Here is a 54775-nt window from a genome sequence, read left to right on the forward strand (position 1 = left end):
CGACCATCGCGGTGGTGGTCGGCGCGATGATGCTGTCGAGCAGGGGATCGTTGGCGCGCTGTTCCGGATCGTTCGGGAACGGATCAAACGCCGTCACGTTCGAGTCGTAGCGGCTGCCCAGCGTGCCCTTGTCGCGGAACACTTCGCGCAGATAGGCCTGGATTTCCAGGCGGCCGCCGGCACGACGCACGAACTGCGGGTCCAGCCCGGTCAGCTCGGTGACCCGGCGCAGCATCGCTTCGGTGGCCTGCGGATCGCTGCGGCCCTTCATCAGGGCGGTGGCGTAATCGCCGCGGGTGTACTCGATCACCTCACGCATCGCCGCGTCGGTCAGGCGGCCCTGGCGCTCCAGGTGCGCCGCTGCGATCGACGGCAGCGTCTGCATCCACGCCATCGGCGAGACGTCGGCGTTGTCTTCCAGGGTCGGGCTCAGGTACGGCGAGACCAGCACCAGGCCGTTCATCGCAACGCCCAGCCGCGTCTGCAGATAGTGGGTGATGCGTGGGCCGCGGTAGCCACCGTAGCTCTCACCGGTGAGATACTTGCGCGACGCCATGCGCTGGTTGCGCAGCAACCAGTCGTAGATCGATCGCGACAGGTACTCGATGTCGGCACTGGGGTTGTACAGTGCCTTCTTGGCTTCGTCATCGCCGATGCGGGCACGGCTGAAGCCGGTGCCGACCGGGTCGATGAAGACCAGGTCGGTGAAGTCCAGCCACGTTCCCGGATTGTCGTGCAGCGTGGCCGGCGCCGACGCGCTGTCGCCCTCCGAGCCGAAGGTCACGACCTTCGGGCCGATGGCGCCCAGATTGAGATACACCGAGGACGCGCCGGGCCCGCCGTTGAGCGCGAAGGTCACCGGCCGGTCCTTGCCGGGCATCGTGTAGGCGGTGAACACTACATCGGCGATCACCTTGCCCTTCTCGTCACGTACCGGCAGGGTCCCTACGGTGGCGGTGTAGTCGAGCGTGCGGCCTGCCAGGCGGATGCTCTGGCGGGCGGAGGCGTCGGCCGGCAGCGCAGGTGCTTCGGTCCTGTCGTCCCTGGCATCGGGCTTGGACTCGGCGGCGGGCGCGGCCAGCACGCTGGCAGGAGCAATGAGCAGGCCGACGCAGAGCGCGGCAGTGTGCAGCAGGAACTTCATGGCACCGGATCGGCAGCGGAAGGGGGTTTCGATGCTAGGCCTCCAGGGTGCCGCGCCGTATGTGTCCAAAGCCATGGCCGGGCGTTGTCGTCGGTTGCGGCCAGATTGGGTCAAGTGGGCAGGGCGCTCGCGGCTTCGTCATCGGCCAGCAGCCCGTACACAGCCGAGTCGGCCAACTCGCCCTGGATGCGCCAGCGTTGGCGCAGGAGGCCCTCACGATGGAAGCCGAGGCGTTCAAGCACGTGCGCGGAGGCCGCATTGTGCGGATCGATCTCGGCTTCGACGCGATGCAGGCGCAGCGTCCGGAACAGGTAGGCCAGCACCTGCTGCAACGCCTCATGCATGTAGCCCCGGCCCTGGACCTCAGGTGCCAGCAGATAGCCGATCTCGGCACGCGCAGCATCGCGATCGACGGCAAACACCACGCAGATGCCCAGCAACGGCCCTTCCAGCGATTCGCGCACGGCCAGCTTGAGCTGGGTGCCGATGGCGTGTGCGGCGAGGTCGTCGTCGATCTGTTCGCGGGCTTCGCCCGGCCGTGTCCAGGCAGGATGGTTCCACCAGCGCATGACCGTCGGGTTGGATTGCAGCGTGAACAACGCAGCAGCGTCATCACGACGGATCGGGCTCAGCACCAGCCGCGCGCTGTGCAGCGGCAGGCCGGGGAACAGCAGCGAGTGGCTGGGCAATGCGGTGGTCCACGCGGATGAGCGCGCATTATGGACCCGCAGGGTTTGCCGATGGGGGTGTAATGCCCCGGAGGGCGGCCTGGACCGGCACTGCCAGGCCATGCAGCCAGAGCCGTTTCCCGACAGGAAACGGCCCCGGCCCGCGCTGGAATCAGACTTCCAGCGACGCCAGATCGCCCTTGGTCTCCAGCCAGCCCTTGCGGTCAGACGCCCGCTTCTTGGCCAGCAGCATGTCCATCAGCGAACGGGTCTGCTCGCGATCGTCCACGGTCAGCTGCACCAGGCGACGGGTGTCCGGGTGGATGGTGGACTCACGCAGCTGCGACGGGTTCATTTCGCCCAGGCCCTTGAACCGGGTCACGTTGACCGCGCCCTTGATTTTCTCGCGCTCGATCTTGTCCAGCATGGAGCGCTTTTCTTCCTCGTCCAGTGCGTAGAAGACCTGCTTGCCCACGTCGATGCGGAACAGCGGTGGCATTGCCACGAACACGTGGCCAGCGTCGACCAGCGCCGGGAAGTGCTTCAGGAACAGCGCCGTCAACAGGGTGGCGATGTGCAGGCCGTCCGAGTCGGCGTCGGCCAGGATCACCACCTTGCCGTAGCGCAGGCCGCTGATGTCATCCTTGCCCGGATCGCAGCCGATGGCGATGGCCAAGTTGTGCACTTCTTCCGAGGCCAGCACGCTGTTGGAGGAGACTTCCCAGGTGTTCAGGATCTTGCCGCGCAGCGGCATGATCGCCTGGAAATCCTTGTCGCGTGCCTGCTTGGCGCTGCCGCCTGCCGAATCACCTTCCACCAGGAACAGTTCGGTACGCGACAGGTCCTGGCTGATGCAGTCGGCCAGCTTGCCCGGCAGGGCAGGGCCCTGGGTGACCTTCTTGCGGACCACCAGCTTTTCGGTCTTCAGGCGTGCGCTGGCGCGCTCAATGGCGATCTGCGCGATCTTCTCGCCCAGTTCCACGTTCTGGTTCAGCAGCAGGCTGAATGCATCGTGCGCGGCACCTTCCACGAAACCGGCGGCCTGCCGCGAGGACAGGCGTTCCTTGGTCTGCCCGCTGAACTGCGGATCGGTCATTTTCAGCGACAGCACGAACGACACGCGGTCCCACACGTCTTCCGGCGCCAGCTTCACGCCACGCGGCAGCAGGTTGCGGAAGTCGCAGAACTCGCGGAGCGCCTCGGTCAGGCCGGTGCGCAGGCCGTTGACGTGGGTACCGTGCTGGGCAGTCGGGATCAGGTTGACGTAGCTTTCCTGGACCAGCTCTCCTTCCGGCAGCCAGGCCACGGCCCAGTCCACCACTTCGGTGTCCTTCTTCAGGTTGCCGACGAACAGGTCGGCCGGCAGCATTTCGCGCTCGCCCAGCTCCAGCTTCAGGTAGTCGCGCAGGCCGTCCTCGTAGTACCAGGTGTCGACTTCGCCGGTGGCTTCGTCGGTCAGCTTCACGGTCAGGCCCGGGCACAACACCGCTTTGGCGCGCAGCAGATGCTTGAGCGCGCGCACCGCGAACTTCGGTGTATCGAAGTACTTCGGGTCCGGCCAGAAGCGCACGCGGGTGCCCGTGTTCTTCTTGCCGACCGTGCCCACCACTTCCAGCGGCGTGGCGCGGTCACCGTTACGGAAGGTGATGCGGTGTTCGGCACCTTCGCGCTTGATGTGCACCTCCACCAGGGTCGACAGCGCGTTGACCACGCTGACGCCGACGCCGTGCAGGCCGCCGGAGAAGGTGTAGTTGTTGTTGCTGAACTTGCCGCCCGCGTGCAGGCGGGTCAGGATCAGCTCGACACCCGGGATCTTCTCTTCCGGATGGATGTCCACCGGCATGCCACGGCCGTCATCGCTGACCTCCACGCTGCCGTCCTTGTACAGGGTGATCTCGATCGAGCGGGCGTGGCCGGCGAGGGCCTCGTCCACCGAGTTGTCGATCACTTCCTGCGCCAGGTGGTTGGGGCGCGCGGTGTCGGTATACATGCCGGGACGGCGCTTGACCGGGTCAAGGCCGGACAGGACTTCAATATCGGCGGCGTTATAGCGGGCGTTCATCTATGTTCTAAAGCGCGGAGCGACGCGCAAGTGTGCGGTCTGGGCGGCGAATTTGCACGCCTGCGGTTCAGCCTCGCCACCGGGGAGGGGGTAAAATGGCAGCCGCTGGAATCCGGACGCCAGCGTCCCCATGTCCCAGCCATACCGCGAGGAGGACTCCATGAAGAAGTTGCTGACCATTGCGTTCCTGGCCGCTGCCGCCGTTGCGGTGCCGCTGGTGATGGCGCAGAACGCCGGCCAGCCGGCCCCGCAGCAGGGTGACCAGGCCGACAAGGCACAGGCCGAAGCCGACGCCAAGGCCAAGCGCCGCGCGCAGGCCAATGCGGAGCTGAAGGCCAAGGGCCAGCCGGTTCCGCAGCAGGAAGAAGAGGAAGAGGCGCGCAAGAAGCGCTGAGCGCACGCGCACCCTCCCTTTCCCACGGAAGCCCTGTAGAAGCGGGCTTCTGGCGACGCCACGCCCCCGCAAGGGGGCGTTTTTCGTTCGGTCGGCCTGCACAAGCCTCTTGGGTTGGCGGCCATCTATCTGTAAACTATGGCTTTCCGGGAGTAGTGCGTGTCCACCATTTGCGAATGGGCTGGCACGGCCATGCGTGGCCTCCAGCAATGCGGGTCGCAGGTGACGGTCGATGTGACCGGCGCGGTTGCCCCGACCTCGCGCGATGGTTACCGTCTGGCGCCAGCCGCCGCACGGATCGGCACCTCCCTCGCTGCCCCAGCGAACCGGAAAACCCCCTTCAAGCGCCATGTCCGCCCCCAGGGCGTGCGTGGCGCTGTCGTTTTCCATTTCCAGACAGGATGCTTGCAGCCATGACTCCCTTGATTTTCGTAACCGGCGGCGTGGTGTCCTCGCTCGGCAAAGGCATTGCCGCTGCGTCGCTGGCCGCCATTCTCGAAGCCCGTGGCCTGAAGGTCACGATGATGAAGCTCGACCCCTACATCAACGTTGATCCGGGCACCATGAGCCCGTTCCAGCACGGCGAGGTCTATGTCACCGACGACGGTGCCGAGACCGATCTCGATCTGGGCCACTACGAGCGGTTCGTGCGGACGCGCCTGAGCCGCAAGAATTCGGTCACCACCGGTCGCATCTACGAGAACGTGATCCGCAAGGAGCGTCGCGGCGATTACCTCGGCGCGACCGTGCAGGTCATTCCGCACATTACCGACGAGATCCGTCGTTGCATCGACGAAGCCACCGAAGGCTATGACGTCGCCCTGGTCGAGATCGGCGGCACCGTCGGCGACATCGAATCGCTGCCGTTCCTGGAGGCGATCCGCCAGGTGCGTACCGAGCGTGGTCCGGAGAAAGCGCTGTTCATGCACCTCACCCTGGTGCCGTACATCGGCGCGGCCGGCGAACTGAAGACCAAGCCGACCCAGCACTCGGTGAAGGAGCTGCGTTCGATCGGCATCCAGCCGGATGTGCTGTTGTGCCGTTCGGAGCAGGCCGTGCCCGATTCGGAGCGTCGCAAGATCGCCCAGTTCACCAACGTTTCCGAACGCGCCGTGATCAGCGTGCCGGACGTGGATGTGCTGTATCGCATCCCTTCGGGACTGCATGCGCAGGGCCTGGATGAGATTGTCGTCAACCAGCTGAAGCTGGCCGACAAGGCCGGTCCTGTCGATCTGTCGGTGTGGGAGGACGCGGTCGACGCCACGCTGCATCCGCTCGACGAGGTGACCATCGCCGTGGTCGGCAAGTACGTCGACCACCAGGATGCGTACAAGTCGGTCGGCGAAGCACTCAAGCATGGTGGCCTGCGCCAGCGCACCCGGGTCAATCTGAAGTGGCTGGAAGCGCAGGACCTGGAAGGCACGGACATGGCCGCGCTGGCCGATGTTGATGGCATCCTGGTGCCGGGCGGATTCGGCGACCGTGGTTTCGAAGGCAAGGTGCTGACCTCGAAGTTCGCCCGCGAGAACCAGGTGCCGTACTTCGGCATCTGCTACGGCATGCAGGCGGCCGTGGTCGATTACGCGCGCAACGTGGTCGGCCTCGAAGGTGCCAACAGCACCGAGAATGATCGCCAGTCGCCAAATCCGGTGATCGGCCTGATCACCGAGTGGCGCACCGCTGCCGGTGACGTCGAGAAGCGCGACGACAAGAGCGACCTGGGCGGCACCATGCGTCTGGGCCTGCAGGAGCAGCGCCTGAAGCCGGGCACGCTGGCGCGTGAGCTGTACGGCAAGGACGTGGTGGCCGAGCGCCACCGCCACCGGTATGAGTTCAACAACCGTTACCGCACCCAGCTGGAAGACGCCGGCCTGGTGATCGCCGGCAAGTCGATGGACGACACCCTGGTGGAAGTGGTCGAGCTGCCGCGCGATGCGCATCCCTGGTTCCTGGCCTGCCAGGCGCATCCGGAGTTCCTGTCCACGCCGCGTGACGGCCACCCGCTGTTCATCGGCTTCATCCGCGCCGCACGCGAGCGCAAGGCCGGTGGCCAGTTGTTGCAGGAAGCGCGCGCCTGACTTGCGATGGGGCCCGCCAGGCCCCATCTTGCTCGCTTGAACCAAGTGCATCGGCCCGTTCGATGTAGCGGACAACTCTAAGGAAACGCCATGAAACTGTGTGGATTCGAGGTGGGGCTGGACCAGCCCCTGTTCCTGATCGCCGGACCCTGCGTGATCGAGTCGATGCAGTTGCAGCTCGATACCGCTGGCAAGCTGAAGGAGATCACCGGCAAGCTCGGTGTGAACTTCATCTTCAAGTCCAGCTTCGACAAGGCCAACCGCACGTCTGGTACCGCTTTCCGCGGCCCGGGCATGGAGGAGGGGCTGAAAGTCCTGGCCGAGGTCAAGAAGCAGATCGGCGTGCCGGTGCTGACCGACGTCCATGAGTACACCCCGATGGACGAAGTGGCTTCGGTCGTGGATGTGCTGCAGACCCCGGCATTCCTTGTTCGCCAGACCGACTTCATCCGCAAGGTGTGCTCGGCCGGGAAGCCGGTCAACATCAAGAAGGGCCAGTTCCTGGCGCCCTGGGACATGAAGCCGGTCGTGGAGAAGGCCAAGGCGACCGGTAACGATCAGATCATGGTCTGCGAACGCGGTGCCAGCTTCGGCTACAACAATCTGGTGAGCGACATGCGTTCGCTGGCGGTGATGCGCGAGACCGGGTGCCCGGTGGTGTTCGACGCCACCCATTCGGTGCAGCTGCCGGGTGGGCAGGGCACCAGCTCCGGCGGCCAGCGCGAACATGTGCCGGTGTTGGCCCGGGCCGCGGTGGCGGTGGGTATCTCCGGTCTGTTCGCCGAGACCCATCCTGACCCGTCCAAGGCCCTCTCCGACGGTCCCAACGCATGGCCGCTGGACCAGATGGAAGCACTGCTCGAAACGCTGATGGAGCTCGATGCGGTGACCAAGAAGCACGGTTTCTCACGCTTCGCGTGAAGTCTGACCCATGGACGGCGCTGGAAACCCAGCGTCGCCGCCGGCACTGGAAACAGTGGCCGTGGGGCCTGATCGCACTGGGCCTGGCGGGGTTGTTCACGGCGGGCGTGTTCGGTCTGGTGCTGATCGGCGCAGCGTCCGTGCGGTCCCCGGGTGATGGCAGCAGCGTGCTCAATCTGCGGGCGTACTTCATGGCGCTGCTGGCTGGCGAACTGTTGACTGCCGGCGGCTGCATCGCTGCCGCCGTGCTGGCTTGGCGCCTGAATCGCGGCAAGGTGGCCGCCGGGCTGGCGGTTGTCCTGCTTTCGCTGTGGCTCGGTGCGCTGTCCTACGGGATGCTGTGATGAATACGAGCACGTCTGCACGCGATTGGCCCAAGGGCCTGATCGCGCTCAGGCTGGCGGCGCAGGCATGGCACCGTCTGTCCGGCCATGGCCGCTGCTTTGCGGGTGCTCCTGGTATCGCTGCTGCTGCCGGGGCGGGGGCCAGCCGGGGCTGACGCCGTTCGCGCCATTTGGCAACGGGCGGGCAGCCGGGGATAATCACGCGGCATTCGTTTTGTCGCCCCCTCTCCATACAGGTAACCGGCCCGACCATGAGTACGATCCGCAGCATCCACGCCCGTGAAATCCTCGACAGCCGTGGCAACCCCACGCTGGAAGCCGAAGTCACCCTGGAGGACGGTTCGTTCGGTCGTGCCGCGGTTCCCTCCGGCGCCTCGACCGGCACCAAGGAAGCGGTCGAGCTGCGTGACGGCGACAAGACCCGCTACCTGGGCAAGGGCGTGCGCAAGGCCGTCGACAACGTCAACACGACCATCGCTGCCGCGCTGAAGGGCTTCGAGGCCACCGACCAGTCCGGCCTGGACCGCCGCCTGATCGACCTTGATGGCACCGAGAACAAGGGCCGTCTGGGCGCCAACGCGCTGCTCGGTGTCTCGATGGCGGCCGCGCACGCCGCCGCAGCATCCAGCAAGCAGGCGTTGTGGCAGTACCTGGCCGGCAGGACCGGCGTGACCCCGTCGCTGCCGGTGCCGATGATGAACATCATCAACGGCGGCGCGCATGCCGACAACAACGTCGATTTCCAGGAGTTCATGGTGCTGCCGGTCGGCTTCACCTCGTTCTCCGAAGCGCTGCGCGCCGGCACCGAGATCTTCCACTCGCTGAAGTCGGTGCTGAAGGGGCATGGCCTGAGCACCGCGGTCGGTGACGAAGGCGGCTTCGCACCGGACTTCCGCAGCAACGTCGAGGCGCTGGACACCATTCTCGAAGCGATCGGCAAGGCCGGCTACACCGCGGGCGAGGACGTGCTGCTGGGTCTGGACGTGGCCTCCAGCGAGTTCTTCGAGAACGGCAAGTACAACCTGGTCGGCGAGAACAAGCGCCTGACCTCCGAGCAGTTCGTCGACTTCCTTGCCGACTGGGCCGCGCAGTACCCGATCATCACCATCGAGGACGGCTTGGCCGAGAACGACTGGGCGGGTTGGAAGCTGCTGACCGATCGCATCGGCAAGAAGGTGCAGCTGGTGGGCGATGACCTGTTCGTGACCAATCCGAAGATCTTCCAGGAGGGCATCGACTCCGGTACTGCCAATGCCATCCTGATCAAGGTCAACCAGATCGGCACCCTGAGTGAAACCCTGGAAGCGATTGCCATGGCTGACCGTGCCGGTTATGCCGCTGTCGTCTCGCACCGTTCGGGTGAAACCGAAGACACCACCATCGCCGACATCGCCGTGGCGACCACTGCCACCCAGATCAAGACCGGCTCGCTGTGCCGCAGCGATCGCGTGGCCAAGTACAACCAGCTGCTGCGCATCGAGGAAGCCCTCGGTGCCGGCGCGCGTTACGCCGGTCGTGACGCGTTCGTTTCGCTGAAGCGCTGAGGCCATGCGCGATTGGCGCTGGCTGCTGCTGGTGCTGGCCCTGCTGCTGGCATGGCTGCAGTACCGTTTCTGGTTCGGCCCGGGCAATTCGGGGGAAGTGATGATGCTCGAAGCCCAGGTTGCCGGCCAGGAACGGGACAACGAAGGTCTGCAGCAGCGCAATGATGCGCTGGCTGCCGAAGTGAAGGACCTCAAGGAAGGCCAGTCCGCCATCGAAGAGCGCGCACGCAGTGAGCTGGGCATGATCAAGCCCGGCGAGAAGTTCTACCGGGTGGTCGACGACGCGCCGGTTCGTCCGGCGCAGCCGCCGGTGCCGATGCCCGAACAGGCGGGCGACCACCCGGCGGACGTGCCATGAGCGCGGCGATCTGGGTGGTCGTTCCCGCTGCCGGTCGTGGCGCCCGCTTCGGTGCGCCACTGCCCAAGCAGTATCTGCAGGCGGGCGGGCAGATGCTGCTGGCCCACACCCTGCAGGCACTGCTGGCCCACCCGGCGGTTGCCGGCGCGATGGTGGTGATCGGCGAGAACGACGCCGATTGGCCGGGCTGGAGCGAATGGGCCGGCAAGCCGGTGCTGACCTGCACGGGCGGGGCGACCCGCGCCGCCTCCGTGCTGGCCGGCCTGCTTGCGCTGCCGGAGAGCGTCCGCGCCGATGAGTTCGTGCTGGTGCACGATGCCGCGCGGCCCAATCTGTCGCTGGCCGACCTGGGCCGCCTGCTGGAGGTTGGCCGTACCGATCCGGTCGGGGCCATTCTTGCCGCGCCGGTACGCGACACCCTGAAGCGGGCCGGTGACGATGGTGGCATCGACGGCACCGAGCCACGCGAGCGCCTGTGGCGCGCGCTGACCCCGCAGCTGTTCCGCCGCCATCAGTTGATCCGCGCGCTGACCGACGCCGCTGCGTCCGGCGTGGACGTCACCGACGAAGCCATGGCCATGGAACGCCAGGGCCAGCGCCCGCTGCTGGTTGAAGGCAGCGAGGACAACTTCAAGGTCACCACGCCCGCCGACCTGGACCGCTTCGAATTCGTACTTTCCCGCCGCGCCGGCTGAACGCCCGCGCGGCCCTGCTGCAAGGGTTGCATCCATGAGCACTGCTCCGTTCCCGCCCGTCCGCATCGGCCAGGGCTACGACGTCCACGCCTTTGGTGAGGGTGACCACATCATGCTGGGAGGCGTGCGCGTGCCGCACAGCCACGGTGTGCTCGCGCACAGCGATGGCGACGTGATCCTGCACGCGCTGTGTGACGCCATGCTCGGCGCGCTGGCGCTGGGCGACATCGGCCAGCACTTTCCGCCCAGCGATGATCGCTGGAAGGGGGCCGACAGCAGCGACTTCGTCCGCCACTGCGACGCTCTCCTGCGTGAGCGTGGCTGGTGCGTCGGCAACACCGATGTCACCGTGATCTGTGAACGACCGAAGGTCGGGCCGCATGCGCTGGCAATGCGTGAATGCATCGCGGCACTGTTGCAGCTGCCACTGGATGCGGTCAGCGTAAAGGCCACCACGTCGGAGAAGCTTGGCTTCACCGGTCGCGGTGAAGGCATCGCGGCACAGGCTGTGGTCCTGCTGGTGGCGGCATGATTCCGCTGCCGCTCGCGTTCGGTGCGCCGCTGCTGCAGGCGCGCATCCGCACCACCCCGGAGGATTTCCAGGTCGACGAGCTGCCGGCCTTTGAGGCCACGGGCGAGGGCGAGCATCTGCTGCTGCATGTCCGCAAGCGCGGTGCCAACACCGTGCATGTGGCCAAGGTGCTGGCCAAGTGGGCTGGCTTGCCGGAGATGGCGGTCAGCTATGCCGGGATGAAGGATCGCCACGCGGTCACCACCCAGCGCTTCAGTGTGCATCTGCCCAAGCGCGTCGCGCCGGATCTGGCGCTGCTGGCCAGCGATGATATCGAAGTGCTCGATGCAACCTGGCACAACCGCAAGCTGCAGCGTGGCGCGCTGGCCGGCAATCGTTTCAGGCTGGTGCTGCGCCAGGTACGCGGCGATGCGGTCGCAATCAGCGAACGCCTGCAGCAGATTGCCGATCGTGGTTTGCCGAACTGGTTCGGCGAGCAGCGTTTCGGCCGCGATGGCGGCAACGTTCCGGCAGCGCTGGCGATGTTCGGTGGCCGCCGCATGCGCAAGGACCAGCGCTCGCTGCTGCTGTCGGCTGCGCGTTCAGCACTGTTCAATCGCGTGCTTGCCGCACGCGTGGAGCAGGGTGTCTGGGACCAGCCGCTGGACGGTGAGGTGTGGATGCTGGATGGCAGCCGCAGCGTGTTTGGTCCGGAGCCTTACACCGATGCACTGGCAGCGCGGCTGGCCGGGTTCGATATCCATCCCAGCGCGCCGTTGTGGGGAGAGGGCGAGCTGCGCAGTACCGGCGCAGCCCGCGAGCTCGAACTGCGCGCGCTCGACGACGAGGAATCGAAGGCGCTGCGTGCCGGACTGGAAGAGGCACGGCTGAAGCAGGAGCGCCGCGCGTTGCGCCTGCGTCCTGCGCTGCTGCAGCACCAGTGGCTGGCGGAAGATGTGCTTGAGCTGTCGTTCGCGCTGCCGCCGGGCTGCTACGCCACCGCGGTCCTGCACGAGCTCGGACCGGTCGAGGACGCCGCGCAGTCCTGAGCGGATTGCATCAGCGCCGGGACAGCAGCACCAGTACGGCACCGGTTCCGCCCTGGCTGGTCGGCGCCGAATGGAAGGCAAGCACATCGTTGCGCAGGCGCAGCAGCCGGTCGACCAGATTCTTCAGGACCGGCGCACCACCGTCGGACTGCAGTCCCTTGCCGTGGATGATGCGCACGCAGCCATACTCATGTGCGTGCGCCTCCAGCAGGAACTGACGCAGCATGGCCTCGGCCTGCGCTGCGGTCGCGCCATGCAGATCCAGCTCGTCCTGCACCGAGTACTGGCCGCGCTTGAGACGCTGGAACAGCCGCGGCGGAAGGGCGTCGCGCCGGTAGCTGGCCACATCCCCGGCTTCCAGCGGTGCGCTGTCGCGCAACAGCCGGGCGAACTCGCCGGCGGCCTCGGCCTCGTCGCGTTCGGCCATGCGCGCGCGCGGCTTCGGCCGGGCAGCGGCCGGCGCGGGTTCGGCCTCTTTGCGCAGCGGCGTCACTTCGCCGATGGCCGCGCGGAAGAGCGCGGCAGGGTCTTCGTCTTCTGGATGCGACATGCGCACAGGGTAAACCGGTGAGGCGGGCCTGCCTATCGCAATGCGAGGCCAGTCGTGACCGCCGGCAGGGTAGGACCTGCGGCTCGCATGCGGCACAATAGACGATGCCCCTGCAGGGTCGTCGGCTTCCGCAGGGAAGCACGACGGTCCCGCCAACACCGCACGGTGACGGAATCGAATTCTTGGAAAATCAAGCGGTTAAATCGAAGATGCGAATTCTGGTCAGTAACGACGATGGCGTCGACGCCGCAGGTATCCGGATGCTTGCCTCGGTACTGCGTGACGCCGGCCACGAAGTGACGGTGGTCGCACCCGACCGCGATCGCTCAGGCGCCAGCAATTCACTGACCCTGGACCTGCCCATCCGGCTCAAGCGCATCGATCACTACACCGTGTCGGTGGCCGGCACGCCCACCGACTGCGTGCATCTGGCGCTGACCGGCCTGCTGGAGTTCGAACCCGACATTGTCGTGTCGGGCATCAACAACGCCGCCAACCTGGGTGACGACGTGATCTATTCCGGAACCGTCTCGGCGGCGATGGAGGGGCGCTTCCTCGGCCTGCCCGCGGTGGCGGTGTCCCTGGTGACCCGCAATCACGATCCCCGTCACTTCGAGACCGCGGCGCGTGCCGCCGTGGAAATCGTCGCCCGCCTCAAGGCCGACCCGCTGCCGGCGGACACCATCCTCAACGTCAACGTGCCCGACCTGCCGTGGACCGAGGTCAAGGGTTTCGAAGTCACCCGGCTGGGCAACCGCCATCGCGCCGAAGGCTGCATCCCGCAGAAGGATCCGCGCGGCAACGAGGTGTACTGGATCGGTCCGGCGGGCCGCGAGCAGGACTCCGGCCCCGGCACCGACTTCCACGCGGTGCGTACCGGGCATATCTCGATCACCCCGATCCAGGTGGATCTGACCCGCTATCAGGCGCTTGAGAAAGTGGCCAGCTGGGTCGGCGGTCTCAGCGCCGCGCTGGACCAGCCGGCATGAGCCCACGCCTGCGCCTGCAACCGGAAGCCGTCGGCATCGGCATGACGTCACAGCGCGTCCGCGATCGTCTGGTCGATCGGCTGCGCGAAGCCGGCATCGTCGACGAGTCCACGCTGAACGCGATCCGGGTGGTGCCCCGCCATCTGTTCATCGACGAGGCCCTGGCCTCGCGGGCCTATGAAGACACCGCGCTGCCGATCGGCCACGGCCAGACCATCTCGCAACCCTGGGTGGTGGCGCGGATGACCGAAGCGGTCGTGCAGGTGGCGCCCAAGCGGGTGCTGGAGGTGGGGACGGGCTCCGGCTACCAGGCCGCCGTGCTAGGTGCACTGGGTCTGGAGGTCTACACCGTGGAGCGCATCGGCGACCTGCTGCGGCAGGCCCGCAAGCGGTTCCGCGCACTCGGCATGAACATCCGCACCAAGCACGATGACGGCCGTGTCGGCTGGGCCGAGCACGGCCCGTTTGATGCCATCGTCGTCACAGCTGCGGCCCCGGCGCTAGTCGACGCACTGATCGAGCAGCTGGCCGAAGGTGGCCGGCTGGTGGCGCCGGTCGGCGGTGCCAGTGCACAGTCGCTGGTGCAGCTGGACCGCAGGGCCGACGGCAGCGTCGAACAGCGCGTGCTGGCACCGGTCACCTTCGTGCCGCTGCTGTCTGGCATGCTGGACTGAATCCACGGAGCAGGGTTGCATGAAGATTTTCGGACCGCTGTACGAGCGGGCGATGAAGTGGGCGGCGCACGAACGCGCGCCGACCTACCTGACGGTGCTGAGTTTTTTCGAGGCGATCATCTTTCCGGTGATGCCGGAAGTGATGCTGGCGCCGATGTGCGTGGCTCAACCCCGGCGCGGCTGGTGGTTCGCGACCCTCAGCCTGGCCGGTTCGATGGTCGGTGCCGTGGTCGGCTATGCGCTGGGTCACTTCGCATTCGAGGCGATCAAGCCGTTGTTCGAAGTGCTGGGCATGTTGCCGGCAATCGAACAGGGCATCACCACCGTGCAGGAGAAGATGGCCGAATCGCCGTGGGCGGTGTTCACGTTCCTGGTCCTGGGCGGCTTCATGCCGATCCCGATGAAGGTCTTCACGTGGGCATCGGGTATCGTCGGCGTACCGATGCCGCAGTACCTGCTGAGCATGCTGATCGGACGCGGCAAGCGCGTATATGTGCTCGCTGCCGTGATCCGCATCGGTGGAGCGCGCGCCGAAGCGGCGCTGCGTCGCTGGATTGAACCGCTGGGCTGGATCGCCACCGCGTTGGTGGTGGTGCTGATCGCCTGGCTTGTATGGAGGTCGAAGTTCGCATGAGTGCTGATCGTCTGAGCAAGGGAGTGCGCGTCGGCGCGCTGGTGCTGCTGGTTTCCGGCCTGGCTGCCTGTGGCACTGCCACGGTGGTGCGGCCCAATGGCAGTGGTGGCGGGGCGGCGGTCACTACGCCCAAGACTTCGGTGGCCAAGCCGGGGCAGACCGTGGTCGTGCGCAAGGGCGACACGATCTACGCGCTGGCCCGCATCCACGACATCACCCCGGCCGATCTGATCGCGTGGAACAGCCTGGACAACCCGTCGACGATCTATCCGGGTCAGGTCATCCGTCTTTATCCGCCGGGGGCCAGCAGCGGCCGCGCACCGACCACCGTGGTCACCGCGCCGCGCAGCGGCGGCAGCACGGCACCGGCCACTGCACCGGCCGGTCCGGTGAAGAGCAACATCGCCTGGCGCTGGCCAGCCGATGGCGCGATCGTGGGCCGCTACGTGGCAGGCGACGCAACCAAGCAGGGCGTCGACATCGCCGGCACCAGCGGGCAGGCCGTCAAGGCCACCGCCAACGGTGTGGTGGTGTACTCGGGCGCCGGACTGGTCGGCTATGGCGAGCTGATCATCATCAAGCACAGCGACCAGTGGCTGTCGGCCTACGGCCACAACCGCAAGCGCCTGGTCAACGAGGGACAGAGCGTGAAGGCGGGTGAGCAGATTGCCGAGATGGGGCGCACCGGCGCGAATCGCGACATGCTGCACTTTGAAATCCGCTACAACGGCAAGCCGGTCGATCCGCAGCAGTACCTGCCAGCGCGCTAGCGCAGGCAGGTACGGTAGCGCCGGGCCATGCCCGGCGTACGTGCACCAAGGTAGCGCCGGGCCATGCCCGGCGGTGGTCCTCAACCTTCCAGGATGAACGCGGCCGCCACCTTGCGGCCTTCGCCGGCAAGGATGTTGAAGGTGCGCGCCGCGGCAGGGTTGTTCATCACTTCCAGGCCGATCCCGCGCGACAGGCAGGCGGCCATGACCGCAGCCGACGGAAACACCTGCCGCTCGCCGGTTCCCAGCACGATCAATGCAGGACTCAGTGCCAGCACCGGTTCCAGGTCGGCCACCGTCAGCGCCGCCGCATCGGCGACAGGCCAATGTTCGACCAGCTGGTCCGGCGTCAGCAGAAAGCTGCTGGCCAGCACCGTGTCATTGACCTTGGCCGAGCGGCCATCGGCAGCGCGCAGGCTGTAGGCGTAATCGGGCGGCTCGTGGTTCAGCTGCATGGCGGTAGCGCGATCAGCCGCGCGGCAGCACGATCTGGCGCTGTTCCCTGCTCGGGCGATACAGCACGGCAACGTGACCGATGCGCTGCACCAGCGCACTGTCGGTGGCTTCGACGATCTCGCCGATCATCGCGTCCCGGGCCTCGCGGTCCTCGGCTGCGACCTTGACCTTGACCAGTTCGTGGCGCTCCAGCACTTCGTTCAGCTCCGCGATGAAGGCCGGGGTCACTCCCTTGCCGCCGGTCTGCAGCAGGGCCTTCAAGTCGTGGGCTTGGCCGCGCAGGAAACGGGTCTGGGAGGCGGTCAGGGCGATGGACATGCAGGAAAAGACGGTTGAATGGGGGATCAGGGTATCATGACGGCCCCATCAGCCCCTATTTCCAATGGCAACCCGCAGCAAAAGCAGCCAGCGCTGGCTCAAGGAACACTTCTCCGACCCCTTCGTGAAGAAGGCGCAGGCCGAAGGCATGCGCTCGCGGGCGGCCTACAAGCTTGAAGAGTTGCTTGAACGTGACCGCCTGCTGAAGCGGAACATGGTCGTGGTGGACCTCGGTGCCGCCCCTGGCGGATGGTCTCAGCAGGTTCGGAGACAGATGGGCGATACCGGCCGCGTGCTGGCGCTGGACATCCTGGACATGCCGCCGCTGGCGGGTGTGGAGTTCCTTCACGGTGACTTCAGGGAAGAAGCCGTCCTATCTCAGTTTGAAGCCATGCTCGGGGACGAGCCGGTGGACCTTGTGCTGTCGGACATGGCCCCCAATAAAAGTGGCATGGACGCGGTCGACCAGCCGCGGATGATGCATCTGGCGGAGCTGGCGCTGGACTTCGCCGACAACCACCTGAAGACCGGCGGGGCGTTCCTGATCAAGCTGTTCCAGGGTGTGGGCTTTGACGACTACGTGCGTGAAATGCGCCGTCGCTACGACAAGGTCTCCATCCGCAAGCCGGAAGCGTCGCGCAAACGCTCTCCCGAGGTGTACGCCTTGGGTCAGGGCAAACGCGCCCACATGAAGTAAGCTCGCAACGTAAGTTTCAACCCCAACGCAACGCCCGCACTGAGAGGAACACCGGAGCCAATGAGGATGAACGACTTGACCAAGAACCTCCTGCTATGGGTGGTCGTCGCCGTCGTGCTGATGGTGGTCTTCCAGAGCTTCTCGCCCAAGTCCTCCGGGGCCGGTGCGCAGGGTGCGTCCTATTCGCAGTTCCTGGACCAGGTGGACAGCGGCAACGTGCAGAAGGTCGCCTTCGGCGGCGACATGCGCGGCGGCACCAGCCAGATCACCTACACCACCCGGGGTGGACAGTCGTCCACCATCACCGCGCCGTTCGATCGCGACCTGATCAACGTGCTGCGCACCAAGAACGTCGAGATCGTGCAGGAGGAGCCCTCCAGCGGCATCTCCCTGGGCGCGATCCTGATGAATTTCCTGCCGGTCATCCTGATCATCGGCTTCTGGCTGTTCATCATGCGCCAGATGCAGGGCGGCGGCGGCGGCGCCAAGGGCGCGATGTCCTTCGGCAAATCGCGCGCCAAGCTGCAGGGCGAGGACCAGATCAAGGTCACCTTCGCCGATGTCGCCGGCTGCGACGAGGCCAAGGAGGAAGTGGGCGAACTGGTCGACTTCCTGCGCGACCCGTCCAAGTTCACCAAGCTGGGCGGCAAGATTCCGCGTGGCGTGCTGATGGTCGGCCCGCCGGGTACCGGCAAGACGCTGCTGGCCAAGGCCATCGCCGGTGAGGCGAAGGTGCCGTTCTTCTCGATCTCCGGTTCGGACTTCGTGGAAATGTTCGTCGGCGTCGGCGCCAGCCGCGTGCGTGACATGTTCGAGCAGGCCAAGAAGCACGCCCCGTGCATCATCTTCATCGACGAGATCGATGCCGTCGGCCGTCACCGTGGTGCTGGCCTGGGCGGCGGCCACGACGAGCGCGAGCAGACCCTGAACCAGCTGCTGGTCGAGATGGATGGCTTCGAGGGTGGCGAAGGCGTGATCGTGATCGCCGCGACCAACCGTCCGGACGTGCTGGACCCGGCGCTGCTGCGCCCGGGTCGCTTCGATCGCCAGGTGGTGGTCGGTCTGCCCGACGTGAAGGGCCGCGAGCATATCCTGAAGGTGCACATGCGCAAGCTGCCGCTGGCCGACGACGTCGAGCCGCTGGTGATCGCACGCGGTACCCCGGGCTTCTCCGGCGCGGACCTGGCCAACCTCTGCAACGAGGCAGCCCTGTTTGCTGCGCGTGGCAACGAGAAGGAAGTCCGCATGGACCACTTCGACCGTGCCCGTGACAAGATCCTGATGGGTGCCGAGCGCCGTTCGATGGCCATGAGCGAGGAGGAGAAGACGCTCACTGCCTACCACGAAGCCGGCCATGCCATCGTCGGCCGCCTGGTGCCCGAGCACGACCCGGTCTACAAGGTCACGATCATTCCGCGCGGCCGCGCCCTGGGTGTGACCATGTACCTGCCTGAGGGCGACAAGTACTCGATGAACCGCGTGGCGATCCAGTCGCAGCTGTGCTCGCTGTACGGCGGCCGCGTCGCCGAAGAGCTGATCTTCGGCACCGACAAGGTCACCACGGGTGCGTCCAACGACATCGAGCGCGCCACCAAGATGGCCCGCAACATGGTCACCAAGTGGGGCCTGTCCGAAGAACTCGGTCCGATCGCCTATGGCGAGGAGGACGACGAAGTCTTCCTGGGCCGCTCGGTGACGCAGCACAAGAGCGTGTCCAACGACACCGCGCGCCGCATTGACGAGGAAGTGCGCAACATCCTCGACAAGGCCTACGCCCGCACCACCCAGCTGCTGACCGACAACATCGACAAGCTGCACACGATGTCGCAGCTGCTGCTGCAGTACGAGACCATCGACGCGCCGCAGATCGACGCCATCATGGAAGGTCGCGAGCCGCCGCCGCCGGCGGGCTGGAACAAGTCGAACAAGGACGGTGGCAGCAACGACAAGGGCGGTGATGCCCGTCCGCTGCCGCCGATCGCCGGTCCGGCCGAATCGCACTGACGGCCCCGCCGCACGTGACATCAGACGAGGCCGGGGCAACCCGGCTTCGTCGTTTCCGGGCCCTCGGCCCACCCCGAAGAACCGATCTGACGCTGGAGCCCGCATGTCCGCCCCGAAGCCCGAACCGATTTCCCACACCGTCGAGATGGTCATCGCCACCGTGGTCGGCGTGGGTGTGGGCCTGGGGGCCGACAATCTGCTGCTGGGCTGCGTGGTGGGTATTGCGGTGGGCATCGTGCTGAGCATTGCCAGGACCCTGTACGTGGACCGCAAGCGCCGCCGCCGTTGAGGGGTTGCGGCAGGGCTGACGCCCTGCAACCGGACCGGCCCCGCCTTTCATCAGCAAACCAGCTGTTGCTCTGGCTGTTGTTGTCGCCCTGGCCTCTGCGGGTGCAGGGCGCAGCCCTGCCGAACTAAACTACCCGCCGTTGTCCCTGCAGGATTGCCCATGTTCGATACCTCGCCCCAGCTCGACTGCGCCGGTCGCATCCTGCGCCTGGACCGTGCCCGGGTCATGGGCATCGTCAACGTCACCCCGGATTCGTTCTCTGACGGGGGGCACCATGACACCACGGAGGCCGCAGTCGCGCATGGCCTGAAGCTGGTGGAAGAGGGCGCCGACCTGCTCGACATCGGGGGTGAATCGACCCGTCCCGGCGCTGTACCGGTATCGGTGGAGGAAGAGCTCCGCCGCATCGTTCCGGTCATCGAGCAGCTTGCGGCGCGTACCTCCGTGCCGATCAGCATCGATACCTTCAAGCCTGAGGTGATGCGCGCGGCGGTGGCCGCCGGCGCCGGCATGATCAACGACATCTTCGGCCTGCGCCAGGACGGCGCGCTGGAAACGGCCGCTGCGGCCAACGTGCCGGTGGTGCTGATGCACATGCAGGGCGAGCCGGGCAACATGCAGGCCGATCCGCACTACGACGACGTCGTTGCCGAAGTCCACGGGTTTCTCGTGCAGCGCCTGTTCGCCGCCGAGATGGCCGGCATCGCGAAGAAGCATCTGGTCATCGATCCGGGTTTCGGCTTCGGCAAGAACACCACGCACAACATGACCCTGTTGGCGCGTTCGGAGCGTTTTCTGGAACTGGGTGTGCCGATGCTGGCGGGCCTGTCGCGCAAGCGCAGCCTTGGCGAGCTGACCGGGCGTGAAGCGCCGGCCGAGCGGGTGGCGGCGTCGGTGGCCGCGCACCTGATTGCCGTGCAGCGCGGTGCGCGTATCGTGCGTGTACATGACGTCGCCGCCACCGTCGATGCACTGAAGATCTGGCAGGCAGTGGACGCCGTGCCGGCGCCACGCGATGACACCCGGCCGACGATCAGCTGGCCGGACGAAGACTGATGGGCGTTGACCGGCGGCCGCTGGCGATTGCCGTAATGGGGCCGACCGCCAGTGGCAAGACGGCCACCGCGATCGCCCTGGCCCGGCAGCTGGATGGCGAGATCGTCAGCGTTGACTCGGCGCTGGTCTATCGCCATCTGGATATCGGTTCGGCCAAGCCCGACGTTTCCGAGCGCGCACAGGCGCCGCATCATCTGCTGGACCTGCGTGATCCGTGGCAGACCTACTCAGCGGCGGAGTTCGCCGCCGACGCCGGCCGCGTCGTCGCCGACATCGTTGCGCGTGGACGGATGCCGATCCTGGCCGGGGGCACCGGCCTGTACTTCCGCGCCCTGCTGCAGGGACTGTCGCCCATGCCGGAGGCCGACCCGGCCCTGCGCGCCACGCTGGCAGCCGAGGCCGCCGAGCGCGGTTGGGCCGCGTTGCATGCCGAACTGGCGAAGGTGGACCCCGCCGCTGCTGCCCGCATCCATGCGACAGACCCACAGCGGATCCAGCGGGCGCTGGAGGTCTATCGGCTGACGGGAACGCCGATCAGCGAGTGGCAGCGCCGGCCCGGCGTGGCGCCGCTGCCGGTACGCACCCTGAAGCTGGTCCTGGCGCCGCACGACCGGGCAATCCTGCACCGGCGGATCGAGGCCCGCTTCGATGCCATGCTGGCCCAGGGCTTCCTCGACGAAGTGCGCGATCTGCGCGCGATGCCGGAAATGGCCGCTGTCGCGGCACCGCTGGACCTGCCGGCGGTGCGTGCGGTCGGGTACCGCCAGGCTTGGGAGCATCTGGACGGCCGGATTGATGCCGGCGGCTTCCGCGACAAGGCGATCTTCGCCACCCGCCAGCTGGCCAAGCGGCAGCTGACCTGGCTGCGGGGTGAGCTTGACGCGCGCTGGTTCGACCCCCATATCGACCACGAGCGGCTGGCCGACGCGGTGTCGACCTTCGTCGCACGCTGAACCGCCGCCAGCCGTGTAACATCACTGTCCGGCGGGCGGCTCGGGGGCCGCGGCGGCCGCCGGCAACCCAATAAGAACAATAATCAGGAGTGAGCAATGTCCAAGGGGCAATCGCTGCAGGATCCTTTCTTGAATGCACTGCGGCGCGAGCGCGTGCCGGTTTCGGTGTACCTGGTCAACGGCATCAAGCTGCAGGGCACGATCGAGTCGTTCGATCAGTTCGTGGTCCTGCTGCGCAATACGGTCAGCCAGATGGTCTACAAGCATGCGATCTCCACCGTGGTGCCGGCACGCAATGTGAAGGTTGGGCCGGGCGGTGGTTATGTGCAGTCGGGTGAAGGTGGTCAGGCAGGTGATGAAGCAGACGAGTAAGACCGGAGCGGTGAATGTTTGACCGCTCGAAAAAGGGTGAACATGCCCTGTTGATCCAGCCGCACTTCGGCAAGCTGGAAGACGACGTGCTGGAAGAGTTCGGTGATCTGGCCCGCTCGGCAGGGGCCAGCATCGCTGCCACGATCACCGCGCGCCTGGACCGTCCCAATCCCTCGACCCTGATCGGCAGCGGCAAGCTGGATGAGATCAAGGCAGCAGCCGACGCCACCGGCGCCGATCTGGTGCTGGTCAACCATGCGCTGAGCCCCGGCCAGGAACGCAACCTGGAACGCTTCCTGGAGCGCCGGGTGATCGACCGTACCGGGCTGATCCTGGACATCTTCGCGCAGCGCGCTCACAGCCACGAAGGCAAGCTGCAGGTCGAGCTGGCGCAGCTGCGTCACCTTGCGACGCGGCTGGTGCGCGGCTGGACCCATCTGGAGCGCCAGCGCGGTGGTTCGATCGGCCTGCGCGGCCCGGGTGAAACCCAGCTGGAAACCGACCGCCGTCTGCTGCAGAAGCGGGTGGAGCAGCTGCAGAAGCGGCTGGAGAAGGTCGAAGTCCAGCGCACCCAGATGCGCCGTGCGCGCGTGCGCAGCGAACTGCCGCGTGTGGCCCTGGTCGGTTACACCAATGCCGGCAAGTCGACCCTGTTCAACGCGATGACCGGCGCCGAGGCCTATGCGGCCGACCAGCTGTTCGCGACCCTGGACCCGACGGTGCGCCGCATCGCTGTGCCGGGTGGAAACGTCGTGCTGGCCGACACCGTCGGCTTCGTCCGTGACCTGCCGCACGACCTGGTGGCCGCGTTCCGCTCGACCCTGTCCGAGGCCCGCGAGGCCGATTTCCTGCTGCACGTGGTCGATGCGGCCGATCCGCACCGCGAGGAGCGCATCGCCCAGGTCGACGAGGTGCTGGCTGCGGTCGGTGCGGGTGATCTGCCGCAGCTGCTGGTGTTCAACAAGATCGACCGTATCGAGGGCGCCGAAGTGCGCCACGATGGTCAGGATGGCGTGCCGGACGAGTCGCGCCGCGAGCGGGTCTGGATCTCCGCGCGTGACGGGCAGGGCCTGGAGCTGTTGCAGGCGGCGCTGGGCAAGCGCCTGGGGTTGCAGCATGTGACCGGGGAGCTGCGCCTGCCGCCGGATGCGGGCCGCCTGCGCGCGCGCCTGCATCAGCTGGAAGTGATCCGCAGCGAGCAGGCAGACGAGGAGGGCTGGCTGCTGCAGGTCGATCTTCCGATTGCCGAAGCCGAAAAACTCGCGGCGGGCATTGATGGCGGGCCGATCCGTGCCCTGCTGCCGGAAAAGCTGCCGGAATGGTGAGATAGCGCCGCACAATCCCGGTGCGCGCCGCTGCGTAGTCGGGCGCGTACCGGCCGGGACGCGACACGCGTCTGCGATCTGCGGTACAACAGGCGGGTTCTTCACCCCACTGTCATCTCGATGTCCATCCCTACCGACGCCGACCTCAACGCCCAAGCTGCCGCACTCGGGCAGCGCCTGCAGCAGGCCTCGCTGCAGCTTGTGACGGCTGAAAGCTGCAGTGGCGGCTGGATCGCCAAGACCATGACCGACATCGCCGGTTCCTCGGCGTTTTTCGACTGCGGCATGGTGGTCTACAGCTACGAAGCCAAGCAGCGCCTGCTGGGGGTACGTGCGCAGACGCTGGAGCAGTTCGGTGCGGTGAGCCGCGAAACGGTGCTGGAGATGGTGTCCGGCGCCCTGATCAACTCTGGTGCCGGCATCGCGGTGGCGGTTACCGGCATTGCCGGTCCTGGTGGCGGCAGCCCGGACAAGCCGGTCGGCAGCGTCTGGATCGGCTGGAAGCGCCGCGGCGGATACGCCCGGGCGGAACTGTTCCAGTTCGATGGCGACCGCGAAGCCATCCGCAGGCAAACCGTCGCTGCGGCATTGCACGGTATCGACGCCCAGCTGTGACATGCTGCTGCGGTAATCGTCCGGAGCACGCATGATGTGGGAAACGCTGGGCACCGTCCGTGACCTGGGGAGGCTGCAGGAAATTGCAGCGGTCCTGATCCGTTATGGCTTCGGCGACGTGGTGCGCCGGATCGGCCTGGCCACGGTGCTGGAGCGTGCCGGGCGCCTGCTGCACTGGAACGAGGACCGCCAGCATCTGCTGCGGATGACCGCGCCGGTGCGGGTGCGCAGCGCCCTGCAGGACCTCGGTCCGACGTTCGTCAAACTCGGACAGGTGCTGGCGACCCGTGTCGATCTGCTGCCGCCGGAGTGGATCGCCGAGCTTTCCGAACTCCAGAATGCGGTACCGGCCCTTCCTTATGCGCAGATCCGCGCGCAGCTGGAGGCCGATCTGGGCGCGCCTCCGCAGCAGGTATTCGCCTTCCTCGACGAAACACCGATGGCGGCGGCCTCGCTGGCGCAGGCCCATCGCGCGCGCCTGCTGGACGGCCGCGAAGTGGTGCTGAAAGTGCGTCGTCCCGGCATCCGTGACGTGGTCGAAGCCGACCTGCGCCTGCTGGCACGGCTGGCCGAAATCGTCGAGGCGCGTCTTCCGGATCTGCGCCGTTACCGGCCGGCAGAGGTGGTGCAGCAGTTCACCGTATCGCTGCGGCGCGAACTCGATTTCGCGGCCGAATGCCGCAACGCGGAGCGCATCGCACGCAACTTTGAAGGTCGCGACGACATCCTTGTTCCCGGCGTGCATTGGCAGTGGACCTGCGAAAGCCTGAACGTGCAGGACTTCGTGGACGGCATTCCGGGCCGCGATCTTGCCGGCGTGGACGCAGCAGGGCTGGACCGTCGCGAACTGGCGCGGCGCGGTGCCAACATCGTATTGAAGATGGTGCTCGAGGACGGCAGCTTCCACGCCGATCCACACCCGGGCAACATCATCTATCTGCGTGACGGCCGCATCGGCGTGATCGACTTCGGCATGGTCGGGGCACTGTCCGAAGTGCGTCGCTTCCAGGTTGCGCAACTGCTGCACGGGCTGGTCGAACAGGACCCGCAGGGGGTGGCCGACGTCCTGCTGGACTGGGCCGGGGGCGTGGAGGTGGATGAGAACCGGCTGCAGCACGACATCAGCCAGTTCGTTGACCAGTACCGTGGCGTGCCGCTGAAGGATCTGCGCATCGGCCTGATGCTGGGCGACATCACCCAGTTGCTGCGCAGCTACAGCCTGACCCTGCCGGCCGACCTCGCACTGATGATCAAGGCGTTCCTCACCCTGGAAGGCATGGGCCGGCAGCTCGACCCGGACTTCGACATGGCCAGTGCCGCACGCCCCTTCCTGGAGCGGGTGGTACTGCAGCGCTACGCGCCGCGGGCATTGCTCAAACGCGGCCGGCGCAGCCTGTTGGGAATGATCGACTTCGCCGGCGATCTGCCGCGCGATCTGCGCAAGCTGGTGCAGGCGGCGCGCCGTGGGCGCCTGCAGCTGAAGGTCGAGACCAGTGCGCTGCAGGGCTTTGGCGAGCAGGTGAACCGTGCGGCCAATCGCATGGTGATGGGCATCGTGACTGCAGCGCTGATCATCGGCTCATCGATCGTCATGCACAGCGTCGGTGGGGTTTCCAGCCGCTGGCTGCTGGCACTCGGGGTCTCCGGATTCGTCGGGGCCGGTATCTGCGGCGTCTGGATCCTGTTTTCCATCTGGAGAAGTGGCAGGCACGACTGAGTGTCGTTCGCCGCGGTATCGCCCGGCATGCTTTGCCCTGTCGTGTCCGGCACTTGCAGTTCCCGCGGTTAGTAGTAATACTACTAACCATGGACCTGACCGACACCCAGCAGGCGATCCTGCAGTTGATCGCCGAGCGTATCGAGAGCGAAGGCGCGCCGCCGTCGCAGACTGAAATCGCACGTGCGTTCGGCTTCAAGGGCGTACGCGCGGCCCAGTACCACCTGGAGGCGCTGGAGCAGGCGGGAGCGATCCGCCGCATTCCCGGCCAGGCCCGGGGCATCCGCCTGGTGCAGGCTCCCCCCGTGGAGACCCTGGCCGAGCCCGGGCTGCCCGACAGCGTGCTGCGGCTGCCAGTACTGGGGCGGGTCGCCGCCGGCCTCCCTATCGGCGCGGATATCGGCTCGGACGATTTCGTGGTGCTGGACCGGGTGTTCTTTTCGCCCGCGCCGGATTACCTGCTGAAGGTGCAGGGTGACTCGATGATCGACGAAGGCATCTTCGATGGTGACCTGATCGGCGTGCACCGCACCCGAGACGCCCATTCGGGGCAGATCGTGGTGGCGCGCATCGATGATGAGATCACCGTCAAGCTGCTGAAGATCGCGAAGGACCGTATCCGGCTGTTGCCCCGGAACCCCGATTACAAGCCGATCGAAGTGCTTCCCGACCAGGACTTTTCGATCGAAGGCCTGTACTGCGGCCTGTTGCGGCCGAATCGCTGAAGCGTTCGAAGGTGCGTTACCCCGCGGTCTTTTGTGGCGATTCTCTGGTTCCACCGAGGTTGGTACGGATGTCCGATAATTCTTTTCAGAGCGCCGGGCAGAATCTCAGCCTGTGCGATACGTCCGCCTTAAAGTGAACCCATGGCAAAGAAGACCCCCAAAGACAGCACCCCCAACGAAATGACCTCTGCAAGGACCAATACGATGGACGAGAACAAGAAGCGCGCATTGGCTGCTGCTCTGGGCCAGATCGAAAAGCAGTTCGGCAAGGGCTCGGTGATGCGCATGGGCGACCGTGTGGTCGAGCCCGTCGAAGCCATCCCGACCGGTTCGCTGATGCTCGACATCGCATTGGGCATCGGGGGTCTGCCGAAGGGCCGCGTGGTGGAAATCTATGGACCGGAGTCCTCGGGCAAGACCACGCTGACGCTGCAGGCCATCGCCGAGTGCCAGAAGATGGGAGGCACCGCTGCCTTCATCGATGCCGAGCACGCTCTCGACCCGATCTATGCCGCCAAGCTTGGCGTGAACGTGGACGACCTGCTGCTGTCGCAGCCCGATACCGGTGAACAGGCATTGGAAATCGCCGACATGCTGGTCCGTTCCGGCTCGGTGGACATCCTGGTGATCGACTCGGTCGCGGCATTGACCCCGAAGGCCGAGATCGAGGGCGAGATGGGCGACCAGTTGCCGGGTCTGCAGGCCCGCCTGATGAGCCAGGCGCTGCGTAAGCTGACCGGCAACATCAAGCGCTCGAACACGCTGGTGATCTTCATCAACCAGCTGCGCATGAAGATCGGCGTGATGATGCCGGGCCAGAGCCCGGAGACCACCACGGGTGGCAACGCGCTGAAGTTCTATGCCTCGGTCCGCCTGGACATCCGCCGCATCGGTGCCATCAAGAAGGGCGATGAGATCATCGGTAACCAGACCAAGATCAAGGTCGTCAAGAACAAGCTGGCCCCGCCGTTCAAGCAGGTAATCACCGAGATCCTGTATGGCGAAGGCATCAGCCGTGAAGGTGAACTGATCGACATGGGCGTGGATGCCAAGCTGGTCGAGAAGGCCGGTGCCTGGTACAGCTATGGCGAAGAACGCATCGGCCAGGGCAAGGACAACGCCCGCGGTTATCTGCGTGACAACCCGACCGTCGCCGCCAAGCTCGAAGCCGAGCTGCGCGAGAAATTCCAGCCGTCCGAGGCCGCCCGCGAGGAAGGCGACGACGAAGGCGACGACGAGTAAGTCTTGCTGTGGGGTAGGGTGACGCCGTCAGTGACGTCGCTCTACCCCGCAGGTTCGAACCGCCCAGGATGGGCAGGGTGCCAGGGACGGCGCCACCCCTGGAGGGATTGATGTCCGACAGCGACGAACCTACCTCGACAGGCCGAAAGCGCCGGCCTCGCGAGCAGACTCCGGTGCAGCGGGCACTGGGCCTGCTGGTCCGCCGGGAGCATTCACGCAAGGAATTGACCCGCAAACTGACGGCGCGGGGTATCGAAGACGAAGCCGCGCAGGCAGCGGTCGCCAAGCTGACCGAGGCGGGGTGGCAGGACGACACCCGGTTTGCCGAGAACCTGGTACGCATGCGGGCCAACACCGGTTACGGCCCCATCCATGTGCGTGCCGAACTGGGGACCCATGGGCTGGACAGTGCCGCGATCGCCGCAGCGATGGACAGCTACGAGGGCGACTGGCAGGAGAACGCCCGTGATCTGGTCCGCCGCCGCTTTGGCGAGGCCGGCCCACAGGACCTGGCGCAGCGCCGCAAAGCGGCAGATCTGCTGGCGCGGCGGGGCTTCGACGGTGACAGCATCCGCCGTGCGACCCGCTACGACCCTGACGATTGAGACTGGCGGCGCCGGGCCTGATACCCTTTAGGTTTTCGGCGGTCCGTCGCGACCCTGGCCCAGGCGGCCGGTGGTTCGGGTCCGCCGGCCCGCAGACTGCCAGCCCCCAATGAACGCACCCGCCAAATTCACGACCTCCCAGATCCGCAGCGATTTCCTTGAATTCTTCAAGGGCAAAGGCCATACCATCGTGCCGTCGGCACCGCTGGTGCCTGGCAACGATCCGACCCTGCTGTTCACCAACTCCGGCATGGTGCAGTTCAAGGACGTGTTCCTCGGTGCCGAGAAGCGCAGCTACGTGCGCGCGGCCGATGTCCAGCGCTGCCTGCGCGCGGGTGGCAAGCACAACGATCTTGACCAGGTCGGCTACACCGCCCGCCATCACACCTTCTTTGAAATGCTGGGCAACTGGTCGTTTGGTGACTACTTCAAGAAGGACGCGATTGCGTGGGCCTGGGAGCTGCTGACCCAGGTCTGGAAGCTGCCGGCCGATCGCCTGCTGGTGACTGTCTATCAGACCGACGACGAAGCCTACGAACTGTGGCGCGACATGGTGGGGGTGCCGGAAGAGCGCATCGTGCGGATCGGCGACAACAAGGGCGCGCCGTTCGCGTCGGACAACTTCTGGCAGATGGCCGACACCGGCCCGTGTGGTCCGTGCACCGAGATTTTCTACGACCACGGCGACCACATTGCCGGCGGTCCTCCGGGGTCGCCGGATGAGGATGGCGACCGCTTCATCGAGATCTGGAATCTGGTGTTCATGCAGTTCGACCGCCAGCCGGACGGCACTCTGGTGCCGCTGCCGGCGCCGTGCGTGGATACCGGTATGGGCCTGGAACGTCTTGCGGCGATCCTGCAGCATGTCCACACGAACTACGAGATCGACCTGTTCCAGGCTCTGATCCGCAAGGCCGCCGAGCTGACCGGTACCTCCGACCTGGAGAACAAGTCGCTGCGCGTGATTGCCGACCACATCCGCGCCTGCTCGTTCCTGATCGTCGATGGCGTCCTGCCTTCCAACGAAGGACGGGGCTATGTGCTGCGCCGTATCATCCGCCGCGCGCTGCGCCATGGTTGGATGCTGGGTGTGCGCCAGCCGTTCTTCAGCAAGCTGGTGCCGACGCTGGTTGCACAGATGGGCGAGGCCTATCCGGAGCTGCCGGCGGCAGCGGACACCGTGACCCGCGCGCTGCAGGCTGAGGAGGAGCGGTTCGCCGAGACGCTCGACGCCGGCATGAAAATCTTCGAAGACGTTGCGGCAAGGGCCGGCAATGGCGTGATCCCGGGTGGTGACGCCTTCCGCCTTTACGACACCTATGGCTTCCCCCTGGACCTGACCCAGGACATCGCCCGCGAGCGTGACCTGACGGTCGATATCGCCGGGTTCGATGCGGCGATGGAACAGCAGCGCGAGACCGCGCGTGCCGCGGGCAAGTTCGGCGGTGGCGTGACCCTGCCGGCCGAGCTGGTGGCGACGCTCACCCCGACCGCGTTCCTGGGCTACGACCGCCTGCAGGCCGGTGACCTGACCGTGCTGGCGCTGCTCAAGGAGGGGCGTCCGGTACAGTCGGCCAGTGCCGGCGATGCCGTCATCGTCATCACCAACCAGACGCCGTTCTATGCCGAGTCCGGCGGCCAGGTCGGCGATACCGGCGTAATGACCGGCAACGGCGTGCGCCTGGCGGTGGAAGACACCCAGAAGTTCGCGGGCCAGTTCCACGGCCATGTCGGTACCCTGACCGAAGGCGACCTGAAGGTGGGCGATGTGCTGGCTGGCGAGGTCGACGGTGAGCGCCGCGGCGCCACCATCCTCAACCACTCGGCCACCCATCTGCTGCACGCGGCCCTGCGCGAGGTGCTGGGCACGCACGTGCAGCAGAAGGGCTCGCTGGTGGCGCCGGACCGCCTGCGTTTCGATTTCTCGCATTTCCAGCCGATCAGTGCCGAAGAACTGGCCGTGATCGAGCGCAAGGTCAATCAGCAGGTGCGTGCCAACAATGTTGCCGAAGTGCACTCCATGGGCATGCAGGAAGCACTCGATTTCGGCGCCATGGCACTGTTCGGAGAGAAGTACGGCGAACAGGTCCGGGTACTGAAAATGGGCGACTATTCCACCGAACTGTGTGGTGGCACCCACGTCAAGCGCACCGGTGATATCGGCCTGTTCAAGATCACCTCGGAAGGCGGTGTCTCCGCGGGCGTGCGTCGCATCGAAGCGGTCACCGGTCAGGGCGCCCTGGATTACGTCGATGCCGAAGAGGCGCGGTTGTCCGAGGCGGCCGAGCTGCTGGGTGGCAGTGCTGCCGACGTGGTCGAGAAGATCCGGGCGCTTGGCCAGCGCCAGAAGCAGCTGGAACGTGAACTGGAAGCGGTGAAGGCCAAGGTTGCCGCGGGTGCGACCGCCGACCTTTCCAGCCAGGCGGTCGAGGTCGCGGGCGTGAAGGTGCTGGCGGCCCGCCTGGAGGGCTTCGACGCCAAGGCGCTGCGCGATGCCGTGGACCGCCTGAAGCAGCAGCTGGGAGACGCGGTGATCGTGCTGGCAGGTGCCCAGGACGGCAAGGCCGCCCTGGTCGCCGGCGTGAACGGCAGTGCAACGGGCCGGGTCAAGGCCGGGGAACTGTTGTCGCATATCGCCGGTCAGATCGGGGGCAAGGGCGGCGGACGCCCGGACCTCGCCCAGGGTGGTGGCGAGGACGGGCCCGCCCTTGCCACTGCACTGGCTGCCGTCGTCGAATGGGTCAGCCCCCGCCTGTGATGAAGCCTGCCGTCCCCCTTCTTGTAGGAGCGGGACGGCTGACGGTACCATTGCGAATCTTTTCCCTTTGTCGTGGTAGCGCTTCTTGACGAAGCGTCAAGCCGGTGGGGGATACCCTTCCACACGGTTCCATGGAGACTTACAAAAATGTTGATCCTGACTCGCCGCGTCGGCGAAACCTTGATGATCGGTGACTCGGTGAGCGTCACCGTGCTCGGCGTCAAGGGTAACCAGGTACGTATCGGCATCACTGCGCCGAAGGACGTCGCTGTGCATCGCGAAGAGATCTACCAGCGCATCCAGCGTGGTGACGAAGCCGGCAGCGCCGGTGGTGAAAATTCTGCGGAATAAGGCTTTACCTTCGCGCGTGATTAACGTTATGATTCACGCCCCGCTGAGGTGCGACGCACCCCTGCGGTGAAATCCCCGGAGTGATGCCCGAGTGGCCGAAGGGGCTCCCCTGCTAAGGGAGTATAGGGTCAAAAGCTCTATCGAGGGTTCGAATCCCTCTCACTCCGCCAGATACTCAGAAAAGCCCCTGGAGACAGGGGCTTTTTTGTGGCCGGAATTCTCCCGTGCAGCACGTTGCCCATCACCTGCAGGAATCGAGTCTGCGCTGATTGCTGGACTTGGATTGCAGGTTCTGATGTGCTGAGCCGGTACGCCGACGGATCGGCGATCGATGGGACGGGAAGTGCGGATGCAGATTTCCTTGAAGCGCGCTCTGATCGTGGGCGGCGTGGCAGTTGTCGTGTTGACCGGCGGTTATGTCCTGTGGGGCCGCGCGGATTCCATGCCGCAGGCGATTGCGGCGCACGCGCCTCACACGCAAGGCCGCACTGACGTCGCACCCGTGCCCTCAAAGCAGCATCGTGCCGCTGCGCGAACGGGTCCGCAGCCGCCGAATCCCCAGGTCTTCCGCCGGGTAGGTCCGAAGGCATACGAGATTGCCGGCAACCGCGAGCGGCGGCCGCCGGGCGATGCGCTTGAGTACATGAGGGTGATGAAGCGGCGTTCCGACGCCGGTGATGCGGATGCGAGCTATCTGATGGAGTTGACGGTGCGCGAGTGCAGGAACCTGATCAAGCATGATCCGGTCGCGTCATTCGATTTCCTTCGTAATGCAGGCATGACGCCGGATCCTGCCTCGTTGGTCAATGATGAGCGTCGTCTGGGCGAGTGTGCGTCCCTGGTAGCTGCGCCTGCCTTCTATCATGGAGCATGGCTTGCCAGGGCCGCTTCGCAGGGTTCAATCGAAGCCAAGCTGCTTTACGCGGCCGATCCCGAGACCGTCATCGGCCCTCCGTCGGAGTGGCTTGCGAATCCGGAATCCCTGGTCAGATGGCGGGAGAGTGCGATGCGCCATCTCCACGATGCTGTGGCAACGGGAAGCCTCGATGCGGTCAGTCACCTGTCCAGCGCGTACGACAAGGGAAGAATCACCGCCTACGATGGCGTGAATGCCTATGCATATGCCTTGGCCGCTGCCAAGGCAAATCCGGCACATATGCCGGCGAGGAGCCTGCAGGAGTTGCAGGCGAAGTTGAGCCCTGCACAGCGCGAGGCTGCGCGCGAGCGGGCGACGCAGGTGTACGCGGACTGCTGCATCGCAGATCAATGACGCGCAGTCCCGATTCCGTCGGTTTCGATGGGGCAGGACGCGGCCTGCCGCGTTTCGTCCTCGACCTCAATCGTGCTGGAACCGCAAGGGTTCACTGCCCATCGCCGGATCGCTGGTGCCGGGGCGGCCATCCTCTACACGCCCTGCCAGGCGCAGCGCATCGCTTCCTGCGCTGACATGCAGGTCGTACCACCCTGCGGTGGGGGCTGCATCCCAGGCCAGCGATGTTTCCGAGCGCGCGGCGATGTCCAGCGTCTGGTCGGGCATGTGCCCGGCATAGGCGCCTCCCTGCACGCGGACCCGGCAGGGCTCATCGCCTGGATTACGCAGACGCAGGCGAAGCTGGCCATCGGCGCGCTCCATCTCCGCCAGCAACATCGGGGAGGTGGCATCGCCGCGGAAGTGGCGATGGAATCCATTGGGGCCCAGCAGCCACAGGTCGAAGCAGCCATCGGCAGCAAGCGGCCAGCGCGCCTGCACGGGCGTGCCCGGCACCAGCGTGTAACGCCTCGGAATCGCGTCCAAGCGCAGCCGGTCGTAGACATGCAGTACCGCTGCTGCTCCTTCGCAGGCCAGCTGCAGATCGATGCTTCCGGCGGCCAATGCGGTGATCCGGGCCTGCGGCCGATAGGGCAGGGCGCGTGCCGGTCTTACCCCGGCTTCCTGGCGTGCAGGGTGCAACCCCTCCGGCAGGGCAGGCACGGTCCGGCCCGGCAGGGCCGCCGCGCGCGCGGCCACCGCATCGACGTCAGGCAACGCTTGCACGAAGGGGCGGGTATCGCGCTGGGCGAAATCGAACGCGTGGGTCAGATCGCCACAGACCGCGCGCCGCCACGGTGAGATGCCCGGTGCGGGCACACCGAAGCGGCGTTCGATCAGACGCAGTACCGAGGTGTGGTCATACACCTGCGAATCGACCCAGCCGCCCCGGCTCCAGGGCGAGATCACGTACAACGGCACGCGCGGGCCCAGTCCATAGGGGCGGCCACGCAGCTCGGCGGCGTCGTACTTCTCGTCGCCAGGCGCAGGATGCCGATGGTATTCGCCTTCGGTGCCGACCGACGATGCGCCGGCCCAGCCATCCGCCAGCGGTGAAGGCGGGGCGGGCGGCGGCACGTGGTCGAAGAAGCCGTCGTTCTCGTCGAACATCAACAGCAGGGCGGTACGACTCCAGACCTCCGGGTCGGCGGTCAGCGCGTCGAGCACGCGCGCGGTGTAGGCCGCGCCCTGCGCCGGGCTGGAGGGGCCGGGATGTTCGCTGCCGGCAGCGTCGGCGATGATGAAGCTGACCTGTGGCAACTGCCCGTCGACCACATCCTGGCGCAGCTGTGCCAGCCCGCGCGTGCTGACCCCGCGTGCGCGGAGCTGCGGATCGTGACCCGGTGCAGCGCGGTACGCCTGCCGGAAGGTCTCGAATCCGGCCAGCGGGTTGTCGGTGAAGTTGTCGGCCATGTCCTGGTAGATCTGCCAGGACACCCCTGCCTGCTGCAGCTGCTCGACGTAGCTGGTCCACTGGTAGGACGCCGGATGGCCGCCGTGCTCCGGGAAGTTGTCGTGGGAGTTGGCGATCACCGGGCCGCCGGCGCGGGCAAAGGGATCGTTGTGGCCGGTCCACAGGAACACCCGGTTCGGGTTGGTGCCGGCCTGGATCGCGCAGTGATAGGCATCGCAGACGGTGAAGGCATCGGCGAGTGCGAACTGGAAGGGCAGGTCGCTGCGCTGGAAGTAGCCCATGGAGTGATTCTGCTTGGCCTTGGGCCACTGCCCCATGCGCCCATGGTCCCAGGCACGCTGCGCGTCAGGCCAGGTGTGCGGCGTGCCTTCGACGCGCATGTAGCCGAAGTGCGCGGCGGTATCCAGCGGGAACGGTGCGATCGCGCGGCTGCCGCTGGCATCGGGTTGCAGCCACAGGGTGCGCGCAGCGCCACCGCCCGCCAGGGGGGCGGCGGGGGCCACGAAACGATCACCGAATCCGCGCACGCCCGGCAGGGTGCCGAAGTAGTGATCGAACGAGCGGTTCTCCTGCATGAACACCACGATGTGCTGCAGGTCCTGCAGGCTGCGGGTGCGTGCATCGGGGGCGATCGCGGCGGCCCGGGCGATGCTCGGCAGCAGCGGTGAAAGGCCGGCGGCAAGGCCGGCCTGCAACAGTCGGCGACGGCCGATATCGGTCACGGGTTCACTCACAGGTCCACGCGGAAGGAGATGCCGACGGTGCGCGGAGCGCCGATGAAGGCGCTGTCGCGGCCGTCGACACCTGCAAGATACCGCTTGTCGGTGAGATTGCTCACCACCAGGTTCGCACCCATGCCCTTCAGGCGTGGCGACAGGCCCTGCAGATCAAAGCCGATGTTGGCATTGAACACCGTGGCCGAGGGGAGGCTGCTGGCGTTGGCGGCATCGAGGTAGCGCGTTCCCAGATAGCGACCTGACAGGCCGAAGTTCCAGTTCTCGCCCTGCCAGTCAGCCGAGACCACCAGGATCTGCTCGGGCTGGCCGATCACCTTGGCGCCATCGACGATGCCCAGCTGGGCGTCACGCGCGGAATCGCCGCTGCCGAGGTACTTCGAGCGGTTGTAGGTATAGGCCGCGTTGATCCGCCAGCCGTTGTCCCAGCCGTATCCGAGCGCCGCTTCCAGGCCATTGCTCTCCACGCCCCCGAAGTTCTCGTAGACGCCGTCGGTCTCGCCCAGGTAATCGATGCCGCTGACGAAACCGGCCGGCAGGTAGACGATGCGGTTGTCGAACTTGATGTTGTACAGGGTGACCGAGGCGGTCAACGGCCAGCGGCTGATGCGCATGCCGAGTTCGATGTTGTCGGCGGTCTCCGGCTCGACGTTGCGGAAGCGCTGCGGATCGGTCTCGCCCAGTACGCCGGAGGGGATGGCCGCGAAGTTCTGCGAGAAGCCTGCGAACAGTTCCATGCCCTGAACACCGGGTGCCCAGGTGAAGCCGGTGGACAGCAGCGGATCGGACTTTGAATCGGACGTGACGTTCTCGGCGGCGCCGATCACACGCCGGCGGGACTGGTCCACGAAGAACTGCTTCACGCCCAGGCGCGCGCTGAAGGGGCCGAAGCGGGCCACGTCCTCGATGTAGTACATCTGCTCATCGACCTTGTACCGGTCTTCGAACTGGACCCAGTACGGCTGGTGATCGAAGGCGATGTCCTGCCCGACGTTGAGCAGCCGGTGCCAGTCGCGGCGTGCGGAGCGGTCCAGCTTTTCCACCCACAGGCCACCGCGGACCGTGTTGTCGATGCTGCCGAAGGTCTGCCGCCACTCGACGTCGGCAGTGACGCCCATGCGGTCGTTGTCGTAGTGGGTGTGGCGGTAGGACTGGGCGCCGAGCACATTTCCGGCGTAGCAGCCCGGATCATACTCGGCCGTGAAGCCCAGCCGCGGCGTGCAGGTGGCCAGACGCTGGGCGGCGCTGCCATCCGGATTGACGAAGTAGATCTGGCCCCGGTTGCTGCCGCCGTACACGGTGCTGCCGCCGGTGTACTCCGACTCGGGGCGACCGCTGCCATCGTCGCTGACCTGCGCCAGGTACGGCGGCAGCCAGTCGCCGCGACCCTGCATGCGATGACCGTAGGCCGCCATCGAGGCCTTGAAGCCGTTGCCACCGTCGAAGGCGGCGCGCAGGTAACCGAAGGTGTTCTCGCGCAGGGCACGGGAACCGGAACGGAAATTCTGATCCAGATAGGGAATGCCGGTCAGGGTGCCGACCAGGTTGTCGCGGTCCGGATTGGTGGCGAAGCCCTGAGGCGAGACGCTGGTGTATTCCGGTTCGTCGGCATCGTTGTAGGACAGATAGCCGGTGAGTGTCCAGCGGTCCAGTTCGGTGACGAACTTGCCGGCGATATGGTCGTTGCGGGTGCGGCCGCTGCCGTCGATCCAATCGTGCACGCGCGCCGAGGATGCACTGACCCAGGCACGGGTGTGGCCGCCAAGCACGCCGGTGTCATAGCGCACGTAGTACTTGCGCGCTTCATTGTCACCGGCACCGACGACGAAGCGCAGCCGGCTGTCCTGCAGCGGATCGCCGGTGAGGAAGTTCAGGGTGCCGCCCAGCGCCTCGTTCGAGCGCGAGGAGATGTCAGCCGTGCCCTGGCTGACCTCCACCGTTTCCAGGTCCAGGGTGTCGATGTAGCGATTGGCCAGGGAGCCACCGCCGTAGCCCGAGCCACCATTGGGCAGGCCATCGATGGTGGTGCCGATCTGCTGCGTATCGCGGTTGGTGACGAAGCCGCGCATGCTGATCTGCGTGCCCCACACCGACGAACCGGTGGCATCGGCCTCGCTGACGACCACGCCGGGCACTTCGTTGAGCGCGTCGTTGACGCTGCTCATCACCAGCTGCCGGTTCAGTGTTTCCGTGCGCACCGCAGTCTTGGCGTAACTGGTTGCCTGGCCGATCACCTGGACCTGGTCCAGCGTGCGGGCGTCGCTGCGACGTGTCGTGTCACCCTCTCCCTGCGGTGCTTCGGCGAGGGCGTCCAGTGTGGGCGCGATCAGCAGGGCAAGCAACGAGATACGGGGAATACGCGCATGCGTTGGCATCGAAACCAGACCTTCACGAGTGGGGGAAGCCCTGGAGTGTCGGCAGCGGCAGTGACGTGACGGTGACGTGCAGATGCAGCCTTCATTGCACCCGCGGCGCGGGAGGCGCCCTGCACCAAGCTGAATCGATGCTGCGCTGTCATCAAGCCGTCATCGAGCCGCGATAGATGGCAAGCGCGGTGCCCGCTAGGCTGCCACGCTGTCGCATTTCTTCCTTGATCGCCCATGAAGCGCCCGCTGCTGCTGTTGCTGGCGTGCGCCGGCCTGTGGCTGGCTGCATGCTCTTCCTCGATGAATGCCGCATCCACCTCGCTCGCCGACCGCCTGGTCGCGCCGGGCGGCGTGTCGACGCTGCTTGACCAGCCGCGCATCGCTGCGGCCATTGCCGGGATTCCCAATCGCCATGGTTTCGCGCCGGGCCGTGATGGCGTGCCGATCTTCTGGCGCGTTTTCGATCCGGGCAACTACGGCGCCCGCTATCGCTATCTGCCGCAGCGGCATGAGAATGGCCTGCCGCTGGACACCGGACTCAGCCTGTCGGTGCCGCAGCCGTTCCGGGCACAGGCGCCGCGTGGCACCGTGGTGCTCCTGCACGGCTGGATGATGAACGGCGATTCGATGCTGCCGTGGTCATTGCAGCTGGCCGGATCGGGCTATCGCGTGGTCACGCTCGACCTGCGCAACCACGGTCAGTCCGGGGCTGGACCCTCCGGCTATGGCACCTACGAATCGGACGACGTGGTCGATGTGATCGCTGAGCTGCGCGCACGCGGCGAAGTCACCGGGCCCCTGTATCTGTTCGGCGTGTCCTATGGCGCGGCGACGGCGGTGTTCACCGCTGAAAAGCTCGGTGACCAGGTTGCCGGCGTCGTCGCGATGGAGTCGTTCGCCAATGCCGGCGTAGCCATCCGCACGATGATTCCGCACCTGATGGCGCTGCAGCCGGAAGGGTGGAAAGCACAGGCCGTGGCCTCATATGCGCGGTGGCGCTATGGCGGACAGGACATCGACCAGGTGATTGCTGCGGCCAGCCGCCGCATCGATGTCGATCTTGACCATGTGGATGTGGCCCGTGCGCTGGCCGACACGCGCGCCTGTGTGCTGCTGCTGCACGGGCAGGGCGACCAGCACATTCCTGTGAGCCAGGGGCGCGAACTCGCGCAGGCCAACCCGCGGGCGCACTACATCGAGATGCGCGGCGAGGACCATATCACCCTGCCGCTGCGGCTGGATCTGTTGGCCGGTGTGGTCGACGACTGGATGGCGCGCGACGAACGGCACCCCCCGTCCACCTGCCCGGCGCCGCAGCTGCCGGCACAGGCCGAGTGGCTGGTGCACGATGTGCCGGCAGCGGAGCCGGCACGCGGTTGATGCATCGTCAGGACAGCCGGCGCGCCAGTGCGGGCGCCGACAGCGCGACACCGATCAGCAGTGCCGCCACGCAGAGGAACGCGAAGCCCAGGCTGCTGGCATGGGCCAGTGCGCCGATCGCGGCCGGGCCGGCGAGAATGCCGGCATAGCCCAGTGTGGTGACAGCCGTGATGGCGATGTTCTCGGGCATCGCGCGCTGCTGTCCAGCCATCGAGAACAGTGCCGGCACGATGTTGGCGCAGCCCAGGCCGACCAGCGCATGGCCGGCAAGGGCAACCGGCAACGATGGCACCAGGGTGGCCACGGCAAAGCCGGCCGCAGCGGTGATGCCGCCGATGACAAGGGTGCGGGTGCGGCCGAGACGCTCGACGATGCCATCGCCGAACAGGCGCATGGCTGTCATCGCCAGAGTGAACACCGCGAAGCCCGCGCCGGCCTGGTCGCGAGGCACCTGCCGTACCTCGGCCAGGAACACGGCGCTCCAGTCCAGCATCGAGCCTTCGGCGAGAAACACCACGAATGCCAGCACGCCGATGAACAGCACCACGCCATGTGGCAGTGCCAGCAAGGGGCCTTCGTGCAGGATCCGTTGCGGACGCCAGTGCGGTGCCGACAGCACAGCTACCAGCAGCAGTGCCGCCGCCGCGAGCAGCGCGGCCAGCCAGAGCGGTGTGCCCAGGATCAGCAGACCGGTCATGCAGCCGGCGCCGACAAAGCCACCGATGCTGTAGAAGGCGTGGAAGCCGGACATCATCACCCGGCCGGCTTCGCGTTCGACGGCCACTGCCTGCATGTTCATCGTGCAGTCCATCGCACCCACGCCCGCGCCGAACACGAACAGGGCCGCACCGAGCACGAAGGGCGAAGGCGGCACCGCCAGCAGCGGCAGTGCCAGCAGCACGAGTGCACAGGTGACCACCAGCAGCCGACGGCAGCCGAAGCGACCGGTCAGCGCACCGGCCAGCGGCATGGCCAGCAGTGAGCCCAGCCCGAGGCACAGCAGCACGGCGCCCAGACCGGCGTCGGACAGCCCTGCCTGGGCCTTGGCGAAGGGCACCATCGGTGCCCACGCGGCGGTGGCGAAACCGGGAATGAAGAAGGCGGCGCGGGTGGCGTGCTGCTGGGCACGTGGGGAAGAAGGCGTCATGCGCAGTAGGAAGCTCCAGTGAACCGACATGGAAGCGATTTCATGGGCATTCGGCAAGTGCCACCGGAGGGGGGCCGACATGCATACGATTGCAGCGCGCCAAGGGCGTCACTGCTGTTTAACGCTGCGCGGCGACAGTGGGCTCACGGTCGGCATTCCGCCTGGCCGCTGCCGGAGATCCATCCATGAGTACTGCGCCGACCATCCTCCTCGTCCATGGTTTCTGGGGCGGGGCCGCACACTGGGCCAAGGTCATTCTGGAACTGCATCGCAACGGCCATGACCGCGTGCAGGCGGTCGAACTACCCCTTACCTCGCTGGCCGATGATGCCAGCCGCACGCAGAAGATGATCCGCCAGATCGATGGCCCCGTCCTGCTGGTCGGCCACTCCTACGGTGGTGCAGTGATCACCCAGGCGGGCAGGGAGGCCAACGTCAAGGGCCTGGTCTACATCGCCGCATTCGCACCCGACGAGGGCGAGAGTGCGGGTGGCATTACCCAGCAACACCTGCCCGAGGCGGCAGCGAACCTTGCCCCGGACAGCGACGGCTATCTGTGGCTGCGCGCGGACAGATTCCACGAGAGCTTCTGCCAGGACCTCACCGCCGACGAAGGCCGGGTGATGGCGGTGACCCAGAAGGCGCCGCTGGCGAGCACGTTTGGTGACGCGATCACCGATCCGGCGTGGAAGCACAGGCCGAGCTGGTACCAGCTGTCGCGCCAGGACCGGATGATTGCGCCCCAGAACCAGGCGATGATGGCCGATCGGATCCAGCCCCGGCGTCTTCTGCAACTGGATGCGAGCCATGCCTCGCTGGCGTCGAAACCGGCCGAGGTGACTGCGTTGATTCTGGAGGCCTGCGCCGCCGTCGGCGGTTGAGGCCAGAGGTCGCCCGCGGTACCGGTCGGCACCGCGGGCGTGACTTCACAGCGGCAGGTCGAACACCAGCACTTCGGCGTCGTTGCCGTTCTCCAGCGTCAGCTGCGCTTCGTCGCTGATCTGCAGCGCATCACCGGCTTCCAGGGTGATGCCGTTGACCTGCAGCTGGCCACGGGCGACCTGCACATAGGCACCGCGTCCGCTGCCCAGGGCGTGGTGCAGCTTGTGGCTGCCGTCGAGCAGGGTGGCGAAGATGCGGGCATCCTGGTGGATGCGCAGCGAACCATCTGCACCGTCGGGCGAGGCGATCAGGCGCAGCTGGTTGCGCTTGCTGTCCGGCGTGAAGTGGGTTTCCTCATACGACGGGGTGATGTTCTCCGTGTCCGGGAAGATCCAGATCTGCAGGAAATGCACGGGTTCGGTGGCCGAGTGGTTGAACTCGCTGTGGCTGACGCCGCTGCCGGCGCTCATGCGCTGCACATCGCCGTAGCGCAGTACCGAACCGGTGCCCATCGAGTCCTTGTGTTCCAGTGCGCCGCCCAGCACGTAGGAGACGATCTCCATGTTGCTGTGGCTGTGGGTGCCGAAGCCCTGGCCGCCGATCACCTTGTCCTCGTTGATCACCCGCAGCGGACCGAAGCTGACATAGCGCGGATCGTAGTAGTTGGCGAACGAGAAGGTGTGGCGCGAGGACAGCCAGCCATGTTCGGCCAGGCCACGGGTAGCACTCTTGCGGATCTGCAGCATGGGATATCTCCTTGTTCGATGTTTTCGATGGGGCGGGGCAGGGCATTGATCGCCGTGTTTCCCTGTTGGAGAGAAGTATCCGCTTGCGCCGGTGCTTTGAAAAACGGATAGTTTTGAAAGCCATCATCGAAAAATTCGAATGCTCAAGCTCAGCCTCGAAGCCCTGCAGATCCTGGACGCCATCGATCGCCGCGGTTCGTTTGCGGGCGCCGGCAAGGCCCTGCACAAGGTGCCGTCCACCATTTCCTACACCGTGGCCAAGCTGGAAGAGGATCTTGGCGTGCAGCTGTTCGACCGGGTGGGCCCGCGTGCGGAGCCGACCGAGGCCGGTCGCGCGCTGCTGGATGAGGGCCGGCATCTGCTCCGTGCGGCCCGCGAACTGGAACTGCGGGTGCGCCGGGTGGCCTCCGGCTGGGAAACCGAACTGACCCTGGCAGTGGATTCGGTGTTTCCCACCTGGCTGCTGGGTCCGGACATCGCCGCATTTCGCGGCGCTGAGGCGCCGACCCGCCTGCGCTTGATCGGCGAGGCGCTGTCCGGCACCTGGGAGGCGCTGCTGGACCGGCGTGCCGATCTGCTGGTGGGCGCGCCGGGCGAGGGGCCGAGCGGTGGTGGCTACGTGGTCGAGCCGTTGGGTACGGTCGAGTTCGTGTTCGCGGTTGCCCCGGATCATCCCTTGGCGGCAGTGCCGGGCGTGCTGGGACGTGAGCAGCTGGTCGAGCACTGTGCGATCGCGGTGTCCGATTCGGCGCGGCGCTTGCTGCCCCGTACGGTTGGCCTGCTGATGGGGCAGGAGATGCTGACAGTGCCCGACATGGCCAGCAAGCTGAAACTGCAATGCGAGGGCGTGGGCTTCGGCTTTCTGCCCGAGCCGTGCGCGCGCGCGGCCGTGGCACGAGGCGAACTGGTTATCCGTGAGGTCGAGGAACACAAGCCGGAGGAGACCTTCTGGTTGGCCTGGCGGACCGGTGAGGATGGCGCGGCATTGCGCTGGTGGCGCGAGCGCCTGCGTAGGCCGGAGCTGCTGTCGCAGTGGTGGCGGGCAATGGCCGGGGGGTAGGTGTGCGACAGGGCTGCGCCCTGCACCCGCGACGGGCGGGAACACGGCAACAGCAACAGCTGAAGCGGGCTTGCCGGGGCAGGACGGGGGGGGGGGGGGGGGGGGCGCGCCCCCGCCCCCCCGGGGGGTGGGGGGGCGGCCCCCGCCCCCCCCCCCCCCCCCCCCCCCCCCCCCCCCCCCCCACCCCGCCTTCGACAGTTTTCCGCTATCTGTCGGAACGGCGTACTGCTCTGGTAGGTGTCGACCTTGGTCGACACGGTAGATCCACGCCATGCATGGATGAATTCACTCGATATCTGACAGATGTGTCGACCAAGGTCGACACCTACCAACAGCCGCGTGAACCTGTCGAAGGTGGGGCGGTGTCGGAACGCGCGCTGTTGCTGTTGCTCCGGCTTTGGCTTCGGCGGGTGCAGGGCGCAGCCCTGCCGAAGAACACACATAAAAAAACAGCAGGCCGAGGCCTGCTGTTTCGGTGTAATGGTGCGCCCGGAGAGATTCGAACTCCCGACCGCCTGGTTCGTAGCCAGGTACTCTATCCAACTGAGCTACGGGCGCCAATTACATAAACCTGTTGTGTTGATCGTGTATGGTGCGCCCGGAGAGATTCGAACTCCCGACCGCCTGGTTCGTAGCCAGGTACTCTATCCAACTGAGCTACGGGCGCGCGGTACACAATCAAATTTTACTTCATTTCCAGCGGCGGATGCCGGAAACCTGTCGAGTGGTGCGCCCGGAGAGATTCGAACTCCCGACCGCCTGGTTCGTAGCCAGGTACTCTATCCAACTGAGCTACGGGCGCCCTGCGACAGGAGCGGAATTATGCGGATGTCGGCGCGTACCGTCAACCGTTTTTGTGAAGATTTTCATCCAGCTGAATGAAAAATTGGTGGGCGACCGCCTGTGGCGCCTTCATCCACGCGAAGTGGTCGGCACGCGTGCCCAGTTCCCCGTCGGACAGCACATGCAGGTGTGATGCCACATTCGGCAGTTTGTCCAGCAACGCCTGCATCGAACCGGTCGGTGCCAGCCAGTCGTGTTCCATCACCACGGCCTGCGCGCTGCCATGCACGCGTGCCATCTGCGCATCGAGATCCTCGGTCATGCCCGCGGCTGCGTAATGGTTGCTCAGGCCCACCCGCGACCAGTCGGCAATCAGGCCGCGTGCTTCGGTGCCCCCAAAGCCCAGGCGCCGGCCGTGCAGCACGCCCTGGCGGCGGGCGATCCAGGGCAGGAAGCGGTACACCAGCGGCAGAAGCCATCCGCGCGGAGGCGGAAACGTACGCCAGAACGGCGTGCCACTGGCGGCCAGCCACAGGTGCTCGAAGTGCTGCGGTTGCCGTCCTGCATGCACGCAGGCCAGCTGCCCACCCAGGCTGTGCCCACCGATGATCCAGGGCAGCGCGCCTTCGCCGGCATCGGCGTTGGCGAGCAAAGCCTGGCTGGCAGGCAGGTCCTGCTCGAGCACTTCACGATAGCCCCAGTCCTGCGTGCGCGAAGGGCGCAGTGAACTGCTGCCGTTGCCACGCCACTCGTGCAGGTAGACCGCGATGCCTTTCGCAGCCAGGGCCTGTGCCAGTGGCAGGTAGTGGCGCGCGGCCACGCCCAGTGCGGGGAGCCATAGCAGCCGCGCCAGCGGCTGCTCGGGTACGCAGGCCATCACCTCGAAGCGATGGCCGTCGCCGCATTCCACGGCCAGTGTCCGTGATGGCAGGCTCATGCGTGGGGCGCTGCGCCGAAATGATCCAGCACGCGCACATCGCTGCGCCCCGGCATGTAGCCCAGTTGCAGCCCGCGTGCCACGTAGTCGATCGATGCTTCGCAGGCGTTGGCCAGGCTCAGGCCATTGCACAGCTGCGCGGCGATGGCCGAGGCCAGTGTGCAGCCGGTGCCGTGCGCATCCAGCGGCAGGCGCGCGTGACTGAATTCCTCGCTGCTGACGCCATCGAAGTAGCGATCGATCACCCGGTTGCCCTCGTGCAGGTGGCCGCCCTTGAGCAGCACCGCGCCGGCCCCGAGATCCAGCAGTGCCGACGCGGCCCGCTCGGCGTCGTCTCCATCGCCGATGGTGCGGCCCACCAGCAGTTCTGCCTCCGGTGTGTTGGGAGTGACCAGCGTGGCCAGCGGGAGCAGACGCTCGCGCATTGCCTGCAGGGCGCTGTCTTCCAGCAGGCGCGCGCCACTGGTGGCGACCATCACCGGATCCAGCACCACATGTGCGGGGCGGTGACGCTGCAGTACATCGGCCACGGCGTGGATCACCTCGGCATTGGCCAGCATGCCCAGCTTCACCGCGTGGATGTCGAAATCATCGAAGCACGCGTCGAGCTGCGCGCGCAGGAATTCGATTGGCGGCACATGCACGGCGGTGACACCGCGGGTGTTCTGCGCGGTCAGTGCGGCGATCGCGGAGAGGCCATGCACGCGGTGTGCGGCGAAGGCCTTCAGGTCGGCCTGGATGCCGGCGCCTCCGCCGGAGTCGGAGCCGGCGATGGTGAGGGCGGAAACGGGAGTGGTCGGGCTCATGCGGCGATTGTGCCGTGGTCACCGGGATGGGGGTAGTGCCGGCTACGGGCTGCCGGCAGGGGCGGACGCCTCATGCTGCGCGTGCGTGCGGCGACGCTCAGTACCGCCAGCGTACCCATTGCTGGTACAGCACATAGACCAGCCCGGTCGCGCCGGTCAGCAGCGCGGGGGCAAGCAGGGCATCGTACTGCCAGCGCAGGAACAGCCACGCACCCATCACGCCACCGGCCAGGAAGCCGCTGATGATCAGGCCGCTGAGCGTCAGCCGCCGCACCTGCAGCGGCAGCCCGCGCAACAGATGGCCCAGGCCGATGCCAAGATCGGTGAACATGCCGCTGAGGTGGGTGGTCCGTATCACCGCGCCGCTGAAGGTGGTGGCCATCGCGTTCTGCAACCCGCAGGCCATCGCTGCCGACAACGCGCCCCAGATCTGCTGCTGCTTGAACAAGGGAATGGCGGCCAGCAACAGCGCCGATTCCAGTGCCAGAGCGACGCCATAGCGCCGGCCGAGCTGCAGTGCGCTGTCCTGGATCAGCAGCCCGCTGAGCATCGCACCCAGCGAAAAAGCGATCAGCAGGCCCCACAGGTGCCCGACCGCGCGCCAGTCGCCCTGCGCCAGTGCCATGCCGAGCTGGCTGGTACTACCGGTCATGTGGCTGACGGCCTGATGCTCGAAGCCCAGAAAGCCGACCACGTTGACCATGCCGGCCACGCACGACAGCGCTACGGCACCGATCCAGACCCAGGTGGGAAGGCGTATGCCCATCGGCGCGACCCTCAGGGACCGCCGAGACCGCCGTTGAACTGCAGCTCGCTGAACGCACCGGTGGCCGGGTCGAACACCGCGCCCCAGAACTGCTTGCCACCATCGCAGACGCGGATGGCCTCGCGCGCCGGCTTGATGCCGCTGTCGTCAGGCAGGCGGAACGCATTGATGTAGATCAGGCGCTTGCCGGCGCTTTCGATGCCGACGTACTGGCGGTCGAAGTCCAGTACGTCGGGCACCTGCGCCTGCAGCGAAGGCAGTGCGGCTTCCAGCTGGTCCACCTGTTGCCGGCTGGGGGCCCAGTAGCCGGTGACGCGGCCGGCATCCCGGCCCGGGCTGTGCCGCGAGCAGGTGTCGAGCACCTGCGCGGCGACGATCGGCCGGGTGACCACCCACGACTGGCCGGTGCGTTCGGCGGTCGGCACGCTGGCCGGCCCGCGGGTGGTGGTGCAGGCACCAAGGACGGCTGCGAGGGTGATCGCCGCCGTCGGCAGCAGCAGGCGGGCAGAACGGTTCACAGCACCTCCGAAGCGTAATCGGCCAGCCGCGAGCGTTCGCCACGGCGCAGGGTGATGTGCGCACTGTGCGGCCAGTTCTTGAAGCGGTCCACCGCGTAGGTCAGGCCGGATGTCGTCTCGGTCAGGTACGGGGTGTCGATCTGCTCGACGTTGCCCAGGCAGACGATCTTGGTGCCGGGACCGGCACGGGTGATCAGCGTCTTCATCTGCTTCGGGGTGAGGTTCTGCGCCTCGTCCAGGATCAGATAGCGCGACAGGAAGGTGCGGCCGCGCATGAAGTTCATCGAGCGGATCTTGATGCGGCTGGCCAGCAGATCGTTGGTTGCCTGGCGTCCCCAGGTTCCGCCTTCCTGGTTGTGCGTGAGCACTTCCAGGTTGTCGGTCAGCGCGCCCATCCACGGTGTCATCTTCTCTTCCTCGGTGCCCGGCAGGAAGCCGATGTCCTCGCCGACGCTGACGGTGGCCCGGGTCATGATGATCTCGCGGTAGCGCTGCTGGTCCATCGTCTGTGCCAGCCCCGCGGCCAGTGCCAGCAGGGTCTTGCCGGTGCCGGCGGTGCCGAGCAGGGTGACGAAGTCGATCTCCGGATCCATCAGTGCATTGAGCGCGAAGTTCTGCTCGCGGTTGCGCGCGCTGATGCCCCACACGGCATGGCTGCCGTGGCGGAAATCATCAACCAGCGACAGCACCACCTTGCCATCGCCGACCACGCGGCTGACGCGAAGCTCCACCTCGTCCTCGCCCGGCAGGTAGACGTACTGGTTCGGGTACCACTCCTCGTCGTCCTTGGCCAGGATCTCGTAATGGGTACGGCCCTTGTCGCTCCAGCTGCGCAGGTCGTCGCCATGGAGCTTCCAGAAATCCTCCGGCAGCTCGGTGGCGCCGGTGTAGAGCAGGCTGAAATCGTCCAGTGCGCGGTCGTTTTCGTAATCTTCCGAAACGATGCCGGCGATGGCCGCCTTGATCCGCAGGTTGATGTCCTTGGAGACGAACACCACCGGGATCTCCGGGGTCTGCTCCTTCAGCGCCAGGATGGCACCGAGGATGGCATTGTCCGGGATGACCTTGCCGAAGCTCTTGCCGGCGTCGAAATGACTGGTCTGGAAACGCAGCTTGCCGGCGCTGTGCTTGCCACGCAGCTGCAGGCCCTGTGGCCGCTGCAGCGGAATGCCGTCGGCCAGATTGTCCAGGCCGGAGGCCTGCACCAGCTCGTTGAGGAAGCGGCTGACCTGGCGGGCGTTGCGGCTTGCCTCGGACGTACCCTTCTTGCCGTTGTCCAGCTCCTCGATCACCTGCATCGGCAGGTAGACGTCATGCTCCTCGAATTTGAACAGCGCGGTCGGATCGTGCATCAGCACGTTGGTATCCAGCACGTAGATGCGCTTGCCTCGGGTCATCGTCGATTCCTGGTTACGGACAGGGAAAAACCACCACGACCTGCGGGGCAGGGTGATGGCGGACAAAGTGGGCGATGGGAATCACTTGGATTGGGCGGCCTTCAGTTCGGCAAGCACGGCGTCGGCATGGCCGGCGACCTTGACCTTGCGCCAGGACTGCGCGATGCGGCTGTCGGGAGAAATCAGGAAGGTGCTGCGCTCGATGCCACGTACCTGCTTGCCGTACATGTTCTTCATCCGGATCACATCGAAGGCGTTGCACAGCGCTTCGTCGCCATCGCTGACCAGCGGGAACGCGAAGCCCTGTTTGGCACAGAAGTTGTCGTGTGATTTCACCGAGTCACGGGAGACGCCGAGTACGGTGGCGCCGGCCTTGCGGAACTCCGGCAGCAGCGCGTTGAAGTCGATGCCTTCGGTGGTGCACCCCGGGGTGCTGTCCTTGGGGTAGAAGTACAGCACCAGCCATTGGCCCGCGAGGTCGCCGAGGGTGGTGTGTTCGCCGCCTGACAGAGCCAGCGGGAGCGAGAGGGTGGTGCGGTCCAGGGTATCGCCGTTGTTCATGAGGTCCTTGGTTCCGGAGCCTGGGGTATTTCTACGACAGTTGCATGAAACGCCGCGCGCCCGTGACGAACGCGCGAAAAATCAGAACTTCATCGGGTCCATGATCGCGTCCAGGTTCAGGTGGTCGCAGAATTCGAGGAAATCATCGCGCAGGGCGGCGATGTGCATGTTGGCCGGCACGCCGATGGTGACCTGCGCGCTGAACATTTCCGCACCGGTCTGCATGGCGCGATAGCGCGTGCTCTGCAGGGTCTCGATGGTGATGCCCTGGCGGTCGAAGAAGTCGGCCAGCTGGAACAGGATGCCCGGCTTGTCAGCGGCGATCACTTCGACGATGTACGGCAGCAGATTGGACTGCGCCTGCTTGGCCTCGGTGCGGTACCAGACCAGTTTCAGGCCTTCCTCGCGCTCGAGCCGGGTCAGCATCGCTTCCAGCTTGGCGACCGAGTCCCACGACCCGGTGGCCAGCGCGGTGACCGATACGTCGCGGCCAACCGTGGCCAGGCGCGCGTCCACCAGATTGCAGCCGCTGTCGGCAATGCGTCGGGTGACGGACAGCAGTGGGGACTCCGGATGCGTCGTATAGGCGTTGATCAGGAGGTGGTTTTCGCTCGGCGCGGGGCGCGGGGTGGTGTCGGTCAAGGCGATTCCGGGTAATGCATGCGTGAGTCTGAATGCCCGCCAGAGGCGGGGATCCACCGGAGTGCAGCATACTTGCCCGTGCTTTCGCGCCGCAAGTAACATTCAAGTCGCCCCCGCCCTTTCGTGGCGGGCGTTTTCCCTTCCCAGCCAAGAGCAGCACGTCCTTGTCCCTTTCCGGCCTCATCACCGCGCTGGCGACCCCGTTCCGGGCCGACGGTGCCCTCGATCCCGACGGTTGGCAGCGCCTGCTGCATCTGCAACTGGAAGGTGGCGTCCATGGCGTTGTCGTCGCCGGCTCGACCGGCGAAGCGGCGACGCTGTCCGACGCCGAGTACGACCAGCTGCTGGCCAGTGCGGTCGAACGCATCGGCGGACGCATCCCGGTCCTGGCCGGTACCGGCCTGTCCGGCACCGCCAAGACCATCGAACAGACCCGTCGCGCTGCCGCGCAGGGTGCCAGTCACGCTCTGGTGGTGACACCGCCTTACGTGCGTCCGACGCAGGCCGGGCTGATCGCGCACTACCGGGCCGTGGCCGACCACGGCGGGTTGCCCGTGGTGCTGTACAACGTACCCGGGCGCACCGGATGCGACATGCTGCCGGAGACTGTGGCCGAGCTGGCGGATCATCCGAACATTGTCGGCATCAAGGAGGCCGTCGGCGACATCGGGCGCGTGAAGGCGCTGCTGGCGCTGCGCAGTTCCAGGTTCGCCGTGCTTAGTGGCGACGACGGCACGGCTGCGCGCTCGATCCAGGCCGGCATCGACGGGCTGATCTCGGTCGGCTCCAACGCGCTGCCTGGTGCGTACCGCCGGATGTGCGAGCTGGCTGCCGCCCACGACCATGACGCCACCGCATCCTGGGACGCGCGCCTGCAGCCGTACCACGATTTCTGCGGTATCGAATCCAACCCGATTCCGGTCAAGGCGCTGCTGCGCCGCATCGGCATCGGCCACGACCTGCGCCTGCCGCTGCTGCCACTGTCGGCAGCGCATCATCCGGCAGCCGATCATCTGGCCGGCGACATCGCCGCGCTTGAAGCCCTTTCCAGCCACTGACCTTCCGTCTTGGTCTGATCCAGGAGATCCACATGCGTCAATCCGTTTCCGCCGTCCGCGTGCTGTCCTTCGCGCTCATCGCCCTCACCACGGTCGTGACCACCACCGGCTGCTTCAAGCGCGGTGCCAAGGGCGACTACGCCCTGGCCCCGGAGATGCGTCCGCTGGAAGTGCCGCCGGACCTGAACCTGCCGTCCGCGTCGGGCGAGAACCAGGTGCCGAGGCTGGCCTCGACCACCGCCCCGGCTGCTGTGGCCGCTCCGGCTGCCCCGGCCGTGGGCAATACCGGTTTCACCATTCCGGGCAGCAAGGACGAGGCGTTCGCCAAGGTCGGCACCGCGCTGGAAGGCGTGCAGGGCGTGACCATCGCCAGCCGCGCCCAGCTGCTGGGCTCCTACGACGTGGCCTATGAAGGCAGTAACTTCCTGGTGCGCGTGGTGGCCGTCGATGCCGGCGCTTATGTCTCTGCGGTCGATCCGCGTGGTCTGCCGGCGACCGCCGAGGCCCCGGTGAAGCTGATTGCCGCACTGAAGGCCGCGCTGGCGAAGTAAGGAACCGCCGGCAGCTGCGGACCGGGCCACGCGCCCGGGTTCGGCCGGGCAGGGTCTGGCATTGCCGGAACAGGAAAAGGGCGCCCATGGCGCCCTTTTTCATGGCGGCGGGTGCTGGCGCCTCAGCGCTCGAGCAGCTTCAGTTTGTCCGGTTTGCCATCCCACTCACCGGCGTCCGCCGGCGGGTCCTTGCGCACGGTCAGTACCGGCCAGGCCTTGGCCAGTTCGGCATTGAGGGCGACGAAGCCCTCCTGTCCGGCGGGGACATCGTCCTCGGGGAAGATCGCGTTGACCGGGCACTCCGGCTCGCAGAGGGTGCAGTCGATGCACTCATCCGGGTCGATCACCAGGAAGTTCGGGCCTTCGTGGAAGCAATCCACGGGGCACACTTCCACGCAATCGGTGTGCTTGCACTTGATGCAGTTTTCGGTGACGACAAAGGGCATGGGCTTGGGGGTGGATCGATTCCTGAACCCGCCAATTCTAGAACAGGTTGCCCCCCGGTGTCGGCGCGGGCCTGAAAAGGGGGATCTGCCGGGCTCGAGGGCACGGCCCATTGGCGATGGGGCGGCGCCTGTGCGAGGCTGCGCGCTGCTGGCTGCCGTGGCAGCCGGACTGTCCTCCCTCCTGGAATGCCCATGTCCCCAGCTCAGCCTGCCGCCGCCGATGGTGGAGAGAACACCGCGTTCATCGTCCTGATCAGCTGCGTGGCCACCTTGGGAGGCTTCCTGTTCGGATTCGACAGTGGCGTAATCAACGGCACGGTTGATGGCCTGCGGCAGGCCTTCAACTCCAGCGAGGCGGCCCTGGGCTTCGAGGTTGCCTCGATGCTGCTGGGCTGCGCGATCGGCGCGTTTCTCGCCGGCTGGCTGGGCGACCGCCTGGGCCGACGCGGCGTGCTGATCGTGGCGGCGGTGCTGTTCCTGCTGTCGGCGCTGGGTGCGGGCGCCGCGCACGCCTCCTGGCTGTTCGTGACCGCTCGCGTGCTGGGCGGCTTCGCCGTCGGTGCGGCCAGCGTGATGTCGCCGGCCTACATCGCCGAGGTCGCTTCCGCACGCTACCGGGGCCGCCTGGCGACGGTGCAGCAGATGGCGATCATCTGCGGCCTGTTCGCCGCTTTCCTCAGCAACTACCTGCTGGCTCGTGCGGCAGGCACCTCCACCGAGCCCCTGTGGTTCGGGCAGGAGGCCTGGCGCTGGATGTTCTGGATGCAGGCGCTGCCGTCGGCGCTGTTCCTGTTGCTGCTGCTGGTGATTCCGGAAAGCCCGCGCTTCCTGGTGGTGAAGGGGCGCCAGGCGCAGGCCAGGGCGGTTCTGTCGCGGCTGTACGGCGACGCCGCGGCGGCCGCCAAACAGGCGGAGATCGAGGCCAGCCTGGACCAGGACCAGCACAAGCCGCGCTTCGGCGACCTGCTGGACAAGGGCACCGGCAGGCTTCGCCCGATCATCTGGGTGGGCATCGGCCTGGCGATGTTCCAGCAGCTGGTCGGCATCAACGTGGTGTTCTACTACGGCGCGGTCCTGTGGCAGGCCGTCGGCTTCTCGGAAAGCGATGCGCTGCTGATCAACGTTCTTTCCGGTGCGCTGAGCATCGGCGCCTGCCTGTTGACGGTGATGCTGATCGATCGGATCGGGCGCAAGCCGCTGTTGTGGGTCGGTTCGGTCGGCATGTCGGTTGCCCTGGTGCTGATGGTGGTGGCATTCGCCAGCGGCAGCCTGGTCGAAGGGCGCCTGCACCTGTCCGATGGCATGGGCCGGCTGGCGCTGGTGGCGGCCAACGTCTATGTGGTGTTCTTCAACATGTCCTGGGGCCCGGTGATGTGGGTCATGCTGGGCGAGATGTTCCCGAACCAGATCCGCGGCCCAGCGCTCGCGGTGGCCGGTGCGGCGCAGTGGACGTCGAACTTCGCCATCACCGTGACCTTCCCGCTGCTGCTGGCGGGTATCGGCCTGGCCGGTGCCTATGGCATCTACACGGTTGCAGCGATCCTCTCGATCTTCTTCGTCGTCCGCTACGTCCGCGAGACCAAGGGCAAGGAGCTGGAGCAGATGGAAGGCTGATGGCGCCGCCCTGGTTTCCAGCGCCTTCCTGTTCCGTGGCGGCGGCAGGCCAGCCGCTCCAGGACAGGCAGGGGCGGCTCGCCCCCGAGGCGACCCGCTCGACGCAACAGGCAAACCGCGGGAAACAGAAAAGCCCGCACGAGGCGGGCTTTTTCGGTTCCTGCTGTGGCGACTGGCGCTCCCTAGGGGACTCGAACCCCTGTTTTAGCCTTGAGAGGGCCACGTCCTAACCACTAGACGAAGGGAGCGTATATGTGTCGCTGCCGAGGCAGGAGCGCTAGTATATGCACCTCGATGCCATTGGGCAATCCCGAAACTTCAACCGGAAGCGCCAACATCATTTCTCCTGCTCCATCACCGTTCAGCCTGCGCGTCATCCCGCGCGACCAGCACACCATTTCCCGCAAGGACATCAGCCCGAACGCCCTGCGCGTGCTTTATCGCCTGCGCGATGCCGGCTTCGGCGCCTACCTTGTCGGCGGCGCGGTGCGCGACCTGCTGGTCAATGGCCAACCCAAGGATTTCGACGTGGCCACCGATGCCACGCCCGAACAGGTCAAACAGCTGTTCCGCAACTGCCGCCTGATCGGCCGCCGATTCCGCCTGGCCCATGTGGTGTTCGGCCGCGAGATCATCGAAGTCGCCACCTTCCGCGCCAACGTCGATGACGGCAGCGGCGACCGCGAAATGGAAAACGGCATGCTCGTGCGCGACAACGTGTACGGCAGCATCGAAGATGACGCGGTGCGCCGCGACTTCACCTGCAATGCCCTGTACTACGCGATCGAGGATTTCTCGGTGCGCGACTACGTCGGAGGTTTCGAAGACGTCCAGGCGCGCCTGATGAAGCTGATCGGCGACCCCGAACAGCGCTATCGCGAGGACCCGGTGCGCATGCTGCGCGCGGTGCGCCTGGCGGCCAAGCTCGGCTTCCAGATCGAAGAGGGCACCGCCGCGCCGATCCCGCACCTGGCAGGCCTGCTGAACGAAGCCGCGCCCGCGCGGCTGTTCGAGGAAGTGCTGAAGCTGTTCCTGTCCGGCCACGGTGTTGCCAGTTTCGAAGGCCTGGAGCGCTACGGCCTGCTCGACGTCCTGTTCCCTGAAAGTGGCAGGGCGCTGAAGGCGAACCGCACCGGTGCACTGCGCCGCATGCTGGTCGAGGGCCTGGCCAATACCGATGCGCGCGTGGCCAACGATGAGCCTGTCTCGCCCGCGTTCCTGTTCGCGCTGCTGCTGTGGCCGGCGTTCTGCCGGGCGCAGGCCACCCTGCTCAAGCAGGGCGTGGCGCCGGAAGAAGCGCAGCGTCGTGCTGCCGACCGCGTGACGGTGCAGCAGCTGAGCACCATCGCGCTGCCGCGCCGTTTCTCGCTGCCGATGCAGGAGATCTGGCTGTTGCAGTCGCGTTTCGGCTCGCGCCAGCGCAAGCGCGTGTTCCGCACGCTCACCCACCCGCGCTTCCGTGCAGCGTTCGATTTCCTGACGCTGCGCCAGGTCGCGTCGGCCGAACACGAGGCAGATGTGGCGTTCTGGCGTGAGGCGCAGGTGCAACCGGGCCGCGAGCTGGAATCGGCGCTGGATGCGATGCATGCCGAACCGGGCGACGAGGAAGAGGGCGCACCGCGCAAGCGCCGGCGCCGCCGTCGGCGCTCCGGTGCCACGGCCGGCAGCGCTGGCGAGTAAGCCATGACGCTGACCTGGATCGGCCTGGGCGCCAATCTTGGCGACGCGGCCGCGACCGTCCGTGCGGCGATTGCCGCACTGGACGCGCTTCCTGACACGCGGCGCTGCCAGGCGTCGCGCCTGTATGCCACGCCGGCCTGGGGCAACGAGGATCAGCCGCCGTTCGTCAACGCGGTGGCGTCGGTGGAAACGCGCCTGCCGGCCTCCGGATTGCTGCGGGCGATGCTGGAGCTGGAGCGGCATTTCGGTCGCGTGCGCGATCCAGCCGTGCACTGGGGACCGCGGGCACTGGATCTGGACCTGCTGCTGTATGGCGCGCAGGTACTGGATGAACCGGGTCTGCAGGTGCCGCATCCCTACCTGCACGAGCGTGCCTTCGTGTTGGTGCCGCTGGCCGAGATCGCGCCGGATCTGGCCATTCCCGGCCATGGTCGCGTGCGGGATGCAGTGATGCGGGTGGATGCCTGCGGGATTGCGCCGATAGGGTGATAATGCCCGGGTTATCTCCCCCGGTTATCAGCACATGAGCACCCACGCAGACAGCAAGCCCTGGACCGTTCCCGCCTTGGCCGAGGCCAAGCGGAATGGCCAGAAGCTGGTCATGTTGACCGCCTACGACGCTGGCTTCGCCCGCACCTTCGACGCCAACGGCGTCGACCTGATCCTGATCGGTGATTCGCTGGGCATGGTCGTGCAGGGGCACGATTCCACCCTGCCGGTGACCGTGGCCGACATGGTCTATCACACCCGCGCCGTGGCCCGCGTGCTGCAGCGCGCGCTGCTGGTTGCCGATCTGCCGTTCGGTGCCGATGCAACCCCGGAACGCGCGCTCGATGCGTCGCTGCAGCTGCTGCAGGCAGGCGCGGAGATGGTCAAGATCGAGGGGGCCGGCTTCAAGGTCGATATCGTCCGTTACCTGGTCGAACGCGAGATTCCGGTCTGCTCGCATCTGGGCCTGACCCCGCAGTCGGTGCTGCGCCTGGGCGGGTTCAAGATCCAGGGCCGTGGCGATGCGGCCCGGCAGCTGGTGGAGGACGCCAGGGCCGTGGCCGACGCGGGCGCCAGCATCATCGTGCTGGAATGCGTGCCGACCCCGGTCGCGGCCGAGGT

At 66.5% G+C, this 54775-nt stretch carries 54 protein-coding genes, 5 tRNA genes and 1 pseudogene (2 of these 60 running past the window's edge); 38 read left to right on the forward strand and 22 right to left on the reverse strand.

All coding sequences use genetic code 11. The annotated features are described in order from the left end of the window. The 3 genes from ACVOMM_RS04340 to parE all read right to left on the reverse strand — a co-directional run. Window positions 1-1144, reverse strand: partial view of a S10 family peptidase gene (locus ACVOMM_RS04340; protein WP_481525925.1) — the 5' portion only. It extends 353 nt beyond the left edge of the window; 1144 of the gene's 1497 nt are visible here — the first part of the coding sequence; it begins with the start codon at window positions 1142-1144; the stop codon falls past the left edge of the window. 110 nt (window positions 1145-1254) lie between these two features. Beyond that, on the reverse strand, window positions 1255-1833 hold the full coding sequence (locus tag ACVOMM_RS04345; RefSeq protein ID WP_481525926.1) for a GNAT family N-acetyltransferase: 579 nt from the start codon (window positions 1831-1833) through the stop codon (window positions 1255-1257). Between the two features lie 151 nt (window positions 1834-1984). Continuing rightward, complete coding sequence (parE, locus tag ACVOMM_RS04350; protein WP_053519719.1) at window positions 1985-3874, reverse strand: DNA topoisomerase IV subunit B; 1890 nt, start codon at window positions 3872-3874, stop codon at window positions 1985-1987. A 160-nt stretch (window positions 3875-4034) separates the two neighbouring features. Between parE and ACVOMM_RS04355 the strand changes: the two genes are divergently transcribed. The 9 genes from ACVOMM_RS04355 (at window position 4035) to truD (ending at window position 11768) form a co-directional block, all read left to right on the forward strand. Continuing rightward, a complete protein-coding gene (locus ACVOMM_RS04355) occupies window positions 4035-4268 on the forward strand; it encodes a hypothetical protein (protein ID WP_481525927.1) in 234 nt (77 codons plus the stop codon). A gap of 413 nt (window positions 4269-4681) precedes the next feature. Then, on the forward strand, window positions 4682-6346 hold the full coding sequence (locus ACVOMM_RS04360) for a CTP synthase (RefSeq protein WP_065174923.1): 1665 nt from the start codon (window positions 4682-4684) through the stop codon (window positions 6344-6346). A 90-nt stretch (window positions 6347-6436) separates the two neighbouring features. After that, window positions 6437-7267 (forward strand): 3-deoxy-8-phosphooctulonate synthase, encoded by an 831-nt coding sequence (gene kdsA / locus ACVOMM_RS04365; RefSeq protein ID WP_053519722.1) that lies wholly within the window; start codon window positions 6437-6439, stop codon window positions 7265-7267. Further along, window positions 7264-7611: a hypothetical protein gene (locus ACVOMM_RS04370; protein ID WP_164152229.1), complete on the forward strand. Its 348-nt coding sequence runs from the start codon at window positions 7264-7266 to the stop codon at window positions 7609-7611. Before kdsA ends, ACVOMM_RS04370 begins: the two co-directional genes overlap by 4 nt. A 251-nt stretch (window positions 7612-7862) precedes the next feature. Further along, a complete protein-coding gene (gene eno, locus ACVOMM_RS04375) occupies window positions 7863-9155 on the forward strand; it encodes a phosphopyruvate hydratase (protein WP_053519724.1) in 1293 nt (430 codons plus the stop codon). 4 nt (window positions 9156-9159) lie between these two features. After that, entirely contained in the window at window positions 9160-9513 is a 354-nt protein-coding gene (ftsB, locus tag ACVOMM_RS04380) for a cell division protein FtsB (protein ID WP_053519725.1), read from the forward strand. Continuing rightward, entirely contained in the window at window positions 9510-10208 is a 699-nt protein-coding gene (gene ispD, locus ACVOMM_RS04385) for a 2-C-methyl-D-erythritol 4-phosphate cytidylyltransferase (protein ID WP_074901198.1), read from the forward strand. Before ftsB ends, ispD begins: the two co-directional genes overlap by 4 nt. A 34-nt stretch (window positions 10209-10242) precedes the next feature. Beyond that, window positions 10243-10740 (forward strand): 2-C-methyl-D-erythritol 2,4-cyclodiphosphate synthase, encoded by a 498-nt coding sequence (ispF, locus tag ACVOMM_RS04390; RefSeq protein WP_074901199.1) that lies wholly within the window; start codon window positions 10243-10245, stop codon window positions 10738-10740. Continuing rightward, complete coding sequence (truD, locus tag ACVOMM_RS04395; protein ID WP_164152232.1) at window positions 10737-11768, forward strand: tRNA pseudouridine(13) synthase TruD; 1032 nt, start codon at window positions 10737-10739, stop codon at window positions 11766-11768. Before ispF ends, truD begins: the two co-directional genes overlap by 4 nt. Before the next feature lie 10 nt (window positions 11769-11778). Here the strand turns inward: truD and ACVOMM_RS04400 are convergent, their stop codons facing one another. Continuing rightward, window positions 11779-12318 carry a Smr/MutS family protein gene (locus tag ACVOMM_RS04400; protein WP_065181254.1) on the reverse strand — a complete coding sequence of 180 codons (540 nt, stop codon included), beginning with the start codon at window positions 12316-12318 and terminating at the stop codon, window positions 11779-11781. A gap of 209 nt (window positions 12319-12527) precedes the next feature. On the opposite strand from ACVOMM_RS04400, the gene surE reads away from it, so the two are divergent. From surE to ACVOMM_RS04420, 4 genes are read left to right on the forward strand one after another with little or no spacing between them, the layout of a single operon-like run. Further along, window positions 12528-13307 carry a 5'/3'-nucleotidase SurE gene (surE, locus tag ACVOMM_RS04405; RefSeq protein ID WP_053519730.1) on the forward strand — a complete coding sequence of 260 codons (780 nt, stop codon included), beginning with the start codon at window positions 12528-12530 and terminating at the stop codon, window positions 13305-13307. Beyond that, on the forward strand, window positions 13304-13981 hold the full coding sequence (locus ACVOMM_RS04410) for a protein-L-isoaspartate(D-aspartate) O-methyltransferase (protein ID WP_053519731.1): 678 nt from the start codon (window positions 13304-13306) through the stop codon (window positions 13979-13981). The genes surE and ACVOMM_RS04410 overlap by 4 nt, the downstream gene beginning before the upstream one ends. A gap of 19 nt (window positions 13982-14000) precedes the next feature. After that, window positions 14001-14615, forward strand: a complete 615-nt coding sequence (locus ACVOMM_RS04415; protein WP_053519732.1) for a YqaA family protein — start codon at window positions 14001-14003, stop codon at window positions 14613-14615. Further along, window positions 14612-15385, forward strand: coding sequence for a peptidoglycan DD-metalloendopeptidase family protein (locus ACVOMM_RS04420; RefSeq protein WP_053519733.1), 774 nt, complete (start codon window positions 14612-14614; stop codon window positions 15383-15385). Before ACVOMM_RS04415 ends, ACVOMM_RS04420 begins: the two co-directional genes overlap by 4 nt. 80 nt (window positions 15386-15465) lie before the next feature. Here ACVOMM_RS04420 and ACVOMM_RS04425 read toward each other — a convergent pair whose 3' ends face one another. Together ACVOMM_RS04425 and yhbY are read right to left on the reverse strand one after the other, a co-directional pair. After that, complete coding sequence (locus ACVOMM_RS04425) at window positions 15466-15840, reverse strand: Mth938-like domain-containing protein (protein ID WP_053519734.1); 375 nt, start codon at window positions 15838-15840, stop codon at window positions 15466-15468. Between the two features lie 13 nt (window positions 15841-15853). After that, on the reverse strand, window positions 15854-16159 hold the full coding sequence (yhbY, locus tag ACVOMM_RS04430) for a ribosome assembly RNA-binding protein YhbY (protein WP_053519735.1): 306 nt from the start codon (window positions 16157-16159) through the stop codon (window positions 15854-15856). A gap of 64 nt (window positions 16160-16223) precedes the next feature. On the opposite strand from yhbY, the gene rlmE reads away from it, so the two are divergent. The 16 genes from rlmE (at window position 16224) to ACVOMM_RS04510 (ending at window position 32138) form a co-directional block, all read left to right on the forward strand. Beyond that, on the forward strand, window positions 16224-16856 hold the full coding sequence (gene rlmE / locus ACVOMM_RS04435; RefSeq protein ID WP_053519736.1) for a 23S rRNA (uridine(2552)-2'-O)-methyltransferase RlmE: 633 nt from the start codon (window positions 16224-16226) through the stop codon (window positions 16854-16856). 66 nt (window positions 16857-16922) lie between these two features. Then, window positions 16923-18860, forward strand: a complete 1938-nt coding sequence (gene ftsH, locus ACVOMM_RS04440; protein ID WP_053519737.1) for an ATP-dependent zinc metalloprotease FtsH — start codon at window positions 16923-16925, stop codon at window positions 18858-18860. A gap of 103 nt (window positions 18861-18963) precedes the next feature. Further along, on the forward strand, window positions 18964-19149 hold the full coding sequence (locus ACVOMM_RS04445; protein ID WP_065179301.1) for a hypothetical protein: 186 nt from the start codon (window positions 18964-18966) through the stop codon (window positions 19147-19149). Window positions 19150-19308: 159 nt separating this feature from the next. Further along, the gene (gene folP / locus ACVOMM_RS04450; protein WP_481525928.1) at window positions 19309-20205 is read left to right on the forward strand and encodes a dihydropteroate synthase; all 897 of its coding nucleotides are present in this window, start codon (window positions 19309-19311) and stop codon (window positions 20203-20205) included. After that, window positions 20205-21158, forward strand: a complete 954-nt coding sequence (miaA, locus tag ACVOMM_RS04455; protein WP_065181258.1) for a tRNA (adenosine(37)-N6)-dimethylallyltransferase MiaA — start codon at window positions 20205-20207, stop codon at window positions 21156-21158. The genes folP and miaA overlap by 1 nt, the downstream gene beginning before the upstream one ends. A gap of 96 nt (window positions 21159-21254) precedes the next feature. Then, window positions 21255-21530, forward strand: coding sequence for an RNA chaperone Hfq (gene hfq, locus ACVOMM_RS04460; protein ID WP_004152891.1), 276 nt, complete (start codon window positions 21255-21257; stop codon window positions 21528-21530). 14 nt (window positions 21531-21544) lie between these two features. Then, on the forward strand, window positions 21545-22855 hold the full coding sequence (gene hflX / locus ACVOMM_RS04465) for a ribosome rescue GTPase HflX (protein ID WP_481525929.1): 1311 nt from the start codon (window positions 21545-21547) through the stop codon (window positions 22853-22855). Window positions 22856-22975: 120 nt separating this feature from the next. Then, window positions 22976-23470 carry a CinA family protein gene (locus tag ACVOMM_RS04470; protein WP_053520002.1) on the forward strand — a complete coding sequence of 165 codons (495 nt, stop codon included), beginning with the start codon at window positions 22976-22978 and terminating at the stop codon, window positions 23468-23470. Window positions 23471-23504: 34 nt separating this feature from the next. Next, window positions 23505-25187 (forward strand): 2-polyprenylphenol 6-hydroxylase, encoded by a 1683-nt coding sequence (gene ubiB, locus ACVOMM_RS04475; protein WP_065181390.1) that lies wholly within the window; start codon window positions 23505-23507, stop codon window positions 25185-25187. An 89-nt stretch (window positions 25188-25276) separates the two neighbouring features. Next, window positions 25277-25912, forward strand: a complete 636-nt coding sequence (lexA, locus tag ACVOMM_RS04480) for a transcriptional repressor LexA (RefSeq protein WP_074901220.1) — start codon at window positions 25277-25279, stop codon at window positions 25910-25912. 204 nt (window positions 25913-26116) lie between these two features. Then, window positions 26117-27154, forward strand: a complete 1038-nt coding sequence (gene recA / locus ACVOMM_RS04485; protein ID WP_074901222.1) for a recombinase RecA — start codon at window positions 26117-26119, stop codon at window positions 27152-27154. A 110-nt stretch (window positions 27155-27264) separates the two neighbouring features. Beyond that, complete coding sequence (recX, locus tag ACVOMM_RS04490; protein WP_111186069.1) at window positions 27265-27759, forward strand: recombination regulator RecX; 495 nt, start codon at window positions 27265-27267, stop codon at window positions 27757-27759. A gap of 109 nt (window positions 27760-27868) precedes the next feature. After that, window positions 27869-30517, forward strand: coding sequence for an alanine--tRNA ligase (alaS, locus tag ACVOMM_RS04495; RefSeq protein ID WP_481525930.1), 2649 nt, complete (start codon window positions 27869-27871; stop codon window positions 30515-30517). A 147-nt stretch (window positions 30518-30664) separates the two neighbouring features. After that, the gene (gene csrA / locus ACVOMM_RS04500) at window positions 30665-30868 is read left to right on the forward strand and encodes a carbon storage regulator CsrA (RefSeq protein ID WP_053520007.1); all 204 of its coding nucleotides are present in this window, start codon (window positions 30665-30667) and stop codon (window positions 30866-30868) included. A 77-nt stretch (window positions 30869-30945) separates the two neighbouring features. Beyond that, a tRNA-Ser gene (locus tag ACVOMM_RS04505) sits at window positions 30946-31038 on the forward strand. A 179-nt stretch (window positions 31039-31217) separates the two neighbouring features. After that, entirely contained in the window at window positions 31218-32138 is a 921-nt protein-coding gene (locus ACVOMM_RS04510; protein ID WP_481525931.1) for a hypothetical protein, read from the forward strand. A 66-nt stretch (window positions 32139-32204) separates the two neighbouring features. On the opposite strand, the gene ACVOMM_RS04515 is transcribed toward ACVOMM_RS04510, so the two are convergent. Together ACVOMM_RS04515 and ACVOMM_RS04520 are read right to left on the reverse strand one after the other, a co-directional pair. Continuing rightward, entirely contained in the window at window positions 32205-34313 is a 2109-nt protein-coding gene (locus ACVOMM_RS04515) for a phosphocholine-specific phospholipase C (RefSeq protein WP_481525932.1), read from the reverse strand. Between the two features lie 8 nt (window positions 34314-34321). Continuing rightward, a complete protein-coding gene (locus ACVOMM_RS04520) occupies window positions 34322-36700 on the reverse strand; it encodes a TonB-dependent receptor (RefSeq protein WP_128989483.1) in 2379 nt (792 codons plus the stop codon). A gap of 225 nt (window positions 36701-36925) precedes the next feature. Here ACVOMM_RS04520 and ACVOMM_RS04525 point away from each other — a divergent pair, with 225 nt between their 5' ends. Continuing rightward, complete coding sequence (locus tag ACVOMM_RS04525) at window positions 36926-38071, forward strand: alpha/beta fold hydrolase (RefSeq protein WP_111186073.1); 1146 nt, start codon at window positions 36926-36928, stop codon at window positions 38069-38071. Between the two features lie 7 nt (window positions 38072-38078). On the opposite strand, the gene ACVOMM_RS04530 is transcribed toward ACVOMM_RS04525, so the two are convergent. Continuing rightward, a complete protein-coding gene (locus ACVOMM_RS04530; RefSeq protein WP_065181266.1) occupies window positions 38079-39218 on the reverse strand; it encodes an MFS transporter in 1140 nt (379 codons plus the stop codon). Window positions 39219-39403: 185 nt separating this feature from the next. Between ACVOMM_RS04530 and ACVOMM_RS04535 the strand changes: the two genes are divergently transcribed. Further along, the gene (locus tag ACVOMM_RS04535; RefSeq protein ID WP_065181267.1) at window positions 39404-40099 is read left to right on the forward strand and encodes an alpha/beta hydrolase; all 696 of its coding nucleotides are present in this window, start codon (window positions 39404-39406) and stop codon (window positions 40097-40099) included. Between the two features lie 45 nt (window positions 40100-40144). On the opposite strand, the gene ACVOMM_RS04540 is transcribed toward ACVOMM_RS04535, so the two are convergent. Next, entirely contained in the window at window positions 40145-40846 is a 702-nt protein-coding gene (locus tag ACVOMM_RS04540) for a pirin family protein (protein WP_053520377.1), read from the reverse strand. A gap of 139 nt (window positions 40847-40985) precedes the next feature. Between ACVOMM_RS04540 and ACVOMM_RS04545 the strand changes: the two genes are divergently transcribed. Further along, window positions 40986-41906, forward strand: a complete 921-nt coding sequence (locus tag ACVOMM_RS04545; protein WP_065181268.1) for a LysR family transcriptional regulator — start codon at window positions 40986-40988, stop codon at window positions 41904-41906. A 481-nt stretch (window positions 41907-42387) separates the two neighbouring features. Here the strand turns inward: ACVOMM_RS04545 and ACVOMM_RS04550 are convergent. The 10 genes and pseudogenes from ACVOMM_RS04550 to ACVOMM_RS04595 form a co-directional block, all read right to left on the reverse strand. Further along, a tRNA-Arg gene (locus ACVOMM_RS04550) sits at window positions 42388-42464 on the reverse strand. Between the two features lie 32 nt (window positions 42465-42496). Further along, window positions 42497-42573 (reverse strand) — tRNA-Arg (locus ACVOMM_RS04555). 58 nt (window positions 42574-42631) lie between these two features. Beyond that, window positions 42632-42708, reverse strand: a tRNA-Arg gene (locus ACVOMM_RS04560). Next, window positions 42699-43626, reverse strand: a pseudogene (locus ACVOMM_RS04565) (alpha/beta hydrolase family protein). Before ACVOMM_RS04565 ends, ACVOMM_RS04560 begins: the two are co-directional and overlap by 10 nt. Next, window positions 43623-44432 carry a bifunctional hydroxymethylpyrimidine kinase/phosphomethylpyrimidine kinase gene (gene thiD / locus ACVOMM_RS04570; RefSeq protein ID WP_111185422.1) on the reverse strand — a complete coding sequence of 270 codons (810 nt, stop codon included), beginning with the start codon at window positions 44430-44432 and terminating at the stop codon, window positions 43623-43625. Before thiD ends, ACVOMM_RS04565 begins: the two are co-directional and overlap by 4 nt. 97 nt (window positions 44433-44529) lie before the next feature. Further along, on the reverse strand, window positions 44530-45198 hold the full coding sequence (locus ACVOMM_RS04575) for a YoaK family protein (protein ID WP_053517265.1): 669 nt from the start codon (window positions 45196-45198) through the stop codon (window positions 44530-44532). Window positions 45199-45209: 11 nt separating this feature from the next. Then, window positions 45210-45716, reverse strand: coding sequence for a hypothetical protein (locus tag ACVOMM_RS04580; RefSeq protein ID WP_053517266.1), 507 nt, complete (start codon window positions 45714-45716; stop codon window positions 45210-45212). Further along, a complete protein-coding gene (locus ACVOMM_RS04585) occupies window positions 45713-47113 on the reverse strand; it encodes a PhoH family protein (protein ID WP_481525933.1) in 1401 nt (466 codons plus the stop codon). Before ACVOMM_RS04585 ends, ACVOMM_RS04580 begins: the two co-directional genes overlap by 4 nt. An 81-nt stretch (window positions 47114-47194) precedes the next feature. After that, window positions 47195-47674, reverse strand: coding sequence for a peroxiredoxin (locus ACVOMM_RS04590; protein WP_065174941.1), 480 nt, complete (start codon window positions 47672-47674; stop codon window positions 47195-47197). Window positions 47675-47755: 81 nt separating this feature from the next. Next, window positions 47756-48316: a glycine cleavage system transcriptional repressor gene (locus ACVOMM_RS04595; protein WP_025879444.1), complete on the reverse strand. Its 561-nt coding sequence runs from the start codon at window positions 48314-48316 to the stop codon at window positions 47756-47758. Window positions 48317-48480: 164 nt separating this feature from the next. On the opposite strand from ACVOMM_RS04595, the gene dapA reads away from it, so the two are divergent. After that, on the forward strand, window positions 48481-49374 hold the full coding sequence (dapA, locus tag ACVOMM_RS04600; RefSeq protein ID WP_053517270.1) for a 4-hydroxy-tetrahydrodipicolinate synthase: 894 nt from the start codon (window positions 48481-48483) through the stop codon (window positions 49372-49374). A gap of 32 nt (window positions 49375-49406) precedes the next feature. Beyond that, window positions 49407-49925 (forward strand): hypothetical protein, encoded by a 519-nt coding sequence (locus ACVOMM_RS04605; RefSeq protein ID WP_065174942.1) that lies wholly within the window; start codon window positions 49407-49409, stop codon window positions 49923-49925. A 122-nt stretch (window positions 49926-50047) separates the two neighbouring features. Here ACVOMM_RS04605 and fdxA read toward each other — a convergent pair whose 3' ends face one another. Beyond that, entirely contained in the window at window positions 50048-50371 is a 324-nt protein-coding gene (fdxA, locus tag ACVOMM_RS04610; RefSeq protein WP_049411316.1) for a ferredoxin FdxA, read from the reverse strand. 192 nt (window positions 50372-50563) lie between these two features. Here fdxA and ACVOMM_RS04615 point away from each other — a divergent pair, with 192 nt between their 5' ends. Further along, window positions 50564-51985 (forward strand): sugar porter family MFS transporter, encoded by a 1422-nt coding sequence (locus ACVOMM_RS04615; RefSeq protein ID WP_053517272.1) that lies wholly within the window; start codon window positions 50564-50566, stop codon window positions 51983-51985. 173 nt (window positions 51986-52158) lie between these two features. On the opposite strand, the gene ACVOMM_RS04620 is transcribed toward ACVOMM_RS04615, so the two are convergent. Then, window positions 52159-52233, reverse strand: a tRNA-Glu gene (locus ACVOMM_RS04620). 52 nt (window positions 52234-52285) lie between these two features. Between ACVOMM_RS04620 and pcnB the strand changes: the two genes are divergently transcribed. The 3 genes in view from pcnB to panB are tightly spaced (at most 34 nt apart) and all read left to right on the forward strand, a layout consistent with a single transcriptional unit that may run on beyond the window. Then, window positions 52286-53665: a polynucleotide adenylyltransferase PcnB gene (gene pcnB / locus ACVOMM_RS04625; protein ID WP_065181273.1), complete on the forward strand. Its 1380-nt coding sequence runs from the start codon at window positions 52286-52288 to the stop codon at window positions 53663-53665. 3 nt (window positions 53666-53668) lie between these two features. Continuing rightward, entirely contained in the window at window positions 53669-54154 is a 486-nt protein-coding gene (gene folK, locus ACVOMM_RS04630; RefSeq protein ID WP_481525934.1) for a 2-amino-4-hydroxy-6-hydroxymethyldihydropteridine diphosphokinase, read from the forward strand. Between the two features lie 34 nt (window positions 54155-54188). Further along, window positions 54189-54775, forward strand: the 5' portion of a protein-coding gene (gene panB / locus ACVOMM_RS04635) for a 3-methyl-2-oxobutanoate hydroxymethyltransferase (protein ID WP_053517276.1). The gene runs 229 nt beyond the window's last position; the window shows 587 of its 816 coding nt (coding positions 1-587); it begins with the start codon at window positions 54189-54191; the stop codon falls past the right edge of the window.

The sequence above is a fragment of the Stenotrophomonas sp. STEN009 genome (assembly GCF_056760395.1).

What these genes read in the sequence shown, in the direction of transcription:
- lexA (WP_074901220.1), top strand. Translation starts at nt 25,277, where the DNA reads ATGGACCTGACCGACACCCAGCAGGCGATCCTGCAGTTGATCGCCGAG.
- ACVOMM_RS04575 (WP_053517265.1), bottom strand. Translation starts at nt 45,198, where the DNA reads ATGGGCATACGCCTTCCCACCTGGGTCTGGATCGGTGCCGTAGCGCTG.
- ubiB (WP_065181390.1), top strand. Translation starts at nt 23,505, where the DNA reads ATGTGGGAAACGCTGGGCACCGTCCGTGACCTGGGGAGGCTGCAGGAA.
- alaS (WP_481525930.1), top strand. Translation starts at nt 27,869, where the DNA reads ATGAACGCACCCGCCAAATTCACGACCTCCCAGATCCGCAGCGATTTC.
- ACVOMM_RS04540 (WP_053520377.1), bottom strand. Translation starts at nt 40,846, where the DNA reads ATGCTGCAGATCCGCAAGAGTGCTACCCGTGGCCTGGCCGAACATGGC.
- ACVOMM_RS04520 (WP_128989483.1), bottom strand. Translation starts at nt 36,700, where the DNA reads ATGCCAACGCATGCGCGTATTCCCCGTATCTCGTTGCTTGCCCTGCTG.
- ACVOMM_RS04590 (WP_065174941.1), bottom strand. Translation starts at nt 47,674, where the DNA reads ATGAACAACGGCGATACCCTGGACCGCACCACCCTCTCGCTCCCGCTG.
- truD (WP_164152232.1), top strand. Translation starts at nt 10,737, where the DNA reads ATGATTCCGCTGCCGCTCGCGTTCGGTGCGCCGCTGCTGCAGGCGCGC.
- hflX (WP_481525929.1), top strand. Translation starts at nt 21,545, where the DNA reads ATGTTTGACCGCTCGAAAAAGGGTGAACATGCCCTGTTGATCCAGCCG.
- ACVOMM_RS04470 (WP_053520002.1), top strand. Translation starts at nt 22,976, where the DNA reads ATGTCCATCCCTACCGACGCCGACCTCAACGCCCAAGCTGCCGCACTC.
- ACVOMM_RS04615 (WP_053517272.1), top strand. Translation starts at nt 50,564, where the DNA reads ATGTCCCCAGCTCAGCCTGCCGCCGCCGATGGTGGAGAGAACACCGCG.
- ACVOMM_RS04605 (WP_065174942.1), top strand. Translation starts at nt 49,407, where the DNA reads ATGCGTCAATCCGTTTCCGCCGTCCGCGTGCTGTCCTTCGCGCTCATC.
- ACVOMM_RS04510 (WP_481525931.1), top strand. Translation starts at nt 31,218, where the DNA reads ATGCAGATTTCCTTGAAGCGCGCTCTGATCGTGGGCGGCGTGGCAGTT.
- ispF (WP_074901199.1), top strand. Translation starts at nt 10,243, where the DNA reads ATGAGCACTGCTCCGTTCCCGCCCGTCCGCATCGGCCAGGGCTACGAC.
- miaA (WP_065181258.1), top strand. Translation starts at nt 20,205, where the DNA reads ATGGGCGTTGACCGGCGGCCGCTGGCGATTGCCGTAATGGGGCCGACC.
- ACVOMM_RS04355 (WP_481525927.1), top strand. Translation starts at nt 4,035, where the DNA reads ATGAAGAAGTTGCTGACCATTGCGTTCCTGGCCGCTGCCGCCGTTGCG.
- csrA (WP_053520007.1), top strand. Translation starts at nt 30,665, where the DNA reads ATGTTGATCCTGACTCGCCGCGTCGGCGAAACCTTGATGATCGGTGAC.
- folK (WP_481525934.1), top strand. Translation starts at nt 53,669, where the DNA reads ATGACGCTGACCTGGATCGGCCTGGGCGCCAATCTTGGCGACGCGGCC.
- folP (WP_481525928.1), top strand. Translation starts at nt 19,309, where the DNA reads ATGTTCGATACCTCGCCCCAGCTCGACTGCGCCGGTCGCATCCTGCGC.
- ACVOMM_RS04420 (WP_053519733.1), top strand. Translation starts at nt 14,612, where the DNA reads ATGAGTGCTGATCGTCTGAGCAAGGGAGTGCGCGTCGGCGCGCTGGTG.
- ACVOMM_RS04525 (WP_111186073.1), top strand. Translation starts at nt 36,926, where the DNA reads ATGAAGCGCCCGCTGCTGCTGTTGCTGGCGTGCGCCGGCCTGTGGCTG.
- ftsB (WP_053519725.1), top strand. Translation starts at nt 9,160, where the DNA reads ATGCGCGATTGGCGCTGGCTGCTGCTGGTGCTGGCCCTGCTGCTGGCA.
- ACVOMM_RS04585 (WP_481525933.1), bottom strand. Translation starts at nt 47,113, where the DNA reads ATGACCCGAGGCAAGCGCATCTACGTGCTGGATACCAACGTGCTGATG.
- kdsA (WP_053519722.1), top strand. Translation starts at nt 6,437, where the DNA reads ATGAAACTGTGTGGATTCGAGGTGGGGCTGGACCAGCCCCTGTTCCTG.
- hfq (WP_004152891.1), top strand. Translation starts at nt 21,255, where the DNA reads ATGTCCAAGGGGCAATCGCTGCAGGATCCTTTCTTGAATGCACTGCGG.
- ACVOMM_RS04535 (WP_065181267.1), top strand. Translation starts at nt 39,404, where the DNA reads ATGAGTACTGCGCCGACCATCCTCCTCGTCCATGGTTTCTGGGGCGGG.
- thiD (WP_111185422.1), bottom strand. Translation starts at nt 44,432, where the DNA reads ATGAGCCCGACCACTCCCGTTTCCGCCCTCACCATCGCCGGCTCCGAC.
- ACVOMM_RS04410 (WP_053519731.1), top strand. Translation starts at nt 13,304, where the DNA reads ATGAGCCCACGCCTGCGCCTGCAACCGGAAGCCGTCGGCATCGGCATG.
- rlmE (WP_053519736.1), top strand. Translation starts at nt 16,224, where the DNA reads ATGGCAACCCGCAGCAAAAGCAGCCAGCGCTGGCTCAAGGAACACTTC.
- surE (WP_053519730.1), top strand. Translation starts at nt 12,528, where the DNA reads ATGCGAATTCTGGTCAGTAACGACGATGGCGTCGACGCCGCAGGTATC.
- ACVOMM_RS04415 (WP_053519732.1), top strand. Translation starts at nt 14,001, where the DNA reads ATGAAGATTTTCGGACCGCTGTACGAGCGGGCGATGAAGTGGGCGGCG.
- ftsH (WP_053519737.1), top strand. Translation starts at nt 16,923, where the DNA reads ATGAACGACTTGACCAAGAACCTCCTGCTATGGGTGGTCGTCGCCGTC.
- ACVOMM_RS04425 (WP_053519734.1), bottom strand. Translation starts at nt 15,840, where the DNA reads ATGCAGCTGAACCACGAGCCGCCCGATTACGCCTACAGCCTGCGCGCT.
- eno (WP_053519724.1), top strand. Translation starts at nt 7,863, where the DNA reads ATGAGTACGATCCGCAGCATCCACGCCCGTGAAATCCTCGACAGCCGT.
- ACVOMM_RS04530 (WP_065181266.1), bottom strand. Translation starts at nt 39,218, where the DNA reads ATGACGCCTTCTTCCCCACGTGCCCAGCAGCACGCCACCCGCGCCGCC.
- recA (WP_074901222.1), top strand. Translation starts at nt 26,117, where the DNA reads ATGGACGAGAACAAGAAGCGCGCATTGGCTGCTGCTCTGGGCCAGATC.
- recX (WP_111186069.1), top strand. Translation starts at nt 27,265, where the DNA reads ATGTCCGACAGCGACGAACCTACCTCGACAGGCCGAAAGCGCCGGCCT.
- ispD (WP_074901198.1), top strand. Translation starts at nt 9,510, where the DNA reads ATGAGCGCGGCGATCTGGGTGGTCGTTCCCGCTGCCGGTCGTGGCGCC.
- ACVOMM_RS04400 (WP_065181254.1), bottom strand. Translation starts at nt 12,318, where the DNA reads ATGTCGCATCCAGAAGACGAAGACCCTGCCGCGCTCTTCCGCGCGGCC.
- yhbY (WP_053519735.1), bottom strand. Translation starts at nt 16,159, where the DNA reads ATGTCCATCGCCCTGACCGCCTCCCAGACCCGTTTCCTGCGCGGCCAA.
- ACVOMM_RS04445 (WP_065179301.1), top strand. Translation starts at nt 18,964, where the DNA reads ATGTCCGCCCCGAAGCCCGAACCGATTTCCCACACCGTCGAGATGGTC.
- ACVOMM_RS04545 (WP_065181268.1), top strand. Translation starts at nt 40,986, where the DNA reads ATGCTCAAGCTCAGCCTCGAAGCCCTGCAGATCCTGGACGCCATCGAT.
- fdxA (WP_049411316.1), bottom strand. Translation starts at nt 50,371, where the DNA reads ATGCCCTTTGTCGTCACCGAAAACTGCATCAAGTGCAAGCACACCGAT.
- ACVOMM_RS04360 (WP_065174923.1), top strand. Translation starts at nt 4,682, where the DNA reads ATGACTCCCTTGATTTTCGTAACCGGCGGCGTGGTGTCCTCGCTCGGC.
- parE (WP_053519719.1), bottom strand. Translation starts at nt 3,874, where the DNA reads ATGAACGCCCGCTATAACGCCGCCGATATTGAAGTCCTGTCCGGCCTT.